General features: G+C 56.0%; 47 protein-coding genes and 4 tRNA genes (1 of these 51 running past the window's edge). 44 read left to right on the top strand and 7 right to left on the bottom strand.

Annotation, left to right across the window (positions count from 1 at the left end; all coding sequences use genetic code 11):
• Nucleotides 1-35: 35 nt before the first annotated feature.
• From map to CE168_RS01625, 20 genes are all read left to right on the top strand, one after another.
• The gene (map, locus tag CE168_RS01715) at nucleotides 36-815 is read left to right on the top strand and encodes a type I methionyl aminopeptidase (RefSeq protein WP_099570869.1); all 780 of its coding nucleotides are present in this window, start codon (nucleotides 36-38) and stop codon (nucleotides 813-815) included.
• A 264-nt stretch (nucleotides 816-1,079) separates the two neighbouring features.
• Nucleotides 1,080-2,372 (top strand): citrate synthase, encoded by a 1,293-nt coding sequence (locus CE168_RS01710; RefSeq protein ID WP_099570868.1) that lies wholly within the window; start codon nucleotides 1,080-1,082, stop codon nucleotides 2,370-2,372.
• A gap of 110 nt (nucleotides 2,373-2,482) precedes the next feature.
• A complete protein-coding gene (dapD, locus tag CE168_RS01705; RefSeq protein ID WP_099570867.1) occupies nucleotides 2,483-3,472 on the top strand; it encodes a 2,3,4,5-tetrahydropyridine-2,6-dicarboxylate N-succinyltransferase in 990 nt (329 codons plus the stop codon).
• A 10-nt stretch (nucleotides 3,473-3,482) separates the two neighbouring features.
• Entirely contained in the window at nucleotides 3,483-3,962 is a 480-nt protein-coding gene (rlmH, locus tag CE168_RS01700; RefSeq protein ID WP_099570866.1) for a 23S rRNA (pseudouridine(1915)-N(3))-methyltransferase RlmH, read from the top strand.
• 111 nt (nucleotides 3,963-4,073) lie between these two features.
• Nucleotides 4,074-4,205 carry a hypothetical protein gene (locus tag CE168_RS09225; protein WP_003835721.1) on the top strand — a complete coding sequence of 44 codons (132 nt, stop codon included), beginning with the start codon at nucleotides 4,074-4,076 and terminating at the stop codon, nucleotides 4,203-4,205.
• A gap of 182 nt (nucleotides 4,206-4,387) precedes the next feature.
• Nucleotides 4,388-5,518 carry a peptide chain release factor 2 gene (gene prfB, locus CE168_RS01695; protein ID WP_099570865.1) on the top strand — a complete coding sequence of 377 codons (1,131 nt, stop codon included), beginning with the start codon at nucleotides 4,388-4,390 and terminating at the stop codon, nucleotides 5,516-5,518.
• A 49-nt stretch (nucleotides 5,519-5,567) separates the two neighbouring features.
• On the top strand, nucleotides 5,568-6,869 hold the full coding sequence (gene ftsE, locus CE168_RS01690) for a cell division ATP-binding protein FtsE (protein WP_099570864.1): 1,302 nt from the start codon (nucleotides 5,568-5,570) through the stop codon (nucleotides 6,867-6,869).
• Nucleotides 6,869-7,792: a permease-like cell division protein FtsX gene (gene ftsX, locus CE168_RS01685; protein ID WP_099570863.1), complete on the top strand. Its 924-nt coding sequence runs from the start codon at nucleotides 6,869-6,871 to the stop codon at nucleotides 7,790-7,792. The genes ftsE and ftsX overlap by 1 nt, the downstream gene beginning before the upstream one ends.
• A 93-nt stretch (nucleotides 7,793-7,885) precedes the next feature.
• Nucleotides 7,886-9,280, top strand: a complete 1,395-nt coding sequence (locus CE168_RS01680; RefSeq protein ID WP_099570862.1) for a CHAP domain-containing protein — start codon at nucleotides 7,886-7,888, stop codon at nucleotides 9,278-9,280.
• Between the two features lie 143 nt (nucleotides 9,281-9,423).
• Nucleotides 9,424-9,903: an SsrA-binding protein SmpB gene (gene smpB, locus CE168_RS01675; protein ID WP_004219704.1), complete on the top strand. Its 480-nt coding sequence runs from the start codon at nucleotides 9,424-9,426 to the stop codon at nucleotides 9,901-9,903.
• A gap of 130 nt (nucleotides 9,904-10,033) precedes the next feature.
• Nucleotides 10,034-10,981: an ABC transporter substrate-binding protein gene (locus tag CE168_RS01670; protein WP_099570861.1), complete on the top strand. Its 948-nt coding sequence runs from the start codon at nucleotides 10,034-10,036 to the stop codon at nucleotides 10,979-10,981.
• Between the two features lie 293 nt (nucleotides 10,982-11,274).
• Nucleotides 11,275-11,784 carry a transporter substrate-binding domain-containing protein gene (locus CE168_RS01665; RefSeq protein ID WP_099570860.1) on the top strand — a complete coding sequence of 170 codons (510 nt, stop codon included), beginning with the start codon at nucleotides 11,275-11,277 and terminating at the stop codon, nucleotides 11,782-11,784.
• 289 nt (nucleotides 11,785-12,073) lie between these two features.
• Nucleotides 12,074-13,003: an ABC transporter substrate-binding protein gene (locus tag CE168_RS01660; RefSeq protein ID WP_099571164.1), complete on the top strand. Its 930-nt coding sequence runs from the start codon at nucleotides 12,074-12,076 to the stop codon at nucleotides 13,001-13,003.
• A gap of 45 nt (nucleotides 13,004-13,048) precedes the next feature.
• Nucleotides 13,049-14,032 carry an amino acid ABC transporter permease gene (locus CE168_RS01655; RefSeq protein WP_099570859.1) on the top strand — a complete coding sequence of 328 codons (984 nt, stop codon included), beginning with the start codon at nucleotides 13,049-13,051 and terminating at the stop codon, nucleotides 14,030-14,032.
• Nucleotides 14,033-14,044: 12 nt separating this feature from the next.
• A complete protein-coding gene (locus CE168_RS01650) occupies nucleotides 14,045-14,839 on the top strand; it encodes an amino acid ABC transporter ATP-binding protein (protein WP_004219687.1) in 795 nt (264 codons plus the stop codon).
• Nucleotides 14,840-15,031: 192 nt separating this feature from the next.
• Complete coding sequence (gene glmS, locus CE168_RS01645) at nucleotides 15,032-16,924, top strand: glutamine--fructose-6-phosphate transaminase (isomerizing) (RefSeq protein ID WP_099570858.1); 1,893 nt, start codon at nucleotides 15,032-15,034, stop codon at nucleotides 16,922-16,924.
• Nucleotides 16,925-16,935: 11 nt separating this feature from the next.
• Nucleotides 16,936-17,688: a pseudouridine synthase gene (locus CE168_RS01640; RefSeq protein ID WP_099570857.1), complete on the top strand. Its 753-nt coding sequence runs from the start codon at nucleotides 16,936-16,938 to the stop codon at nucleotides 17,686-17,688.
• A gap of 214 nt (nucleotides 17,689-17,902) precedes the next feature.
• Complete coding sequence (sstT, locus tag CE168_RS01635) at nucleotides 17,903-19,195, top strand: serine/threonine transporter SstT (protein ID WP_099570856.1); 1,293 nt, start codon at nucleotides 17,903-17,905, stop codon at nucleotides 19,193-19,195.
• A gap of 179 nt (nucleotides 19,196-19,374) precedes the next feature.
• Entirely contained in the window at nucleotides 19,375-21,444 is a 2,070-nt protein-coding gene (locus CE168_RS01630; RefSeq protein WP_099570855.1) for a beta-galactosidase, read from the top strand.
• A gap of 205 nt (nucleotides 21,445-21,649) precedes the next feature.
• On the top strand, nucleotides 21,650-23,077 hold the full coding sequence (locus tag CE168_RS01625) for an ABC transporter substrate-binding protein (protein ID WP_099570854.1): 1,428 nt from the start codon (nucleotides 21,650-21,652) through the stop codon (nucleotides 23,075-23,077).
• A gap of 107 nt (nucleotides 23,078-23,184) precedes the next feature.
• Here CE168_RS01625 and CE168_RS01620 read toward each other — a convergent pair whose 3' ends face one another.
• Together CE168_RS01620 and coaBC are read right to left on the bottom strand one after the other, a co-directional pair.
• The gene (locus CE168_RS01620) at nucleotides 23,185-23,958 is read right to left on the bottom strand and encodes a type III pantothenate kinase (protein ID WP_099570853.1); all 774 of its coding nucleotides are present in this window, start codon (nucleotides 23,956-23,958) and stop codon (nucleotides 23,185-23,187) included.
• Between the two features lie 58 nt (nucleotides 23,959-24,016).
• Nucleotides 24,017-25,300, bottom strand: a complete 1,284-nt coding sequence (gene coaBC / locus CE168_RS01615; protein ID WP_099570852.1) for a bifunctional phosphopantothenoylcysteine decarboxylase/phosphopantothenate--cysteine ligase CoaBC — start codon at nucleotides 25,298-25,300, stop codon at nucleotides 24,017-24,019.
• A 201-nt stretch (nucleotides 25,301-25,501) separates the two neighbouring features.
• Here coaBC and CE168_RS01610 point away from each other — a divergent pair, with 201 nt between their 5' ends.
• The 11 genes from CE168_RS01610 (at nucleotide 25,502) to CE168_RS01555 (ending at nucleotide 39,789) form a co-directional block, all read left to right on the top strand.
• Nucleotides 25,502-27,157, top strand: a complete 1,656-nt coding sequence (locus CE168_RS01610) for an ABC transporter substrate-binding protein (RefSeq protein ID WP_099570851.1) — start codon at nucleotides 25,502-25,504, stop codon at nucleotides 27,155-27,157.
• 189 nt (nucleotides 27,158-27,346) lie between these two features.
• A complete protein-coding gene (locus CE168_RS01605) occupies nucleotides 27,347-28,327 on the top strand; it encodes an ABC transporter permease (RefSeq protein WP_099570850.1) in 981 nt (326 codons plus the stop codon).
• Entirely contained in the window at nucleotides 28,324-29,244 is a 921-nt protein-coding gene (locus CE168_RS01600) for an ABC transporter permease (RefSeq protein ID WP_099570849.1), read from the top strand. The genes CE168_RS01605 and CE168_RS01600 overlap by 4 nt, the downstream gene beginning before the upstream one ends.
• Nucleotides 29,241-30,026, top strand: a complete 786-nt coding sequence (locus CE168_RS01595) for an ABC transporter ATP-binding protein (RefSeq protein ID WP_099570848.1) — start codon at nucleotides 29,241-29,243, stop codon at nucleotides 30,024-30,026. Before CE168_RS01600 ends, CE168_RS01595 begins: the two co-directional genes overlap by 4 nt.
• A gap of 38 nt (nucleotides 30,027-30,064) precedes the next feature.
• Nucleotides 30,065-30,817, top strand: a complete 753-nt coding sequence (locus CE168_RS01590; protein WP_099571163.1) for an ABC transporter ATP-binding protein — start codon at nucleotides 30,065-30,067, stop codon at nucleotides 30,815-30,817.
• Between the two features lie 438 nt (nucleotides 30,818-31,255).
• Complete coding sequence (locus tag CE168_RS01580) at nucleotides 31,256-32,266, top strand: cystathionine beta-synthase (RefSeq protein ID WP_099570847.1); 1,011 nt, start codon at nucleotides 31,256-31,258, stop codon at nucleotides 32,264-32,266.
• Between the two features lie 79 nt (nucleotides 32,267-32,345).
• Nucleotides 32,346-33,527 carry a cystathionine gamma-synthase gene (locus CE168_RS01575; protein ID WP_180753652.1) on the top strand — a complete coding sequence of 394 codons (1,182 nt, stop codon included), beginning with the start codon at nucleotides 32,346-32,348 and terminating at the stop codon, nucleotides 33,525-33,527.
• A 217-nt stretch (nucleotides 33,528-33,744) separates the two neighbouring features.
• Nucleotides 33,745-36,540, top strand: a complete 2,796-nt coding sequence (locus tag CE168_RS01570; protein WP_099570845.1) for an ABC transporter ATP-binding protein/permease — start codon at nucleotides 33,745-33,747, stop codon at nucleotides 36,538-36,540.
• A 26-nt stretch (nucleotides 36,541-36,566) separates the two neighbouring features.
• Nucleotides 36,567-38,492, top strand: a complete 1,926-nt coding sequence (recQ, locus tag CE168_RS01565; RefSeq protein ID WP_099570844.1) for a DNA helicase RecQ — start codon at nucleotides 36,567-36,569, stop codon at nucleotides 38,490-38,492.
• Between the two features lie 166 nt (nucleotides 38,493-38,658).
• Nucleotides 38,659-39,144 (top strand): S-ribosylhomocysteine lyase, encoded by a 486-nt coding sequence (locus CE168_RS01560; RefSeq protein ID WP_022245363.1) that lies wholly within the window; start codon nucleotides 38,659-38,661, stop codon nucleotides 39,142-39,144.
• Between the two features lie 108 nt (nucleotides 39,145-39,252).
• Nucleotides 39,253-39,789, top strand: a complete 537-nt coding sequence (locus tag CE168_RS01555) for a GNAT family N-acetyltransferase (RefSeq protein WP_099570843.1) — start codon at nucleotides 39,253-39,255, stop codon at nucleotides 39,787-39,789.
• Between the two features lie 197 nt (nucleotides 39,790-39,986).
• Here the strand turns inward: CE168_RS01555 and CE168_RS01550 are convergent, their stop codons facing one another.
• Nucleotides 39,987-41,414, bottom strand: coding sequence for an amino acid permease (locus tag CE168_RS01550; RefSeq protein ID WP_099570842.1), 1,428 nt, complete (start codon nucleotides 41,412-41,414; stop codon nucleotides 39,987-39,989).
• Nucleotides 41,415-41,657: 243 nt separating this feature from the next.
• Between CE168_RS01550 and alr the strand changes: the two genes are divergently transcribed.
• The 5 genes from alr to CE168_RS01525 all read left to right on the top strand — a co-directional run bounded on the left by alr (nucleotide 41,658) and on the right by CE168_RS01525 (nucleotide 49,116).
• The gene (gene alr / locus CE168_RS01545) at nucleotides 41,658-43,016 is read left to right on the top strand and encodes an alanine racemase (RefSeq protein ID WP_099571162.1); all 1,359 of its coding nucleotides are present in this window, start codon (nucleotides 41,658-41,660) and stop codon (nucleotides 43,014-43,016) included.
• Between the two features lie 106 nt (nucleotides 43,017-43,122).
• The gene (dnaG, locus tag CE168_RS01540; protein WP_099570841.1) at nucleotides 43,123-45,207 is read left to right on the top strand and encodes a DNA primase; all 2,085 of its coding nucleotides are present in this window, start codon (nucleotides 43,123-43,125) and stop codon (nucleotides 45,205-45,207) included.
• A 385-nt stretch (nucleotides 45,208-45,592) separates the two neighbouring features.
• Nucleotides 45,593-46,789: an anion transporter gene (locus tag CE168_RS01535; RefSeq protein WP_099570840.1), complete on the top strand. Its 1,197-nt coding sequence runs from the start codon at nucleotides 45,593-45,595 to the stop codon at nucleotides 46,787-46,789.
• Nucleotides 46,790-46,936: 147 nt separating this feature from the next.
• Nucleotides 46,937-47,013: transfer RNA gene (locus CE168_RS01530), tRNA-Arg, on the top strand.
• 90 nt (nucleotides 47,014-47,103) lie between these two features.
• Complete coding sequence (locus CE168_RS01525) at nucleotides 47,104-49,116, top strand: elongation factor G (RefSeq protein ID WP_099570839.1); 2,013 nt, start codon at nucleotides 47,104-47,106, stop codon at nucleotides 49,114-49,116.
• A gap of 279 nt (nucleotides 49,117-49,395) precedes the next feature.
• On the opposite strand, the gene CE168_RS01520 is transcribed toward CE168_RS01525, so the two are convergent.
• The 4 genes from CE168_RS01520 to CE168_RS01505 all read right to left on the bottom strand — a co-directional run bounded on the left by CE168_RS01520 (nucleotide 49,396) and on the right by CE168_RS01505 (nucleotide 50,388).
• Nucleotides 49,396-49,471: transfer RNA gene (locus CE168_RS01520), tRNA-Gly, on the bottom strand.
• A gap of 33 nt (nucleotides 49,472-49,504) precedes the next feature.
• A tRNA-Val gene (locus CE168_RS01515) sits at nucleotides 49,505-49,577 on the bottom strand.
• Between the two features lie 45 nt (nucleotides 49,578-49,622).
• Nucleotides 49,623-49,694 (bottom strand) — tRNA-Val (locus CE168_RS01510).
• 85 nt (nucleotides 49,695-49,779) lie between these two features.
• Nucleotides 49,780-50,388, bottom strand: a complete 609-nt coding sequence (locus CE168_RS01505) for a GNAT family N-acetyltransferase (protein ID WP_233432610.1) — start codon at nucleotides 50,386-50,388, stop codon at nucleotides 49,780-49,782.
• Between the two features lie 274 nt (nucleotides 50,389-50,662).
• On the opposite strand from CE168_RS01505, the gene CE168_RS01500 reads away from it, so the two are divergent.
• The 8 genes from CE168_RS01500 to CE168_RS01465 all read left to right on the top strand — a co-directional run.
• Nucleotides 50,663-51,319, top strand: a complete 657-nt coding sequence (locus tag CE168_RS01500; RefSeq protein WP_099570837.1) for an amino acid ABC transporter permease — start codon at nucleotides 50,663-50,665, stop codon at nucleotides 51,317-51,319.
• Entirely contained in the window at nucleotides 51,306-51,980 is a 675-nt protein-coding gene (locus tag CE168_RS01495; protein ID WP_099570836.1) for an amino acid ABC transporter permease, read from the top strand. The genes CE168_RS01500 and CE168_RS01495 overlap by 14 nt, the downstream gene beginning before the upstream one ends.
• The gene (locus CE168_RS01490; RefSeq protein ID WP_099570835.1) at nucleotides 51,973-52,809 is read left to right on the top strand and encodes an amino acid ABC transporter ATP-binding protein; all 837 of its coding nucleotides are present in this window, start codon (nucleotides 51,973-51,975) and stop codon (nucleotides 52,807-52,809) included. Before CE168_RS01495 ends, CE168_RS01490 begins: the two co-directional genes overlap by 8 nt.
• An 81-nt stretch (nucleotides 52,810-52,890) precedes the next feature.
• The gene (locus CE168_RS01485; protein ID WP_099570834.1) at nucleotides 52,891-53,796 is read left to right on the top strand and encodes a cysteine ABC transporter substrate-binding protein; all 906 of its coding nucleotides are present in this window, start codon (nucleotides 52,891-52,893) and stop codon (nucleotides 53,794-53,796) included.
• Between the two features lie 239 nt (nucleotides 53,797-54,035).
• On the top strand, nucleotides 54,036-55,058 hold the full coding sequence (locus CE168_RS01480) for a ketopantoate reductase family protein (protein WP_099570833.1): 1,023 nt from the start codon (nucleotides 54,036-54,038) through the stop codon (nucleotides 55,056-55,058).
• A 39-nt stretch (nucleotides 55,059-55,097) separates the two neighbouring features.
• The gene (locus tag CE168_RS01475; protein WP_099570832.1) at nucleotides 55,098-55,973 is read left to right on the top strand and encodes a MetQ/NlpA family ABC transporter substrate-binding protein; all 876 of its coding nucleotides are present in this window, start codon (nucleotides 55,098-55,100) and stop codon (nucleotides 55,971-55,973) included.
• A 135-nt stretch (nucleotides 55,974-56,108) separates the two neighbouring features.
• Complete coding sequence (locus tag CE168_RS01470) at nucleotides 56,109-57,170, top strand: methionine ABC transporter ATP-binding protein (RefSeq protein WP_099570831.1); 1,062 nt, start codon at nucleotides 56,109-56,111, stop codon at nucleotides 57,168-57,170.
• Nucleotides 57,171-57,175: 5 nt separating this feature from the next.
• Nucleotides 57,176-57,671, top strand: partial view of a methionine ABC transporter permease gene (locus tag CE168_RS01465; RefSeq protein ID WP_033501370.1) — the 5' portion only. Its footprint extends 164 nt past the window's final position; only the first 496 of its 660 coding nucleotides appear in the window; it begins with the start codon at nucleotides 57,176-57,178; the stop codon falls past the right edge of the window.

The raw sequence follows: 57,671 nt of genomic DNA, 5'->3' as shown, positions 1-57,671 counted from the left end.
ATGCACTGTAGGGCGTACGAAGTAGGGTTATAAGCATGATTGAACTGAAAACACCGAAAGAGATCGAAGAGATGAAGCCGGCCGGCCGTTTCGTCGGCGGTATTCTGCGTGATCTCAAGGAATTCACCAAAGTTGGTACCAATCTGCTGGAAATCGACGAATTCGTGCACAAGCGCATCGTCGATCGCAAGGGAGCCGAATCCTGCTACGTCGACTACGCTCCGGATTTTGGCACCGGCCCGTTCGCACACTACATTTGCATTTCCGTGAACGATGCGGTGCTGCATGGCGTTCCGTTCGACTACAACCTGAAAGACGGCGATCTGGTCAGCCTCGATCTGGCGATTAACGTCGACGGTTGGGTTGCCGATTCCGCCATCAGTTTTGTGGTAGGCGAGCATAAGGATCCTGAGGATCTACGTCTGATCAAGTGCACCGAAGAGGCTTTGGAAGCCGGTATCGCCGCCGCACAGCCGGGCAACCGTCTGGGTGATGTTTCCGCGGCCGTCGGCGATGTGGCCCGCGAATACGGTTATCCGATTAACCTTGAATTCGGCGGTCACGGCGTCGGCCGTATCATGCACGGCGATCCGCACGTGCCGAACGATGGCCGCGCCCACCACGGCTACAAGCTGCGTTCGGGCCTGGTCATCGCTATCGAACCGTGGTTCCTCAAGACCACCGACGAGATTTACCAGGATCCGAAGGATGGTTGGACGCTGAAGAGCTCCGATGGTTCCCGTGGCGCGCACAGCGAGCACACCATTGCCATTACCGATAATGGTCCGGTGATTCTCACCGTTCGCGACAAGTGATCAGTGGTTGGCGAAAACGTTGTGATTTCGTAGTGGACTAACGAAATTCATCAGGCGAAGCCGATGTCTGGAATTCTTTTGCAATTCTAGACATCGGCTTTTTATATGCGTAATTTCGCACGGGAAAACTGATTATTCGTTATACGGGAATGAGGGATCGAATGTCAATCGATTGATTTTGAGACGAAACCATGCTTGGAAACGCGGATGCCATATAGTGTTCGATACTTCCGAACGATTGTGACGGTTAAGGAGCGTGCAAGCATGGCCACAGCCAATCTGAGTGTGGAATCCAAAGACTTCACCCTGCCAGTGGTCGAAGCCACGGCAGGCGCGGACGGCATCGTGGTATCAACGCTGCGTAATGATGGCTGGGTCACGCTTGACCCCGGATTTCTGACGACCGCGCAATGCGAATCGAAAATCACCTACATCGACGGCAAGAACTCGATTCTGCGCTACCGTGGATACCCGATCGAGCAACTGTGCGAGCAATCCGACTTCCTTGAGGTCGCATGGCTGTTGCGCCACGGCGAACTGCCGAATCGGGAGCAGTACGACCGTTTCATTTCCGACATCAACCATCGTACGATGGTGGGGGAGGATTTCCGCACCTTCATGGGCTCCTTCCCGCGTACTGCGCATCCGATGAGCGTGATGGCGTCCGCGGTCAACGCGCTCGCCACCTTCTACCCGGATACTACGGATATCAACGATTCCGACCAGCTTGATGAAGCTGCGACCATTATCATGGCGAAGGCGCGAACCATCGTCAGCTACATTTTCCGCCGTCGTCGTGATGAGCCGATGCTTTACCCGGATTATTCGCGCGGTTACGTGGACGATTTTCTGCGCATGTGCTTCGCGGTGCCGTACGAGCCGTTCGACTCCGATCCGCTGTACGTGCACGCGCTCGGCCGACTGCTGATCATCCATGCCGATCATGAGCAGAACTGCTCCACGTCCGTGGTGCGTATCGCCGGTTCCGCCCACGCCAACCTGTATTCCGCGGTCGCCGCAGGCATCAACGCGCTTTCGGGCCCATTGCATGGCGGTGCGAATGAGGCGGTGCTGCGTCAGCTCAAAGCCATTCGCGATTCGGGTAAAACCGTCAAGGAATTCGTGGAAGACGCCAAAACCAGTGGTCAGCGCATTTCCGGCCTTGGCCACCGAGTGTATAAATCGTATGATCCTCGTGCGGCGATCGCCAAGACGTATCTGCAGAAGATCATGGAACGTGCGGATACGTTGAAACTGCCTGCCGATGAGCGTGCATTGTTCGATGTCGCCACGGAATTGGAGAAGATCGCGCTGAATGACGAGTATTTCGTGTCTCGTCACCTGTATCCGAATGTCGACTTCTACACGGGATTGATCTACCGTGCGATCGGGTTCGATCCGTCGATGTTCACCACATTGTTCGCATTGGGACGCATTCCCGGTTGGATTGCGCAATATCGTGAGATGCTTGCCGATCCGAACACCAAGATCGGTCGCCCCCGTCAGGTGTACACCGGTTACACCGAACGCGATTATGTTCCGATCGACCGTCGATAGTTGCTTTTTCGCTGTTTCATGGAATCGTGATGCCTTTCGCCAAGCCCTGCGGCTAAAGTATTGCACGGAAACGTGCAAGTAATGCAATCACTATTGTGAAGGAGCGAAGAATGACCGATCAGCGCACTGCGTGGGGTTGGGGTCTGTCCAGCGTGGATGCGGCCGGCAACACTTTGGACGTATGGTACCCGGAACTGAAGCTTGGCGAGGCTCCGGAAGAGGTGGCACGCCCGAACCATAATTTTGGCAATCTCGCCCATGAGGGCGTCGATGCGCGTGGCGTGCGCCGCATTCCGGTGTTCACTGTGTCGAAGCTTGACGAACCGATCGAAGACGCAGCCGACGCATACCTGCGTCTGCACCTGCTGAGCATGCGTCTGGCCAAGCCGAACACCCTGAATCTGGACGGCATTTTCGCAGCCCTCAACAATGTGGTATGGACCAATTATGGCCCGTTCGCGGTCGAGGATTTCGCGCTGCGCAAGCTTGACGTGATGGCCGCGGCCAACCAGTGCGCTCCGGGACTGCCGAAGGTTGACGTGAACGTGCTGTCGATCGACAAGTTCCCGCGCATGGTCGACTATGTGGTGCCGACCGGCGTGCGTATCGGCGATGCCGACCGCGTGCGTTTGGGCGCCCACCTTTCCGAAGGTACCACCGTCATGCATGCCGGCTTCGTGAACTTTAACGCTGGCACGCTCGGCGTTTCCATGGTGGAAGGCCGAGTCTCCCAAGGCGTTGTGGTCGGCAACGGTTCCGACATCGGCGGCGGCGCATCCATCATGGGCACCCTGTCCGGTGGCGGCAAGCTCAAGAACTCCATCGGCGAGCATTCGCTGCTCGGCGCGAACGCGGGCATCGGCATCTCCCTCGGCGACAACTGCGTGGTTGAAGCCGGCCTGTATGTGACCGCCGGTACCAAGGTAACCATCTACGACAAGGCCAAGGTCGCAGCGGGAGAACCGCTCGAGACCGTCAAGGGTGCCGACCTTTCCGGCAAAGACAACATTCTGTTCATCCGCAACTCGGTGTCCGGCCGTATCGAAGCGCGCTATCGCAAGACCGGTATCGAACTGAACGAAAAACTGCACAAGAACTAAAAAACAAGCCATGAAGATCTCCCTTATCACCGTCGGTAAAGTCAAGGAAAAATATCTGCGCGACGCCATCGCCGAATATTCGAAACGACTCAGCCGATACTGCAAGCTTGACATCGTCGAAGTGGCCGACGAGAAAACGCCTGAGCATGCCAGTGAGGGAGTTGAACGGCAAATCAAAGCTAAGGAAGGCGAACGCATCGCCAAGCATATACGTGACGATGCGTTCGTCATCGCGCTCGCCATCGAAGGCCATCAGCTGACCAGCGAGGAACTTGCACGGAAAATCGATGGTCTCGGACTGCACGGCACAAGTCATATCCAACTCATCATCGGCGGCTCGCTCGGACTCGATCCAACGATTTTGAAACGGGCGGACTACCTGCTGAGCTTCTCCAAAATGACGTTCCCTCATCAGTTAATGCGCGTTATTTTGTTGGAACAGATCTATCGTGCGTACAAAATCAATGCCGGAGAGCCCTACCATAAATGATTCGTTCACGTTTTCGAATGATTAGTGCATGATTTTCGCGCATGAAATACGAGACTGCGTCAAAAATGCCGTAAGTCGATAAGTAGAAGGTGTTGCCTATACTGGTGCCCCATGAGTGACTACAGAAGCGAACGCGAGCAGCGAGAGCGCCGCCGCCGCACTTTGGTGCGAGCGGTGTGCATCGTCATTGCCGCGGCGATGCTGCTGAGTCTGGTGATTCCTGCTATCTACGCAGGTCTTTGACGCCCTTGGTCTGGTACGATCCTCCCCGGGTCTGCATTCCCATACGTAACGAGACTGGTTCGCGGTTCGGCAGGGTGGGAGCGAGCATGTGGGCATGCGGAAAAATTGAGGATTGTGCGAAAGCCGTATGAGGCTCCATGACAGAATATAAAGAACGCATAAAGAAATGTATGGTGTAAACGATGGCAGAATTTGATTTTTCCCAAGCAATCGGCGAAGCACGCGCCAAATACGAATCGATTTCCAAGGCGCTTGACGTCGACCGACTGACCGCACAGGCCAAGGATCTTGAAGTGCAGGCGGCCGAACCGGGACTGTGGGATGACCCTGAAAACGCGCAGAAGGTGACCAGCAAGCTTTCCGCGGTGCAGTCCCAGCTGAAGCGTCTCGCCTCCGCAATCCAGCGTATCGACGACGTCGAGACGCTCGTGGAATTGGGACAGGAAGAAGACGACGCCGACACGTTGGCGGAAGCGCGGTCCGAAGTCGAAAGCATTCAGAATGATCTGGCTGACATGGAAATCCAGACCCTGCTTGACGGCGAATACGACGAACGTTCCGCAGTGGTGACTATTCGCTCCGGTGCCGGCGGCGTGGATGCGGCCGACTTCGCACAGATGCTGTTGCGCATGTACCTGCGTTGGGCGGAACGCAACGGCTACAAGGCCAAGGTCATGGATACATCCTATGCGGAAGAGGCGGGCATCAAGTCCGCCACCTTCCAGGTGGATGCCCCCTATGCGTATGGTCGCATGAGCGTGGAAGGCGGCACCCACCGTCTGGTGCGCATCTCCCCATTCGACAACCAGGGCCGCCGTCAGACCAGCTTCGCAGCTGTGGAAGTGGTGCCGCTTGTCGAAGCGACCGATCATATCGACGTTCCTGATTCCGAAATCCGTGTTGATACCTACTGTTCTTCCGGTCCTGGCGGTCAGGGCGTGAACACCACGTATTCCGCGGTGCGCATCACCCACATTCCGACCGGCATCGTGGTGACCATGCAGGATGAGCGCTCGCAGATTCAGAATCGTGCCGCGGCCATGGCCGTGCTGCAGTCCCGACTGTTGGTGCTGCGCCACGAAGAGGAAGCCAAGAAGAAGAAGGAACTCGCCGGCGACATCAAGGCCAGCTGGGGCGATCAGATGCGCTCCTACGTGCTGCATCCGTATCAGATGGTCAAGGATCTGCGCACTGGCTATGAGACCTCGCAGACCCAGGCCGTGTTCGACGGTGACATCGACGCGTTCATCGAAGCTGGTATCCGCTGGCGTCATGAACAGCGTCGCGAGGCTGCGGAAGAAGCGGAAGCCTAAAAGCCGCGATTACCGTAATCAGAACAGCACATAGTGGAGGGGTACGACGATGGCGCTGATTTCACTTGAGCATGTGAGCAAGGTGTATCCAAAAGGCACCAGGCCTGCGTTGGATGATATCAATCTCGACATCAATCGAGGGGATTTCGTGTTCCTCGTAGGCGCATCGGGTTCTGGCAAAACCACATTGCTGAGCCTGTTGCTGCGTGAAGAGGAGGCCACGGACGGCGAAATCCGCATCGCAGGCAACGATTTGCGACGCCTGTCCGCACGGCAGGTGCCTCATTATCGTCGTTCCATCGGCTTCATCTTCCAAGATTACAAGCTGTTGAACAACAAAACGGTGTGGGAGAATGTGGCATTTGCACTTGAAGTGATCGGCACAAGCCGTTCTACCATCAAATCGTTGGTGCCAAAAGTGCTGCAGACGGTTGGACTCACCGGCAAGGAGGACAGCTACCCGCATGAGCTTTCCGGCGGTGAGGCGCAGCGTGTGGCCATCGCGCGAGCGTATGTGAACCATCCGCAGATTCTGCTGGCCGATGAGCCTACCGGAAACCTTGATCCGACCACATCGTTAGGCATTATGGAAGTGCTTGACGCCATCAACCGCACCGGCACTACCGTCGTCATGGCCACACATAATGAGGAAATCGTCAACTCCATGCGCAAGCGCGTGGTCGAACTGCATACCGGCAAAATCGTGCGTGACGAGCAGCAGGGATCCTACGATTCCGCACTGTACTTCCCGGATGCCGAAGTGGAATCCAAATCGCATCAGGCGCTGAATGGTGGCGATGCCGACGCGAAATACCGTGCGCCAAGCGGTTTGGTCGTGTCCGATGCTTCCGATGGGACGGTGGATGTGGAAGGTGCGACGCGAGCCGAAACCGCGGCGAATGCGGTCGATGCAGTAGCCGCTGCCATCCACAGTGGCAATGGAGATGCGGGCATTGCGCGACTTGCCAATTCCGTGCATTCCGGTCGCACCGGCCGTTACGGAGAGGCGTTCGCCCCGGTGGAGACCACGCTGACCTGGGGCAAGGGGCTGAAGATCGAGGAACTTGCCGAACAGGAACAAGCTGATTCGTCTGCACTTTCCCAGAGCGAATCCAATGCCGATGCCACTATCGTTTCGTCTGAAACAAGTGTCGAAGCAGGAAACGCGGATGAAAACGAGCAGCCGGCGGAGCCAACGGTTCCTGCGCCTCCGGCACCGCCTATGCCTCCCGTGCCGCCAGCGCCTCCGGCCCCTCCTGCCGTTCCCGCGGCAACTGACGATGACGAAGCGAACTGCGCAGAACAATCCGCCGAACAGCATGAAACGTCCGAAAACAAGGAGAACGACTGATGCGTTTGCGTTTCATTCTTTCCGAAACCTGGAGCAGCCTCAAGCGTAACGTGCCCATGCTGCTTTCGGTGATGCTCGTTACCTTCATCTCATTCCTTTTCATCGGAGCGTCGGTGCTTACCCAGGCGCAGATCACCAAAGCCAAAGGCGATTGGTATTCCAAGGTCGAAGTGGTGGTGTGGATGTGCCCCGACGGCACCAGCCAATCCGTGAACTGCACTGCGGGAACCGCCGCGACGCAGGCACAGATCAACGACTTGCAGCAAACCATCCGCAATGAGCTTGCTGATGATGTTTCGCAGATCACCTTCGTCAGCAAGGAAGATTTCTATAACGACACCTTCCTCAAGCAATATCCGAACGGCGAATATCAGGGGCGTACGCTTACTGCCGATGACATGCAGGATTCATTGTGGCTCAAACTCAAGAATCCTGAAAAATACCAGGTGGTTTCCGAAGTGCTTTCCGGCAAGGAAGGCGTCGATACCGTCAGTGACCAACGGCAGATTTTCGAGCCGGTTTTTGCCGTGTTGAACCGCGCTACCATTGCGACCGCCGCATTGGCCGCGGTGATGGTGGTTGTTGCCATTATGCTGACCGGCACCACGATTCGCATGTCTGCGGCGTCTCGCAAAACCGAAACGGAAATCATGCGTTTGGTGGGTGCTTCGAACTGGACGATTCGATTGCCGTTCGTTCTGGAAGGTGCGGTCGCGTCGTTGGTGGGTTCGCTGCTGTCTTGCGCCACGCTTTCGATATTGGTGAAGGTGTTCGTCACTGATTGGCTTGCGACTTCCGTGAAATGGATTCCGTATGTGAATCAGATGACAGTACTTTGGATTTCGCCGATTCTGGTTCTTGGAGCGGTATTGCTGTCTGTGATTGCATCCACGGTATCGTTGCATAGATATCTGAAGGCCTGATAGGTATTGCTTAATGGCAGGTGGCGGTACGTGTCGCGGATTTTAAGCATGAGATGCTATGGTGTGGAACAATGATGGGAGGCAAGTGACCGAATGATAAGCAAAAAAGCTCTCAAGCCGGCCGCTGCGGTATTTGCAACGGGGGCTATGTGCGCCACGATGGCGATCGCCCCGTTCGCGCCTGTTGTTCCGCAGGCGCATGCTAATACGTATAGCAATCTGGTGAACGCGCAGAATCAGAAGTCCAATAGCGCACAGCGTGAAGCGCGGTTGCGTTCGCAGCTTTCTGGTGTGAAGTCCGATCTGGCAGACAAGATCGTCGAGCTGGACGAATTGACGAATACGAAGATTCCGGCGGCCCAAGCTGAGGTCGATGAGGCCAATGCCGCTGCCGCTTCGGCGCAAAGCGAGGCGGAGGCTGCCGCTTCCCGTTTGGAAGCGGCGCAGAAAGACAAGGAAAACCTCGAAGCGCAGATTGAGCAGACGGGCAAGGACTACGACGACGCGCATGCGGCCGTGGCGCAGATGGCTCGTGAAGATATGCATGGTTCCGACACATCCACCGTGATGAGCGTGGTGACCGGTGCCACAAGTACGCAGGAGTTCATCAACTCCATGCAGTCGCGTGATGCGTTGAGCCGTACCGAGGCCAATGCGGCCAGCGATGCGGCGAATACGTTGAACACGTCGATGAACCGTAGCGAACGTCTTGCCGCAATCGAAAAGCAGATCGCCAATCTGAAAACCACAGCTGATGAAAAGGCTGCATCCGCACAGCAGGCTGCCGCCTCCGCACAGACCCAGCGCGACTCGCTTGACCAGTTGCGCGCAGAAGGCGAAACCCGCCGTGCCGAATTGGAAAGCAAGCAGTCGCAGCTGAATAGTGACGTGGCCAAGCAGGCGGCGCAAACGGTTATGTTGCAGTCGCAGGTCGATTCCTTCAATCGCCAGTATGCAGCCGAGCAGGCCGCCGCAGCCAATCAAAACAATGGCGGCAATCAAGGGCAGACCCAGCCAGGCAACAGCAATACCAATAATGGCAGCAACAATGTGACGCCTGCTCCCGCGCCAACTCCTGCGCCTACTCCCACTCCTGCTCCCGCGCCGAGCACCAATAACAATTCCGGTCAGGGAACCTCCAATGGCGATTACGGCAATGCCTACGTGGCCGGCCAGTGCACGTGGTGGGCGTACGACCGTCGTAGACAGATGGGCATCGGAACCCCTTCATATTTGGGTAACGGTGGTCAGTGGTATATTACAGCTCCCTCATATGGTCTGCGAGTGGATCATAATCCGCAGGTGGGTGCGGCTCTCTCCTTCCTTCCCGGACAGGCTGGAGCAGATGGTTTCTACGGTCATGTGGCCGTTGTGGAAGCGGTGAACGGAAGCACTATCACCATTTCCGAGATGAACGCGTCCGGTGGTCCCTTCAACGTGTCGTACCGCACGCTATACAACGCATCTCAGTTCTGGTATGTGCACTGATTCATCAAGGAGCGTTTGAGTTTTTCCTTGAACGTTGTGTCACGGGAGCGCGCCGCCTGAATCGTTGGGCGGCGCGCTCCCGTGATATTGTCGATTGTTGCGTTGCAAAACACTTCTTCGAAGAACCGGAAAGGAGGTCCGACATGGCCAAGGAGCAAGGTGTGAAGCCGATTGCGCAGAACAAGAAGGCACGCCATGATTACGCCATCGAAGACAAGTATGAAGCCGGTCTGGTGTTGACCGGCACTGAAGTGAAGTCGCTTCGTGAGGGACGCGCATCGCTGGCCGAATCGTTCATCACCATCGACCGTCGCGGTGAAATGTGGCTTGAGGGAGCCAACATTCCTGAATATCTCAATGGTACGTGGAACAATCATGCCCCTAAGCGCAAGCGTAAGCTGCTACTTCATGCGGCGCAGATCGACAAGCTGGCACGTCAAAGCCAAGCTAAAGGTTTCACCATCATTCCGCTGAGCCTGTATTTCAAGGATGGCCGCGTCAAGGCGGAAATCGCGTTGGCCCGAGGCAAGAAGGAATTCGACAAGCGTCAGGCGTTGCGCGAGGAACAAGACAAGCGTGAGGCGTTGCGTGCCATGCGCTATGCCAACAAGCAAGTGCGATAAGTCGAAACCGGAAAATTTCCGGTTTCACATACTGACATAAAGCGGTGGTCGTAATATTTTTGTAGCTTGACTTCTCTAGTGTATGGTTCGGATTCGGTCGAATAGACCGAGCGAGACATAGGAGAAGGATATGGAAGCGAAGAAAAGTCTGAAGGCGGCTGCCGCGTGCGTGCTGAGCGTTGCGATGTTGTTTGCTGGAGCGGCATGCGGCACCAGTGATGGAAGCGACGATGCGGCTTCGTCCAATAGCGGTTCGAAATCGAACGAACTGACGGGGTACGATGTTTCGTCGGTGCAGAAAGACGATGACATCGCCAAACTGTTGCCCGACTATGTGACGAAGGACGGCAAGCTCACCATCGGCATGGACACGTCGTACGCTCCTGCGGAATTCCTTGCGGAGGACGGCAAGACCCCGGTCGGCTTCGATGTCGATATCGCCAAGGCTTTGGCACAGGTGTTCGGTCTTGAAGCGGATCCTGAAACCGCGAATTTCGATTCGATCATTCCGTCGGTCGGATCCAAGTACGATATCGGCATTTCGTCGTTCACCGTGACCAAGGAACGTTTGGATGCGGTTGATTTCGTAAGCCATTTCGATGCCGGATCGGCATGGGCCGTGAAGAAGGGCAATCCGAACAAGATCGACACGTCCGATCTGTGCGGCAAGAAGGTGGCCGTGCAGACCGCCACCATGCAGGAGACCGAAGCCAACAAGATGGCCAAGCAATGCGAGGCCGACGGCAAGGATAAGCTTGAAGTGATCTCCAGCAAGCTGCAGACCGATGTGACCACGAACGTTGTCACCGGCAAGGCTGACGTGTTCTATGCCGATTCGCCGGTCGCGGGCTATGCCATCGCGCAAACCGATGGACAGCTGGAAACGCTTGGCAAGGTCGAGGGCGTCGCTCCGGAAGGCATCGTCATCAAGAAAGGCGACAGCCAGATGGATGAGGCCGTGCAGAAGGCCGTGCAGAAGCTCATTGACGACGGTACGTATCTGAAGATCCTCAAGTATTGGGGCGTCGAGGACGGTGCCATCAAAACGCCGGAAATCAATACGCCGGGCGCCGAATGATTCCATGATTGAACCGTCTGCGGATCAGACGGTTTCAAGAATCGCATAGCTTGCGATATGCCGGAAACAAAGCGGGTTTTGATCATATTGTGATATGACAAAACCCGCTTTTTCGTAGGGAAAAACGGCATGTCAAATAGAGTTTGCGTACTATTAACGCGGCCGTAGCAATCGTTTTTATGGTGCGTGCAGAACTTCGGTTCGGCCGTTTTCATACGGTCGGGAATGAAGAGATGATTCGCGATGGCTTTCAATAATCTGAGGAAACTCACTGTTTTGCGCTAAGCGCCGCCATGATCGTTTCGTTGGGTGCGTGCGGCACATCGGAAAAGTCCGATTCCACGGCTTCCGGTGATTCCAAGTCGTCGTCGAACGTCACCGGTTATGACGTTTCCGGTGTGACGAAGGATGCTGATATAGCCGCAATGCTGCCGGAATCAGTCACCAAGGACGGCAAGCCCACCATCGGCATGGACACGTCGTACGCTCCCGCGGAATTCCTTGCGGAGGACGGCAAGACCCCGGTCGGCTTCGATGTCGATATCGCCAAGGCGCTCGCCAATATGTTAGGTCTTGAGGCCGTGCCGCAAACCGAAGGCACGTTGGAAGCCCTTGGCGAGGATGTCGGCGTGACCAAGGAGGCAGTGGCCATCAAGAAGGGCGATTCCGATACAGCCAAGGCGGTGCAGGCCGCACTGCAGAAGCTCATGGATGACGGCACGTATATGAAGATCCTCAAGCATTGGGGCGTGGAGACCGGAGCGGTCGACAAAGCCGAAATCAATTCGACCGACCTCGGCTGAACGATCAAACGTAAGGCAGGTATCGTACGCGGTGATACTGTGATGCCGATATGACGGAAGGCATGCGGACCGAATCCGCGTGTCTTCCGTTTTTCGTATATGGATTTTCCGTGATTCGATGGATCTTCATTGCGTGATTCTTGGCTGGTGCGTAGGTTTTGCGCAACGTAACGTACATGTAGCATTGCGCTCTTATCGTGCCTATTTGAGATACTGAGGTTCTCTGCAATCGAATGGCGTTGAGATCTCGGTATGGCAATGAAGAGATAAGAAGAAGGATATGCGTATCATGTCTTTGAAGATCAAGTCCGTTGTGGCGCTTGCGCTGAGCGCGGCGATGTTGTTTTCCGCTGCCGCTTGCGGCACCTCCGATGCTTCCAAGTCCGGCGATTCGTCGGATTCGTCGAACACTACCACCGGTTACGATGTCAGCACCATTGAAAAAGATGACGAGCTGGCCAAGCTGGTTTCGTCCAGCGATCTGGTGAAGGACGGCGAGCTTTCCGCCGGTATGGAGCTTTCGTACGCTCCGGCTGAATTCTATGCCGAAGACGGTAAGACTCCGGTCGGCTATGATATCGACATGACCAAGGCCATCGCCAAGACGCTTGGTTTGAAGCCGAACATCGTGTCTTCCATGTTCGACACCATCATTCCTTCCATTGGCTCCAAGTATGATCTGGGCATCACCGCCATGACCATCACCGAAGAGCGTATGCAGTCCGTGGATTTCGTGAGCTACTACCGTGCGGGTTCCACGTGGGCCGTGCAGAAGGGCAATCCGAAGAAGCTCGACACTTCCGACATGTGTGGCGCGAAGATTGCAGTGCAGACCGGCACCGTGCAGGAAGAGGAGGCCAACACCATCGCCAAAGGCTGCGAGGCCGACAACAAGGCCGAAGTGATGTCGTACAAGCGTCAGGCCGAAGCGGCCACTGCAGTGGCTACGGGCAAGGCCGATGCGTTCTATGCCGATTCGCCGGTCGCCGGTTATGCCATCTCCCAGACCGACGGACAGCTTGAGGCCTTGGGTGACGTCGAAGGCGTGGCCAAGCAGGGCATCGCTGTCAAGAAGGGCAACACCCAGCTTGCTGAAGCCGTGCAGAAGGCCGTACAGAAGCTGATGGACGATGGCACGTATATGAAGATCCTCAAGCATTGGGGTGTGGAATCCGGTGCTCTCGACAAGGCTGAGATCAACCCGACCGATCTCAACTGATCTCATCTCCACTATTTACATCAACAACGAAGGAACTGAAGCATCATGGCGAAAAAACAGATCGACGGCGACGGCCTCGATATTCCGAATCGCATCAAGGCGCTGCCGGTTAAGCGTACGGGCCCGATTGTGGCGGCGGTCATCGTTGCTCTGCTCGCCGCCATGCTGCTGCAGGGCCTGATCACCAATCCGCGTTTCGAATGGAATGTGGTTGGGAAGTACCTGTTCAACGAGAATGTGCTTGAAGGCATCAAATACACGCTGCTGCTGACGGTCATCTCCATGGTCATCGCGATTGTTCTGGCAGTGATTCTGGCCGTGATGCGCAAGTCCATCAATCCGGTGCTGCGTGGCGTGAGCTGGTTCTACATTTGGTTCTTCCGTGGCACCCCTGTGTATACGCAGCTGGTGTTCTGGGGTCTGTTCGCCGTATTGGTGCCCCGCATCGGTGTGGGCATTCCTTTCACGTCCATTGAATTCTGGAGCATTGACTCGCAGTCCGTCATTACCGCGTTCAACGCGGCATGGCTGGGTCTCGCGCTGAACGAAGCGGCATATCTGGCCGAAATCGTGCGTGCGGGTCTTGAAGCCGTCGATCCAGGTCAGACCGAAGCGGCCAAGGCGCTGGGTATGAAGCGTTCCATGATCATGCGTCGCGTGGTGCTTCCTCAGGCCATGCGCATCATCATTCCGCCGACCGGCAATGAGTTCATCGGCATGTTGAAGACCACCTCGCTGGTCAACGCCGTGCCGTTCACGCTGGAACTGCAGTTCGCCACCACCGCAATCGCAACCCGACTGTACAAGCCGATTCCGCTGCTGATCGTGGCCTGCATCTGGTATTTGGTGATCACCTCCATCCTGATGGTGCTGCAGTCTCGTCTGGAGAAGCATTTCGGCAAGGGCTTCGATGCACGACCGGCCGGCGCGCGCGGCAAGCAGCCGCCGCTGCCGGGTAAAACCGAAGGCGAACCGAAAGACGATATCGCCAAGCAGAACGAGGCAACGTTCGCGGGCATGACCGCGTGAGGGGAGTGAGCAATGACTGAACCAACCACCAACGGTGTTGTTCCCGCAGTGAAGGCCACGCAGGTGCATAAGGCTTTCGGTAGCCTGCACGTGCTCAAGGGCGTCGATATGACGGTTATGCCCGGCTCGGTGACGGTGATTCTGGGACCTTCCGGTTCCGGAAAATCCACGTTCCTGCGCCTGATCAATCAGTTGGAAACGCTGACCGGCGGCGAAATCGACGTCGACGGCGAAATGATCGGCTACAAGTACGTCGATAAGGACGGCAAGCAGGTGCTGCAGACCCTGAACGACAAGGAAGTGGCCGAGCAGCGTTCCAAACTGGGCATGGTATTCCAGAGGTTCAACCTGTTCCCGCACATGACGGCGCTCGAAAATGTGATGGAAGCGCCGGTCCACGTCAAGCACATGGATAAAAAGGAAGCCCGCAAGCTTGCCATCGAAGAACTGAATCGCGTGGGCATGGGCGATCGCCTCGATCACTATCCGGCACAGCTTTCCGGTGGCCAGCAGCAGCGCGTGGCCATCGCCCGTGCGCTTGCCATGAAGCCGGAAATCATGCTGTTCGACGAGCCGACCTCCGCACTCGATCCGGAATTGGTGGGCGAAGTGCTGAACGTCATGCTGTCTTTGGCGAAAGAAGGCATGACCATGGTGGTTGTCACCCACGAAATAGGCTTCGCGCGCGAAGTCGCCGATCAGATCGTATTCATGGACGGCGGTGTTGTTGTGGAACAGGGCGGTCCTGAAATCATTGACAATCCGCAGGAACCACGATTCAAGGACTTCCTGCAGCACGTGCTGTAAATCGCCGTAAGCGTAATCGTAAGAGTCAGACATCTCTTCATTTCAAGAATTGCGATCAAGAGAATGGCTGAAGAAAATCCCCATGTTGAAAACTGTCGGCATGGGGATTTTTGTGTCCATATATCAAAGGTTCGGCGCGATGGAGCGGTTTCGTTTCGAAAATGACACCATTACCCGATAAGCTGAGGTGTTATGTGTGGAATCGTAGGATATGCAGGAAATGTGGAAACCGCGTGCGGCAAGCCGTTGGAAGTGTGCCTCCAAGGCCTACAACGTTTGGAATACCGCGGGTATGATTCGGCCGGTGTGGCGCTGACCGCGCCCGGCATGGACCATGTGGAAGTGCGTAAGAAGGCGGGGCGTCTCGCCAATCTGATCGAAGACGTGGAACGCAATCCAATGCCGATGGCCACCGTGGGCATCGGACACACCCGTTGGGCCACCAACGGCGTGCCGAATGACATCAACGCGCATCCGCATACTTCGCGTGACGGCAAGGTCGCCATCATTCATAATGGCATCATCGAAAACGCCTCCCAACTTCGTCTTGATCTGCAGACGGAAGGCTACCGTTTCTCATCGGAAACCGATACGGAGGTCGCGGCGAAACTGTTGGGCAAAATCAGTGAGAAAATCGTTGAGGAAACCGGCAAGCCTGACCTGTTCAAGGCCGTGCGACGCTTGGCGCGCATGCTGGAAGGCGCGTTCACGATTCTCGCCACCGACTGCCGTCAGCCGGGTATCGTGGTCGGTGCCCGCCATGATTCGCCGCTGGTGGTTGGTCTTGGCGAAGGTGAGAATTTCCTCGGTTCCGATGTGGCCGCGTTCGTGGCCTACACGAAGCGTGCCATGGAAATCGACCAGGATCAGGCCGTGATGGTGTCCGCCGATAAGGTCGTGGTGTCTGATTTCATGGGCAACATCGTGGCCGATCCGAAGACCTACACCGTGGATTGGGACGCTTCCGCGGCCGAAAAGGGCGGTTGGGACTCCTTCATGGACAAGGAGATCCATGAAGGGCCGGCGGCGGTGCAGCGCACGCTGTTGGGACGTCTCGGCAAGGACGGCAATCTCAATCTTGACGAGGTTCGCATCGACGAGCATGATTTCAAGGCGATTGACAAGATTATCGTCATCGCCTGCGGTACCGCCGCCTATGCGGGCATGGTGGCCAAGTACGCCATCGAGCATTGGGTGCGTATTCCGGTGGAAGTGGAGCTTGCCCACGAATTCCGCTATCGTGATCCGATTCTCACCCCGCGCACGTTGGTGGTGGCCATTTCGCAGTCTGGTGAAACCATGGACACGCTGATGGCATTGCGCCACGCGCGCGAGCAGGGTTCGAAGGTGCTGGCCATCTGCAACACGCAGGGCGCGTCCATTCCACGTGAATCCGACGCGGTGCTGTACACGCACGCTGGTCCGGAAGTGGCGGTCGCCTCCACCAAGGCGTTCGTGGCGCAGATTACTGCCGCCTACGTGCTTGGCTTGTATTTGGCGCAGGTCAAGGGTGCAATGTTCCGTGACGAGATCGCGCAGGCGTTGGATTCCCTCAAAGACATGCCTCGCAAGATCCAGTGGGTTCTTGACACGCAGGCCAAGACCGTGCATGATGCTGCCGCACAGATGGTCGATGCGAAGTCCTTCCTGTTCCTGGGTCGTCATGTCGGCTACCCGGTTGCGATGGAAGGCGCGTTGAAATTGAAGGAAATCGCCTACACCTTCACCGAAGGCTTCGCGGCCGGCGAGCTCAAGCACGGTCCGATCGCATTGGTGGATGAAGGCGAACCGGTAGTGTTCATCGTGCCGCCGGCACGTGGCCGCAATGTGCTGCACGCCAAGGTTATTTCCGGTATCGAAGAGGTCAAGGCCCGTGGCGCGTACATTATCGCCGTGGCCGAAGAGAACGATCCCGATGTTGAACGCTATGCGGACGTGGTGTTCTGGCGTCCGGCCTGCCCGACGCTGATGAGCCCGCTGGTGGATGTGGTGCCGCTTCAGCTATTCGCCATGGACATGGCCAAGCTGAAGAATTACGACGTTGACAAGCCTCGTAATCTCGCCAAGTCCGTCACCGTGGAGTAATCGTTCATACGATGCGTCAGCAGCGTCAGCAGAAGAGGCATCGTTACGTTCTTGAAGAGCCTCATATTCCGTTCGAATATGGGGTTCTTTACGAGAACGATGCAATTATCGTGGTTGACAAACCGCATTTTCTCGCCACCACACCGCGTGGCATGTGGTATCGCGAAACCGCGTTGATCCGACTTCGGGAACAGTATGGCGAACCTGATATTGTTCCCGCGCACCGTTTGGACCGACTTACCGCAGGCATCGTCGTATTTGTGCGCAAACCGGAATTGCGTGGCGCTTACCAAATGCTGTTCCAAAATCGCAAAACCATAAAAACCTATGAATGTTTGGCGCCACTTGCCCCCGATCGGCATCCGCAATATGGAACAATCGTAAGAATCGACAGGCATCAACCATTTCCGGCAATCCGAGCATCGCATATTTGCAAGGATCGCGGGCGACTTCAGGCGTACGAAATTCCGGAAACCGTCAATGCGCAAACGTTGATTGAGCGGGGAGGCACGGTACGTTGCATCGACGGCAAAGCATACGTGAATTATGTGCTGCACCCGAAAACCGGCAAAACGCACCAGTTGCGTGTGCATATGAATTCGTTGGGATTGCCGATTTTGGGCGATGATTTCTATCCGAATATTGTGCAGCGTTCTTACGATGATTTCTCGCAGCCGTTGGAATTGGTGGCTCGTGAGTTGCGTTTCGACGATCCGGTGACAGGGGAGCCTCGTACATTCGTTTCGAAAGTGCCGCTTGGCTGATTAACAGTCTGATCAGCAGGTATTGCTCGCTGAATAAAGATATATAAAAACCGTTCATCGATATACTGATATTTGATCGCATCGCTATGGCGTGTTGAAGTTGCGTGTCCCTATAATTGGACATTTCACATTTCGTGTTACCGAGCGTGATTAGGATGTGCTCTTGTTGTGTTGGCTGGTAAAGGCAAGCCGGCTGGAAAGAACGAGAGAGAATATGAACCATATTTCGAAAGCGCTTCGTGGCGTTGCCGACAAGTACAACGGCGTGTCACTGATTATCCGCATTATCGTCGGTCTTATCGCGGGTACCGCACTGGCATTGGTCGTGCCGCATATGGCGTGGATCGGCGAATTCGGCACCCTGTTCGTAAGCGCATTGAAGGCCGTCGCTCCGATTCTGGTGTTTGTACTGGTTGCAAGCGCTCTGGCTCAGGGTAATTCCAAGCTTGATAGCCGTTTCGGTACGGTGCTTTTCCTGTATCTGTTCACCACGTTCCTGTCCGCCGTAGTGGCGGTGCTGACGTCTCGCATGTTCCCGCAGACCATATCGTTGGGCGATGCCGCTGACGCCGATGTGGTGCCGCAGGGCTTGAGCGAGGTTGTGCAGACGTTGCTGACCAATATTGTGGCCAATCCGATTCAGGCCATGATCGACGGCAACTACATCTGCATTCTGATGTGGGCTTGCCTGTTCGGTCTTGCCATGAAGGGTATTGCCAATGAAAGCTCCAAGGCGTTCCTTGCCAATGTGGCCGATGGCGTGTCTCAGGTGATTCGTTGGGTCATCAATCTCGCCCCGTTCGGCATTATGGGCTTGGTGTTCACCAGCGTTTCCGAAAACGGCTTGGCGGCCTTCACCGAGTACGGTAGCCTCCTGCTCCTGCTCGTCGGCACCATGCTGCTGATGGTGCTCGTGTTCGGTCCGCTGGTCATTTTCCTGTACCTGCATCGCAACCCGTATCCGCTGGTGTACCGCTGCTTCAAGGAATCCGGCCTGACCGCATTCTTCACTCGTTCCTCCGCGGCGAACATTCCGGTCAACATGCAGCTGTGCGAGAAGCTTGGTCTTGATAAAGACATGTATTCCGTGTCTATTCCGTTGGGCGCAACCATCAACATGAACGGTGCCGCCATCACCATCACCATCATGGCCATGGCCGCCGCCAATACGATGGGCATTCAGATTTCGTTGCCGGCCGCCATTCTGCTGTCTGTAGTGTCGGCGCTCGGCGCATGCGGCGCTTCCGGTGTGGCCGGTGGCTCGCTGCTGCTTATTCCAATGGCCTGCTCGCTGTTCGGCATCAGCAATGACATCGCCATGCAGGTGGTGGGTGTCGGCTTCATCATCGGTGTTATTCAGGATTCCGTGGAGACCTGCCTGAATTCCGCTTCCGACGTGGAGTTTGCGGCGACCGCCGAATATCATGCTTGGCTCAAGCAGGGCCGTCAGCTTCCTGCGTTCATGTATTCCAAGAAGGAACGCCAGCAGCTCGGCATCGAAGCCTGATTGCACCCGATTTCGGTTTTCGGTTTCTGAATACGAAAAGGCGTCTTCTCGATTGTGTTTTGCGACACGTCGGGAAGACGCCCTTTTTGTAGTTATTCGTTTTTTGGTTGCGAGCTTGCAGGAATTGCTATTGAGGGATAAATTTGTTAGGGAAGCTAACAAAAAACAAAGGAGTGGATATGACTCAACGTAGAGCCTATCGTTGGCCGCAGCCGTTGGCCGGGCAGCAAGCCCGTATCTGGTACGGCGGGGACTATAACCCCGACCAGTGGCCCGAGGAAGTGTGGGACGATGACGTCCGTCTGATGAAGAAGGCGGGCGTGAACCTCGTGTCCGTGGGCATCTTCTCGTGGGCGAAGATCGAGACGAGCGAGGGCGTGTACGATTTCGACTGGCTCGACCGCATCATCAACAAGCTGGGCGAGGCCGGTATCGCAGTGGACTTGGCGTCCGCCACCGCGTCGCCGCCGATGTGGCTCACCCAGGCGCATCCCGAGGTGCTGTGGAAGGACTACCGCGGCGACGTGTGCCAGCCGGGCGCCCGCCAGCATTGGAGGCCGACCAGTCCGGTGTTCCGCGAGTACGCGCTGAAGCTGTGCCGTGCGATGGCCGAGCATTACAAGGGCAACCCGTACGTGGTCGCATGGCATGTGAGCAACGAGTACGGCTGCCACAACCGCTTCGACTATTCCGAGGACGCCGAACGCGCGTTTCGGAAATGGTGCGAGGAACGCTACGGCACCATCGACGCGGTGAACGACGCGTGGGGCACGGCGTTCTGGGCGCAGCGCATGAACGACTTCACGGAAATCGTGCCGCCGCGTTTCATCGGCGACGGCAACTTCATGAACCCGGGCAAGCTGCTTGACTTCAAGCGCTTCAGCTCCGACGCGCTGAAGGCGTTCTACGTCGCCGAGCGTGACGCGCTTGCCGAGATCACTCCGGACCTGCCGTTGACCACGAACTTCATGGTGTCCGCCGCCGGTTCGGTGTTGGACTACGACGATTGGGGCCGTGAGGTCGATTTCGTGTCGAACGACCATTACTTCATTCCGGGCGAGGCCCATCTGGACGAGCTCGCGTTCTCCGCAAGCCTGGTCGACGGCATCGCGCGCAAGGATCCGTGGTTCCTGATGGAGCATTCCACCAGCGCGGTCAATTGGCGTCCGGTCAACTACCGCAAGGAGCCGGGCCAGCTGGTGCGCGATTCCCTGGCGCATGTGGCCATGGGCGCGGACGCGGTGTGCTACTTCCAGTGGCGCCAGTCCAAGGCGGGCGCGGAGAAGTTTCATTCCGCGATGGTGCCCCACACCGGTGAGGATTCGGCCGTGTTCCGCGACGTGTGCGAGTTGGGCACGGATCTGAACAAGCTGGCCGACAGCGGACTGCTTGGCACGAAGCTGGCGAAGTCCAAAGTCGCCGTGGTGTTCGATTACGAGTCCGAGTGGGCCACCGAACACACCGCGACCCCGACCCAGAAGGTCCACCACGTCGACGAGCCGCTGCAGTGGTTCCGTGCTCTGGCCGACCATGGCGTGACCGCCGACGTGGTGCCGGTGCGCGGTGCCTGGGACGATTATGAGATGGTCGTGTTGCCGAGCGTGTACCTGCTTTCCGGGGAAACGACCCGCAGGGTGCGTGACTACGTCGTCAATGGCGGCCGTCTGGTCGTGACCTACTACACGGGCATTTCGGACGAGAAGGACCACGTGTGGCTCGGCGGCTATCCCGGATCGATTCGTGACGTGGTCGGCGTGCGCGTGGAGGAATTCATGCCCATGGGCGACGATTTCCCGGGCGTGCCGGATCATCTCGAGCTCAGCAACGGTACGGTGGCGCATGACATCGTCGACGTGATCGGCTCGGTTGACGGGTCGGCCACCGTACTGGAAACGTTCAAGGATGATCCGTGGACCGGCATGGACGGCGCTCCGGCGATCGTCGCGAACACGTTCGGCGAGGGCCGCAGCGTGTATGTGGGCGCACGCCTCGGCCGCGATGGCATCGCCAAGAGCCTGCCGGAGATTCTCGAATCGCTCGGCATGGCCGAAACCGGCGAAAACGACAGTCGCGTGCTGCGGGTCGAACGTGAGGGATCGGACGGTTCGAGGTTCGTGTTCTCGTTCAACCGCACTCACGAAACGGTCCAAATCCCATTCGAAGGCAAGATCGTGGTTTCTTCGTTCGCTGAAGTGAGCGGCGAGAACGTCTCTATCAAACCCAATGGCGTGATCGTCACCAAGCAGTAAGCGGTCGGCAAACGAATAACCGCAACGCAACATGGGTGTCGGCGGATTGAATAATCGTCAATCCGCCGACACCCATATTTGTTGAAAAGTAAGTGGATTGCGTGGCTGAATCGAAGAGATTGGAGGATTGTACGCTGGCTTTCGGGTGACTGACGTACACTCGAATGCGTATGTGTGTACGCACGTTTTCGTGTGGGAACATCAAATGGGAGGAATCGGCTTGAAACTGGTGAAACGAATCATCGCCATCTGCTGTGCGGCCATTATGGCAGTCAGTGCGGCCGCTTGCGGAGCCAACGTCGATTCCCGAACCGAAATCACCGTATGGTCGTGGGAGCCGAGCATGAGGCAAGTCATCGACGGCTTCGAAAAGGAAAATCCCGATATCCACGTTATTTGGAAGAACACAAGCGGTTACGACAATCTCAACAGTGCCATTCAAGACGGCTACGGCATTCCCGACGTGGTGCAATTGGAGTACTATGCGTTGCGCCAGTACGCGGTAAGCAGCCAGCTGGTGGCGATCACTGGGCGTACGGAAGGCTACGGCGATTTCTACACGCCCGGTACATGGGCTTCGGTACAGCTGAACGGCCGCGTGTACGGCTTGCCCATGGATTCCGGTCCAATGGCGTTCTTCTACAATGACAGCGTGTTTGAACAGGTGGGTGTCGACGCGTTCAAAATTCGCACATGGGACGACTATTACGAAGCCGCCAAAAAGCTCAAGGAGATCGGCGTGTATATCACCGCCGATTCCGGCGACGCCAGCTTTTACGACACTATGATCTGGCTTGCCGGAGGGCGCCCGTTCTCCACGTCGAACGACGGCAAAAACGTGACGATCAACCTCACCGACGACGAAGGCACCCGAACCTTTACTGAATTCTGGCAGAAAATGATCGATGAAGGTTTGGTCGCCACCAATCTGACCACATGGTCCGATGAATGGAAGGAAGCCGTAGGAGAGGGGAAGATCGCCTCCGTGTTCTCCGGCGCCTGGTTGCCGTCGTTGCTCATGTCGAACCTTCCTGGAACCGCAGGATTGTGGCGTGTGGCGCAGATGCCGACACCAGATGGCAGCGCCACCACGTCGGAAAACGGCGGATCCGCGCTGGCCGTGCTGCAACGCTCTCGCAAGCCCGAAGCGTCATATCGTTTCATTGAATACGCATGCCATAAAGCGGAAGGTATCAAAGCCCGCGTGGATGGCGGCGCATTCCCCGCCGACAACAACACGTTGTCTGATCCGGAATTCCTGCACAAAACCACCGTGACCGACGAGCGTGGCATTGAAATACCGTATTTCGGCGGTCAGGAATACAATCGTGTGCTTTCCGAAGCTGCGGAAAACGTGTCGACCGGCTACCAGTATCTGCCATTCGAAGTGTATGCGCGAAGTGACTTCCGCGCTACCGTAGGCAAGGCCTACAAATGGTCGAGCCGGTTGCGCAAAGAGCAGGACAGGCTGAATATCATCGCGGCCGGTGGCAAAGTGTCCGACAAATCCGCCATCGGCGACGCGTTGAAGGAAACTGATTCCGCTGATCGTCTCAAATTGAAAAGCGGCATCGCGCTGTGGCAGAAGGATTTGAAGGAATACGGAGCCAATCAGGGCTTCACTATTCAGTAAATAGTTAATTATTTGCTATAGTTGTAAAAATAATGATGGCTGTCTTGTTTTTTTGAATTCAAGACAGCCATTATTATTATGTATTGAGATTGTATGTTGACGAAAAGTTATTGTCGTACGTTGCGTTCGTAAATATGCAGCATGCCTTTGAAAATCAGATCAGGGTCATAAATGTCGATCATGTCGGTATCGTCGGCGAACACGCGGCTTAATCCGCCCGTCGCAACCACGCGGAAATCCTCGTCGATTTCGCGATGGAATTGCGTGATCGTACGTTCGATGCCTCCGAGGAAGTTGTAGTACAAGCCGGCTTGCATGGCTGGTTTGGTGCTTTTTGCCAGAATCGACGAGGGGCGCGTGATCTCCACTTCCGGCAACTGGGCCGTGGCGTCCCACAAGGCGGCCGCGCCTGTGCGAATGCCGGTGGTGATGAGCCCGCAAATCACTGAAGCGTCGGCTGTTACGTAATTGAATGTGGTGGCCGTGCCGAAATCCGCCACCAGAATCGGCCCGCCATACTCGTAGTAGGCTCCCGCACAGTCGGCAATGCAGTCCGCGCCCATATTCTGCGGATTGTCCATGCGAATATTGATGCCGGTTTTGACTCCCGGTCCAACAATCATCGGATCGATATTGAGGAATTTCACAATGCTGGCACGGAACGAATGCATGACCTTCGGCACCACCGACGTGATGATCACGTCGTCCACGTCGCCCGGCGTGTAGCCGCTCAACCGCAGGAATTGCGTGATCATCAGGCCATATTCGTCTGACGTGTGGTTCGCTTTCGTGGTGATGCGGTATGTGCCGGCGATATGCCCGTCATCGAGAAAGCCGATCACCACATTGGTGTTGCCGATGTCGACTGCGACCAGAAGCATGTCGAATTCTCCTTACGATTGCTGTATTGACGCTATTTCCTGTGACGTTGGTTGATAGTTACGATGCTTGCGATTCAGCGGATTCGGTATTGCGTAACGCTGCCAATTCGGTGAGGATGCGTTCCGCCAATTCCTGCTTGCTCATCTTGTTCCAATGCTCGATGATCGGTTCGTCGGTGGTTTCGCCGGGTTTCAGCACGGTCACCACATTCGTATCCACCGCGAATCCGGCGCCGGGAGTGTTGAGATTGTTGGCCACCAGCATGGAACAATGCTTGGATGTGAGTTTTTTCGCTGCGTTCGATTCAAGATCCTGCGTTTCCATGGCGAAACCGCACAAGGTCTGGTCGGCGGTCTTATGCTCGCCTGCCCACGCGAGAATATCGGGATTCGATGTGAGCTGCAGATCGATATTGATGCGCCCGTTCTTCTTGATTTTCTCCTGAGCCTGCTCGACGGGTCGGAAATCGCCGACTGCGGCCGCCATGATCGTCAGATCGGCCTGCGTGAAATGCTCTTGCACCGCGTTGAACATTTGCTGCGCGGTGGTGACGTGAACCGTATCAATGCCGCGGGGAGCGCTCAATGTGACAGGGCCGGATACCAGCGTCACATCCGCGCCCATATCGCGTGCCTGCTCGGCGATCGCATAGCCCATTTTTCCAGTGGAATGATTGGTGAGGTAGCGCACGGGATCAAGCGGCTCCTGTGTGGGACCGGCGGTGACGAGCACATGCAATCCGTGCAATGGCAACGTTTCTGCGGGCTGGTTCGCACGCAGCAGATCAGCTACGGCAGCTTCGATCGCAGCAGGCTCCTCCATGCGTCCTTTGCCGACATCCTGGCAGGCAAGCATACCGGATCCCGGCTCCACAATGGTCCATCCAAGTTCACGGCAGGTATTGAGATTGCGTTGCGTCACGGCATTCTCATACATGTGCACGTTCATGGCAGGGCATAGGATTTTCGGCCCTTCGCTATAGGCAAGCACGGTACTTGTCAGCTGGTCGTCGGCAATGCCGCATGCGATTTTCGCAATGATATCGGCGCTCGCGGGAGCGATGACGAGCATGTTCGCCCATTTCGCATCATCCACGTGATTGATATGCAGCGGATCGGATGACGTATGAGCAACATCGCCGTCATTGCGCTGTGCTGCGAACATGGACGTGCGCGTCTGCGTATGCGTGAGCGAGCTGAACGTCAACGGGGTGACGAACTCCTGCGCGGCCGCGGTCATGGTCACGCGAACCTCATGTCCCTGCTTGCTCCAGTCGGAGGCGAGATGGCAGGCCTTGAATGCGGCGATGCTGCCGGTCACGCCGAGAAGAATATGCGCCATAGCCGATATTGTCCTTCCATTGACGTTGGCAAGACTTACGAAAACTGCGTCAAGTATATATCGAACCGGCTGAAGCATGCGGCATTGCGGCATTGCCGTCAGATGAATCGTGCGGGCATGGCGGATTGTAGAATCAGACTTTGGTGATCGACCCGTACAGGCGGTCAACCAGAACAAACACATAATCAAACAGGAGCAATCATGTCGCAATCTTCAGGTGCGTACGGCGAAGCCGACGCAACCGAACAGAAGAACGAACAACACAACAATCAGCCCGCAAGCTCGGCAAGCACCGACGCAACTTTGAACGCGCGTGCCAAATCACCGAAATCCAAGGGGCCCAACAAGTGGATCATCGCCATCATTGCAGTGATCGCAGTGGTCGCCATCATTGTGGGCGTCGTCGTATTCCGCAACAACAGCGTATCCAGCGATACCGCGGAAAATGGCACCTCCAACACCGTGACCATTGGACTGAAACTCGCCCCCGTAAGCCTCGACATTCGCCACCAGTCCGGATCGGCGATCGAACAGGTGCTGATCGGCAATGTGTACGAAGGACTGCTGTCACGCGATTCCGACAACAAAGTGCATCCGGGACTGGCGAAAAGCTGGGATATTTCCAACGACGGCACAACGTATACGTTCCATCTCAACGAGAACATGAACTTCTCCAACGGAGACACGTTGGACGCCGAAGATGTGGCCTGGTCCATTAACCAGCTCAAAGAACAGCAGTATTACAACGCCAATCAGGTCGAAAGCCTCGAAAAAGCCGAAGCGGTCGATAGCGACACCGTGAAGCTCACGCTCAGCACCCCCGATTCCAACCTGCTGTGGTACCTGACCGGACGCCCCGGCCTGGTGTTCGATAAGGACGCCGAATACAACGCGAAAACCGAAGCCGTCGGATCGGGCCCGTACACGGTGGAATCCTTCGATTCCGCCAGCAAAATGGTGCTCAAAGCCAACCCGAAGTATTGGGGAAGCGCACACCAGGCCGCAACCGAAAACGTGATCATCAAATTCCTCACCGACGATAACGCAGCCGTCAACGCGCTGAAAAGCGGCGAAGTCGACGTGCTTTCCCCGGTGAACGCCACGCTCGCCAAATCGCTTGACGCCAACACGTATCAGGTGTCCGCGGCGGACGGCAGCGACAAATACGTGCTCGCCTTCAACTGCGCGAACAGCAAGCTTGCCGACAAGCGCGTGCGTCAGGCAATCCGTTACGGCATCAACCATGAGGAAATCATCGCTTCGCGCGGTAACGTCGACTATGCGCTCGGCGGGCCGATCCCATCCGTGGACCCGGGCTATGAGGACTTGACCGACCTGTACCCGTACGATGTGAACAAAGCCAAGGAACTCATGGCTGAAGCCGGCTATTCCACCGATAATCCGCTGAAACTCACCCTCACCTACGCCAACACGTACGGCACGGAACTCGGCGATCAGCTGCGTAGCCAGCTCGCCAAAATCGGCATTGATCTCAGCATCAACTACGTGGAATTCTCCACATGGCTGCAAGACGTGCATGCCAACGGCGACTATGAACTCTCGTTGGTGGACCACGCCGAAAGCCACGACTTCTACAAGTGGACCACGCCCGACTACTACTTCCATTACGACGGCAAGCAAGCCCAAGAACTGTATGCCAAGGCGCTCGCCGCCACCGATGAGGAATCCAGTGCAAACTACCTGAAGCAGGCTGCGAAAGCAGTAAGCGAGGATGCCCCCGCCGACTGGCTGTTCGGATATCGCGTGACGGTGGCATACCACAAGAACGTGCAGGGATTCCCCAGCAAGCTGAGCCAGACGGTGCTGCCATTGTGGCAGATCACCAAGGCGCGGTGAATCGACGAAAAACGATGGAAAATCGGCGGAAAACAAGTGATGAAAACTGATGTGTGGCGGTGTTTGCAGCGGCATCGTTGCGGCACCGCCACACATTGGCACGATATTGTTGGATAGGGTATTGACGGTGAATAGGTGCGTATCGCTGCAAACGCACGGATCGAGCGATAGACCAATGGTGGTTCAACTATGAGATTTGTAGTCAAACGGCTGGGACTGTTCGTCGCGGCCCTGTTCGGTCTATCGCTTTTGGTGTTCGTGCTACTGCGCATGCTGCCGGGCGATGTGGCTGCGGTGATCGCAGGTACGAACGCGACCCCCGAACGTATCGCGTCGCTACGTGCCGAACTTGGTTTGGACAAGTCGTACGTGGCACAATACGGCGATTGGATGCTGGGGTTGCTGCACGGCGATCTTGGTGTTTCCGCCATTGGCGGCAAGTCGGTGTCGGCGCAGGTAGCGTCTCGCGCTTCGGTAACGTTTCCGCTGATTATCGTGAGTTTGCTGATCGCATTGGCGATTGGCCTGCCGCTTGGTTGCGCTGCTGTGCTGACCCGTAATGCCCGCTTGCGTGGGCTTTGTCACGGTATTGCGATTCTTGCCGGTGCCATTCCCGCATTATGGGGCGGATTGCTGTTGATTCTGCTGTTCTCACGCGGTTCAGGACTGTTGGGATTGCTGCCGGCGCAAGGTTTTCCCGATACTGGCTGGGGTGCGCCCTTGCGGGCGTTGGCTTCTTTGATACTTCCGGCGCTCGCCACCGGCGTTACCGCAGGCGCGTCCATTATGCGTTACACGCGTGCCGCCGTGGGGGACAAGGCCTCGTCTCAGGCGGTTGACATGGCCATGGCATGCGGCATGACCCGCAAACGGGCGGTATTGCGCGTCGCTTTGCGTCTTGCCACACCGCAATTGGTGTCGGTGATCGGTTTGACGTTCGCCCAGATGGTCACCGGTGTAATGGTGGTTGAGAATCTGTTCACGCTTCCGGGGCTTGGCACCATGCTGGTCACCGATGTTGGCAATCGAGATCTGATTGCAGTGCAGAGCGAATTGTTCCTGTTGGCTACGTTCTTCCTCTTGCTTGGATTAGTGGTTGATGTGGTGCATCGTGCGCTTGATCCGCGTCTGAAAGATGCCGGATTGGTGTCGGGGGAGGTGCTTGCATGATGAAACAATCTGCTGAGAAAACTACTTCGAAAAACGCTGTGAAAACCGTGATTCCCTCCATATGGCGTACCGCTGGTGGCAAGTATTCGCTGATCATGCTTGCGATATGGCTGGTTGTGTCGGCTATTTCGCTGGTGTGGACGCCATATTCGCTGCTTGATACTGACGGATTCAACACGTGGACTTCGCCGTCCGGCGCTCACATGTTGGGTACTGATGGTGTTGGCGCTGATGTGTTGAGCTGGCTGATGGCCGGTTCCCGTACGAATCTTGCGATCGCGCTGCTTACCGTGGTGGTTGCCGCGGCCATCGGCCTGCTGTTGGTGGCGGCCATGGTGTCTCGCCATGGCGCATTGGCTTCCACGTCGGTGGTTGTGGTGGATGCGTTGATTTCCATTCCAACAGTGCTGATCGCCTTGATGCTCTCCGTGCCGTTCGGCGCGTCGGCAGCGGTGATCATCGCAGCATGCGGACTTGCATACGGGCTGAATTTGGCGCGTATTCTACGCCCCGCGGCCATGCTCGCCGCGCGTTCTGACTATGTGGAATCGGCTTTGTGGTCGGGCGCGAGTTCGTTACGCGTGTTTTTCACGCATATTGTGCCGAATACGGTTCCGGTGTTATGCGTTCAGCTGTCGATGAGTGCGGGCACGTCGCTCTTGGCGGAGGCTGGATTGACGTATCTGGGTGTTGGCGTCGGTGCGGGAGTGCCCAGTTGGGGGCATTCGCTTGCCACGTCCGTCAAATTCATCAGCATTTATCCGATGGCTGTGGTGTGGCCGGGATTGGTGGTCACCTTGATGGTGATAGCGCTGAATCTGTTTGGCGATGCGTTGCGTGACGCCATCGATCCGCTGACGAATCCGGCATTGCGACAAAGTGAAGCCACCCATGTTGAACCGGAGGAACGCACATGAGCGTCAGCATCCGTAATCTCAATATCGTCATCAATGGAATGCCGATTGTGCATGATGTCGATATGGACATCGCCGACGGTGAACGTGTGGGTTTGATCGGTTCGTCCGGTTCCGGCAAATCCATGATCGCCAAATCCATCATGGGCTTGCTGCCGCTTTCCGCACAGGTTTCCGGCAGTATTGACATGGGTGGTACTGAAATCGTCGGAGCGTCGGATCAAGCGATCGCCGATCTGCGTGGCCGTTATGTGGGCATGGTGTTCCAGAATCCTTCCGCCGCATTGAATCCGGTGATGACCGTGGCGCAGCAGGTCGCGCTGCCACTGCGTTTGCATTACGATCTGACCCGTGACGAACGGTTGGACCGTGTCAAAGCAATGTTCGCCAAAGTCGGGCTGCCGGAAGATGTGGTGAACAAATATCCGCATGAACTTTCCGGCGGACAACAGCAGCGCGTCGGCATCGCGGCCGCATTGGTCACGTCGCCGCGCCTGATTATCGCCGACGAGCCAACCACCGCGCTGGATTCGATCACGCAACGGCAGATCGTCGATCTGCTGGTATCGTTGGTGGACGATTCCGGCGCATCCATGCTCTTCATCACCCACGATTTCGCGGTACTCAATCATGCAACCACACGCTGTTATGTACTTGCTGATGGACGTGTTGCCGAATCAGGACAAACCGCCGATATCCTGCAGTCGCCGCACACTAAAGTCGCTTCGCAATTGGTGACTTCGGCACGTGCGCTGTCGTTGCGGATCGATGCCGAAACCAAATAAGGAGAACGGTTGTGACGGGCGAAAACGAAAAAACCACAATGCTGCAAGGTCGCGGCATCAGCAAATACTACGGTGCGAAACAACAGCGTCGTCAGGTGCTGCACGATGTTGATATCGACGTACGTTCGGGGGAGTGTCTTGCGGTGATCGGCGGATCCGGATCCGGCAAAACCACCCTTACGCGAGTATTGCTGGGGCTCGAACACGCTGAAACGGGCGAGATTACGTATTTCGGCAAGCCTGTGCAAGGCGAAGTCGCCGGCGAACTGCGGCGTAGCTGCGGATTGGTGTTCCAAAGCCCATTCGGCTCGTTGGATCCGCGTTGGAGGGTCGGCAGATCCGTTGCCGAACCATTGCGGTTGCATCACCCTGATTGGTCGCAGGGACGGATTGCGGAACGCGTGTCGGAAGCCTTCCGCATGGTGAGTCTCGACCCTGCCGCATATGAAAATCGGTTCCCCGTGGACCTCTCTGGCGGTCAGGCGCAACGCGTGGCCATCGCACGTGCCATTGCGGATCATCCGAAAGTATTGCTTGCCGACGAGCCGATGAGCGCCGTCGACGTGGCCGCACGAACGCAGATTCTCGCATCGTTCGCTGCGATTCGTAGCGGCGAACCTGATATGGCGCTGATCATGGTGTCACACGATTTGGGAGTGGTGCAGCATATCGCAGATCGCATTATGGTGTTGCACGACGGTTGCGTTGAGGAATGCGGACTTACGGAAACCGTGTTGCACCATCCGACCAGCGATTACACCAAACGATTGCTGGACGCGGCTTCGCTCTGATTTGTGACACTGCGCAAAAAGCCTGCGATCATGTTGAAATCCGCATGATTGCAGGCTTTTTGCCGCTATATGAACAGGTAAGACACGCCGATGTCGTTACGTGTGCTATTGTGTGAGCCATGTTCAATTTCTCTTGTTGTTGCTGTCGCTGACCAACCGCCCGAGGGGCGCGTGGTTCATCGAAGCATAACTTGAGACAGGGCATTCTTTTTCGGCATACGCAACTTGCGTTGCATGCCAGAGTATCGCAGAAATCATCCCATAACCAGTGCCTTACGCGGTTGGTATTACGCGGCATATGTGGATGAACCGCAGCGAAAACACCATCACAGGTCCCGTTTCAAATCATTGCAAGTGATAAACGCGAGCTTCTCGAAATCAAAACAACGAAATCATTCATCGGAAGCCAACGGAAATCACTCTTCGCAAGGAAACGTCATGACCATCCACAATTCCCTTTCAGAACTCATCGGCAACACTCCACTCGTCAAACTCAACCGTGTGACTGACGGCATCAAAGCCACCGTCGCCGTCAAAGTCGAATATTTCAATCCGGGAGGCTCCTCCAAGGATCGCATCGCGGAACGTATCATTGACGCGGCCGAACGTAGCGGCGAACTCAAGCCGGGCGGTGTGATTGTGGAGCCGACCTCCGGCAACACCGGCGTCGGACTTGCCCTCGTGGCGCAGCAGCGCGGCTACCGCACCATTTTCACCCTGCCGGACAAGGTTTCCGAAGCCAAGCGCGCGGTACTCCGCGCATACGGTGCGGAAGTGGTCGTAACCCCTACCGATGCGGGGCCGGATGATCCGCGCTCCTACTATCAGGTGGCGGAACGTCTCGCCAAAGCAATTCCCGGCGGATATCGCCCGAACCAGTATGACAATCCGAACGGGCCGGAAAGCCACTACCACACCACCGGTCCGGAAATCTGGGAAGCCAGCGACCATCAGGTCACGCATTTCGTGGCGGGCATCGGCACTGGCGGCACCATTTCCGGCACCGGACGCTACCTGAAGGAAGCTTCCGACGGCACAGTACAAGTGATCGGCGCCGATCCGGAAGGATCCATCTATTCCAATCCGAACGACGTGCATCAGTACAGCATCGAAGGTGTCGGCGAGGATTTCTATCCGAAAGCGTTCGACCGTGAACTTCCCGACGAAATCGTGCAGGTCAACGATGCCGAAGCATTCGAAATGACCCGCCGTTTGGCTGCGGAGGAAGGTCTGCTTGTCGGAGGCTCGTCCGGCATGGCCGTTATGGCGGCCCTCAAATACGCTCGCGAGCATGATTTGGATGAAAACCAGCTGGTCGTGGTGTTGCTGCCGGATTCCGGCCGCAGCTATATGGAGAAGATCTTTAACGACGATTGGATGCGTGCCAACGGATTCGCCGACGTTGTGGAACGCACGTCCAAGCCAAGTCTTGCGGAGCGGTATCTGTAAACCGCCGATCAGTCACTTCACAATCATGTCCATCATTCGTTCAACCCAAACCATTCGCTATTTTCAAGGAGTTCCCATCATGACCATCTCGACCAACACCGAAGCGCTGAACGCCACCGCACTCGCCACCCGCGCCATTCACGCAGGTCAGGAGCCCGACCCGACCACCGGAGCCGTGGTCACCCCTATTTATATGACATCCACGTTCAAGCAGGATGGTGTCGGTGGCCTGCGCAACGGTTATGATTACAGCCGTTCCATCAATCCGACCCGCAATTCCTTCGACGAGCAGCTCGCCGCGGTCGAAGGCGCGGACTACGCGCTGAGCTTCGCTTCCGGACTGGCCGCCATCGACGTGCTGCTGCGTGCCACGTTGAAGCCGGGCGACAATATTCTGCTTGGCAATGACGTGTATGGGGGCACCTACCGATTGCTTTCCAAGGTGTTCGTGCCGTGGGGCATCGGCCTCGACGTGGTGGACATCACCGACACCGAGGCCGTTTCCGCGGCGCTCAGCCAGAAGCAGTACCAGTACATTTGGGTGGAAACCCCGTCGAACCCGCTGCTCAACATCACCGATATCGCAGCCACGTCAGCGGTCGCTCACGCGCATGACACCAAAGTGGTGGTAGACAACACCTTCGCATCCCCGGTATTGCAGCATCCGTTGACGGATGGCGCCGACGTGGTCGTATATTCCACCACCAAATACATCGGCGGACATTCCGACGTGGTCGGCGGAGCTGTGGTGCTCAACGACAAGGAAATCCGCGATGAAGTGGCGTTCCTGCAGAACGCGGCCGGAGCTGTGCCATCTCCGTTCGACTCCTGGCTTGACATTCGTGGCCTCAAAACGTTGGATCTGCGCGTCAAGCAGCACAGCCGTAACGCCATGAAGGTGGCGCAATGGCTGGAAACCCGCCCTGAAGTGGAACGCGTATGGTACCCGGGACTGGAATCCCATCCAGGCCACGAGATCGCGGCACGACAGATGCATGGCGGCTTCGGAGGCATGATTTCCGTACAGATCGCAGCCGGATTCGAAGCGGCCAAGAAGTTCGCCGGTGCTACGGAAGTGTTCACTTTGGCTGAGTCGTTGGGAGGCGTGGAATCCCTGATTGAGCATCCGGGCGCCATGACCCACGCTTCCGTCGCCGGTACCACGCTGGAAGTGCCCGCCAATCTCGTGCGACTTTCCGTCGGTCTTGAAGATGCTGACGATTTGATCGCGGACTTGGAGCAGGCATTTCGTCGTGTTTGAGATAAGATCGCAGCCTCGTTACGGTTTTGTGTAATCCGTCAAAAAGGCGGAACGTGCATAAATCCTCGCCATCGGATTTGCCAAAAGCGTATATTATGCTTTTCGAATCTGCTTATGGCGAGGGTTTTACCATATAATACTTTCGACAACGTTCGTGTTCATTTACAAGCGCATTCTCTGTGGAATCGAACGCCCATGATTATCGAGACGAGGCGGCATGCTGCAAATTCAAGGCATCTCCAAACAGTATAAAACCGGCGACTTCGTGCAGCGGGCGCTGGATAACGTCAGCCTGAACCTGCGTGACAGCGAATTCGTGGCCATTCTCGGACCTTCCGGCTCCGGCAAAACCACACTGCTCAACATCATCGGCGGACTTGACCACTATGATTCCGGCGATCTGGTGATCAACGGCATTTCCACCAAACAATACAAAAGCCGCGATTGGGACTCCTATCGCAACCACACCATCGGTTTCGTGTTCCAGAGCTACAATCTCATTCCCCATCAGACCATTCTGTCGAATGTGGAACTTGCCCTAACCATTTCGGGCGTATCGCATTCGGAGCGTCGAGAGCGTGCGCGCAAGGCGCTTGAACAAGTGGGTTTGGGCGAGCATGTCAACAAAAAGCCGAACCAGCTTTCCGGCGGTCAGATGCAGCGCGTGGCCATTGCGCGCGCATTGGTGAACGATCCGGACATCGTGCTCGCCGACGAGCCGACCGGTGCGCTTGATTCCGACACTTCCGTGCAGATCATGGATCTGCTCAAAGAGGTTGCCAAAGACCGCCTCGTGGTGATGGTGACGCATAACCCCGAACTGGCCTACCAGTATGCCACGCGCATTGTGGAGCTCAAGGACGGTGTGATCCGTTCCGACTCCGACCCGTTCGAACCAGCCCAGAACGAAACGGCCACCGCTCCCGTGCACAAGACCATGGGCCGCGCATCCATGTCGTTCGGCACGTCGTTGGCATTGAGCTTCAACAATTTACGCACCAAGAAGGGCCGTACTTTCCTTACGGCATTCGCAGGATCCATCGGCATTATCGGCATCGCATTGATTATGTCCGTTTCGGCAGGCGTGAACACTTATATCGACAATATTCAGCGCGAGACGATGACTGCTTACCCGATCAGTATCGACGAACAGACCTTCGACCTGACCAGCATGATGACTTCCGGTCAGCAGAGTGCGGACAATCAAGGCCAGAAGCATAAGAGCGACGCGATTTATCCGGATGATGCCGCCATCAAGGGCACCGCTTCGATGACCAGCAGCATTACCGAAAACAATCTGAGCGCGTTCAAGAAATACCTTGATAATAAGGACAGTGACATCAATCGGTATATCGGTTCCGCGGGAATCCAGTATTCGTATGATACGAGGTTCTCCGTGTTCTCGCACGATCCAGACGGCACGCTTGTCAACGCCGATGGTGTGACGGTGGGCAAAACCGGCACCAAATCGATGGCCGACCAGATGGCGGATGGTTCGCTGATGTCTGCCGACTCGTCCACCTTTACGTCGACGCGCGTGAGCATGCTCACGGGTAAAACCGACCAGAATGCTGCACCGAGCTCGTTCCATGAGATCATGCCAAGCGCTGATGGCAAAAAGAACGTCGGCAAGGTCATTTCCGACAATTATGAGGTAGTCGAAGGATCCTGGCCAAAGAACAAGAACGAGGTTGTGCTCGTACTTGACAAGAACAATTCATTGTCGTTAACCACTGTGTATGAGCTAGGCCTCAAATCCGCCAGTGAATACCACGATATGATGAACCAGCTCAATTCCGGCGACGATGTGAAAACCGATACCAAGAAGATTGACTATTCCGACGTTATCGACCGCACGCTGAAGCTGCTGCCGGCCTGCGACCAGTATGTCAAAGGCGATAACGGCCATTGGACGTACGCGGGCGACGATGTGGACCAGATTAACGCGCTGATCGACTCCGACAAGGCCATCGATCTGAAGATCGTGGGCGTGGTCAAGCCGGTAGAGGATGCTGACGCAACCCCGCTTTCCTCCGGTGTGGGCTATACGCGTGCTCTGACCAATGAGCTGATCGACCGTGCCGAATCCAGTGAAATCGTCACCGAACAGCAGTCCGATAAAGACCACAATGTACTCAACGGCATGACGTTCTCGCCGTCCGACGATGCCACCAAGGCCCAGGATGCCCGCGATTACGTCGCATCCCTCGGCGTAAGCAGCAAGGCGCAGATGGCGCAGAACATGATGGCGGCCGCAGGCGCATCCGGAGGTGACTCCCAGCAGGCCGCGGCCATGGCTCAGATGGGCGAACAGCAGCTCGCCGACCAATTCGACGCCTATATCGCCACCGCCGACGAGGCCACGCTGGTCGCCATCTACAACCAGTACGTGTCCACCGGCTCCTACAACGATAATCTCGCTGATTTCGGCGTGGTCAGCCGTGACGCACCAAGCTCCATCAACATTTACGTCGACAGCTTCGAAGACAAGAATTCCATCAACGACGCCATCGACGAATACAATAAGACCGCCAAGGAAAAAGACAAGATCACCTACACCGACTACGTTGGTCTGATGATGAACTCGGTAACCACCATCATCAACGTCATCACCTATGTGCTGATCGCTTTCGTGGCTGTGTCATTGGTGGTCTCGTCGATCATGATCGGCATTATCACCTATATTTCCGTACTGGAACGTACCAAGGAAATCGGTATTCTGCGCGCCATGGGCGCATCCAAACGCAATGTGTCGAACGTATTCAACGCGGAAACCGGCATTATCGGCCTTCTGGCCGGTCTGATCGGCGTTGGTGCCACCGTGCTGCTCAACTTCCCGATCAACAGCGTGCTGCACCACTTCATGGGTACCACCGAGGTCAGTGCCGTGCTGCCGGTCGGTAATGCCATCGCTCTGGTGATTCTCAGCGTAGTGCTCACCCTGATCGGCGGCCTCATCCCAAGTCGTGGCGCCTCCAAGCAGGATCCCGCCACCGCCCTCCGCACCGAGTAGAGGCGGTGGATACTAGACTGCTGCGTATGACAGAGTTTACGTCGGCGCGTGACGCCCTACGCACCTACTTCGGATATGACGCCTTCCGTCCTGGTCAAGAAGGCATAGTCAATGCGATTATCCAAGGCCGTGATGCGCTCGGTGTCATGCCCACCGGTGCTGGCAAGTCGATCTGTTACCAGATTCCCGCCACGCTTCTTCCGGGCATGACCATCGTCATTTCCCCGTTGATCTCGTTGATGCGCGATCAGGTCGACGCGCTCAACGACGTGGGCATTTCAGCCGCGTTCATCAATACCACGCAAAGTCCCGACGAACAGGATCTGGTGTTCGCACAGGCGTTGTCGGGACGGATCAGACTGCTGTATGTGGCTCCGGAACGTTTGGAAACCGAACGTTTTCGCACGTTCGCCAGTCGTGTGCCAATTTCGCTGGTCGCCGTTGACGAAGCGCATTGTGTGTCGCAATGGGGTCAGGATTTCCGCTCGTCATATCTTGGCATCGGCGATTTTCTGAAGGCGTTGCCGACCCGTCCGACGGTTGCCGCGTTCACTGCGACCGCGACGGAACGGGTACGCCGCGATATTATCGGAATTCTCGGATTGCGTGATCCGTCCGTCGCCGTCACCGGCTTCGACAGGGCCAACCTGTATTTCGACGTGATCAGGATGGAAAGGAAACATAAGGCTTCGTGGGTGGCTTCATATATTGCGGATCATCCTGACGAATCCGGCATCGTGTATTGCGCGACACGTAAGGAAGTGGAGTCGCTTGCCGAATCATTAAATATCGCCGTGCGCGAGCTGCGTGCGGCGAAAGGTGAGGATGCGACGCGAATCGGCACGGTCGCAGTCGCCTATCATGGCGGTATGTCGGCCGAAACGAGGGAGCGGGCGCAACGTGATTTCGTAACCGACCGTGTGCCTGTGGTGGTTGCCACGAATGCGTTCGGCATGGGAATCGACAAGTCGAACGTGCGTTATGTGATTCACCATAATATGCCGGAATCGATCGAAGCGTACTATCAGGAGGCCGGTCGTGCGGGGCGTGACGGCGAGCCTAGCCGGTGCACGTTGCTGTGGAACGAGTCTGATATTGCTACGAGGCGAAGGCTGCTTGATTCGGATTATGAGAACGAGCGTTTGACCGTCGAAGAGCAGGAGGTCGTGCGCGCGTCGAAACGGCGTCTGCTCAACGCCATGATCGGTTATTGCCGTACCACGGATTGTCTGCACGAGTATATGACCAGGTATTTCGGTGAGGCCGGGGGAGCGGCCGTCCGTGATGACGGCGCATGCGTGGGAGGATGCGCGAACTGCGAGCACACGTTTGAAACCGTTGATGTTACTGAGATCGCGCGGGCCATCAGCCGCTGCGTGCATGACGTGAACCAGAAGGTCGGTTCGGGGAAGATCGTCAAAGTGCTGCGTGGGTCGAAAGCGCAGGATTTGAATTATCTCCATCCTGCCGATCTGCCGACGTACGGCATGTTGAGCGCGACTTCGGAGGCGCGGATTCGTGACGTGCTCAGCCAGATGGCGACGGATGGTTTTCTTTCCATTTCGGAAGGCTCCATGCCGATTGTTCGCTTCGGTGAACGTGCGGCGGAAACGGTCGCGCCGAATTTTCATTATGAAATCAAGAAGATCGAACGGAAGCACGCTGCGAAACGTGCGGAATCGCCGTCCGTAGGTTCTCAGGCCATGGGGGCATATGTGCCGGGCGACGGAGACGAGGAATTGTTCGCCAAGCTGCGTGCGTTGCGGCTTGACATCGCCCGCGAACTCGGTAAACCCCCGTATATCGTCTTTTCCGATAAAACGTTGCGCGACATGGTGCGTATCAGGCCGGTCTCTGGCGAGCAGTTTTCGCAAGTCAACGGCGTGGGCGCGCTTAAATTGAAAGCGTATGGCGAACGGTTCATGGAAGTGATCCGCGATTTCGTTGCATGAATCATGTGACGTATCAGCTTGAAGAATAATCGTATCGATTATTGCAAAACCATACGTTGTATATGATGTGTAACGCATTATCGGCAACATGTATGGCGGTGCGGTTGACGTATGCCGGCAAAACGGCGACAGTAGAGACGAACGGTTGTTGAAGAAAGGATTGATGATGGCAGAAGACAAGCCGGTTGTGGAAAGCTTCCAGCTCGACCACACCAAGGTGAAGGCTCCGTATGTGCGCTATATCGACACGCAGACCGGTCCGAATGGCGATGTGATTTCCAATTATGATTTGCGTTTGGTGCAGCCGAATGAGAATGCGATTCCGACCGGTGGCCTGCACACCATCGAACATACGATTGCGGTGCTGTTGCGGGAACGTATCGACGGTTATATCGATTGCTCCCCGTTCGGTTGCCGTACCGGTTTCCATTTGCTGACGTGGGGTGAGCATTCCACGGAAGAAGTGGCGCGCGCGTTGAAGGAGGCGTTGGAATTCATCGCATATGAGGCCACATGGGATGACGTTCCTGCCACCACCATCGAAAGCTGCGGCAATTACCGCGACCATAGCCTGTTCACGGCGAAGGAATGGTGCAAGGATATTCTTGCCAAGGGCATCAGCTCTGACGCGTTTGAGCGCCGTCTGGTCTGATTCGCGTGCGGTTGCAAGTCTGCTTTTCGGGCATATTGCGAACACTGTGCCGTGGGCATGGTATTTTTAACGCTCGGAAGAAGACAAGGCGATGCAAAGGTGAACGAGATGGGTGAGGAGAGCGTCATTACTTCTGAACGGCGGTTCCGCCGCGCCACTATGGCTGATTGGCCGACCATGCAGAAGATTTATGAGCATGCCCGCAAGTTGATGGCCTCCAATGGCAATCCCACGCAGTGGGGTGATAAGTTCCCGCGTGAGGAAGTGGTTCGTGACGATATCGAATCGCAACGCACTGTGCTGCTTGTTGATACGGTTGATGGCGAGGAACGTGTGCTCGCCCAGTTCGCATTGTGTCCGGGCATCGACCCGACGTATGTGAATATCGATGGTGCCTGGCTGGATGATGATCCGTATGTGACCATCCACCGGATTGCCTCGTCGGGTCTCGCCAAGGGTGCGGCGAAGGACTGCATCAACTGGTGCATCGAACATTACGGCAATGTGCGTGCGGATACGCATCCCAACAACAAGGCCATGCAGCATGTGCTCGAATCGAATGGTTTTGCGCGCTGCGGCTTGATTCAGTTGCTTGACAGGCCGTTCGATACCACTCGTATCGCCTATCAGCGTCATGAATGGTGAGATTTGCGGATTTGTATGGATTGATATCAATCAATATAAATTTCATTGCAAATAATCACAGATAATCTGCGATATTGAGAAACAAAAATCCCGTTGAATATCATATTTCAGATGTTCAACGGGATTTTTATATCCGATTGTGTTGCTTTCGATATATTTTATGAAAGATATGTCGAAAGCAACAGTATTACCGGTTTTTAGAACAGTCCTGGCTTGTTCAATGCGGAATGCTTGCGGCTGTACGCGAAATACACGATCAAACCAAGGGCGAACCAGATTGCGAAACGCACCCAGGTCTCCCAATTCAAACCGCAAATCAGAATGAAGCAGAAAATGATCGCGCAGATCGGCGTGAACGGCACGCCCGGAGCGCGGAAGCCGCGGTGTGCGTCCGGCTGGGTCTTACGCATCCACAGAATGCCTGCGGACACGATGATGAACGCCGACAGCGTACCGATGTTCACCAATTCGAACAATACGTTGATGTTGATGAAACCGCCGGCGATGGCCGTCAGGATGCCGAAGAACCAGGTGCCCTTGTAGGGGGTGCGGTACTTCGGGTGCACTTCGCCGAAGAACTTCGGGAACAGGCCGTCGCGGCTCATGGCGTAGCAGATGCGGGACTGGCCGTACAGCTGCACCAGCATCACCGTGGTCATGCCGATCAGAGCGCCAAGATTGACGATGAACGCCAGCCAGTTGAGGCCGGTTTCGAGAATCACGCCGGCCACCGGAGCGTCAATGAATTTCGCGAACTCCTTGTATGGCACCACACCGGTCATAATCAGCGTCATGATGATGTACAGCACAGTCGACACGGCCAACGAAATAAGAATGCCGCGTGGCAGTGTCTTGTTCGGATTGATGGTCTCCTCGGCGGAGGAGGAGACGGCGTCGAAGCCGATGAAGCTGAAGAACACGATCGACGCCGCCGGAACAATGCCGTACGGCTGCGTCGAGCCCGGCTGGAACGTGTAAATGCCGTACGGGGAGAACGGCTTCCAATTGGCAGGATTGATGTACCAGACGGTGCACACGATGAACAGCACGATGATGGCCAATTTGATCATCACCATAATATCGTTGGTTTTCTTCGTCTGGTTGATGCCAATGGCCAGCACCCAAGTGATGATGAGCACGATTACGAAACCAGGCAGGTTGAAGTATGTGGTTACGCCTGGTGTGGTGCCGTATGCCGCGGTCAGCTCAACTGGCAGATGCAAGCCGAAACCTTCCAACAGTTTGTTGAAATAACCGGACCATCCGGCGGACACGGTGGCCGCCTGCAATGCGTATTCCAAAATCAAATCCCAGCCGATCACAAATGCGATCAGCTCGCCGAACGCCAAATACGCGTACGAATATGCGGAACCGGACACTGGTGCCATTGCTGCGAACTCTGCATAGCACAATCCTGCGAAACCGCAGCAGATCGCGGCCAGGAGGAAGGAGACGCACAATGCCGGACCTGCGGTGAGGGCGCCCTTGCCGGTGAGCACGAAAATGCCGGTGCCGATGATGGCGCCGATTCCCAGCATGGTAAGGTCAAACGTTTTCAATGTGCGTTTCAGTGGAGTTGACTCGGATACGAGCTGGTCCACTGACTTTTTGCGAAAAAGATCCATGGTCTTAATTCCCTAAAAGTGGTTTTATATGGGCTGGACCGGACGGATTTCCGGGACTCTGGCACGCCTCAAACGCCAGAAATCAAAGAAGGGCTGAACGCCTCATGTATGGGAGGTATACGCGCCTTATGTAAAGAGAGTGTAAAAACCTGGCGCGGACAAAAACGTGAAAACCCCGTGAATCGTCTCACCATGTGTGCGCGTCTTTTCGAAGCCGTCATATGGGAGCGCAACAATAGAGCCATGACTTTCAATGCTGCCCGTGAATGGAAATTCTCATCCGAACAAGGCAAGGCCAATTATGAGGCCGCCCAAAAGCAATACCCGGCGCAGGCCATCGTCGATATGGCCGCATTGCGAGACAATATGCGTCATTTGGTGAGCGTGGTTGGCGGCCCGAATTCCGGCACTGCCGTGATGGGTGTGGTCAAGGCTGACGCGTACGGGCATGGTCTTATTCCGGCTGCGCTTGCGGCGCTCGCAGGAGGCGCGACATGGCTGGGCACGGCGCAGTCGCATGAGGCGCTGCTGCTGCGCAAGGCCGGTATTGGACCAGACCGCTGCCACATTCTGACATGGGTATATAACGGCACGGCTGTGCCTTTTGACGAGCTGATCGACAATGACATCGATATTTCCGTAGGCTCATTGCCGGGTATTGACGGTGTTGCGGCCGCGGCGCGTCGTCTTGGAAAAACCGCGCGTGTGCATGTGAAGGTCGATTCTGGTTTTGGTCGCAATGGATTCACTCCGGCCACGTTCGATGCGGCGCTTGCCAAGCTGGTGCCTCTCGCCAAGGAGGGTGTGCTGCATATTGTCGGCCAGTGGAGTCACCTGGCGGTGGCCGACGCTCCCGACGTGCCTGAATTCGTGGCGGCCACTGATAGGCAGGTCGAGAATTTCAAGGATTTCACCCGTCGTATGGAAGTTGCTGACATTGCACCGGAGATTCGCCATCTTGCCAATACGGCGGCCACGCTTTCGCGTCCGGAGATTCATTTTGAGCTCACCCGCCCGGGTATTGGCTTGTATGGTTATGAGGCTGATCCGGCCATGGGCACGCCTGGCACGTATGATTTGACGCCGGCCATGACATTGCAGGCGCAGCTTGGCACGGTCAAGGATGTGGAGGCAGGCCATGGCATTTCCTATGGCCGCACGTACTTGACTCCTACGGACACGTCCACCGCGATCGTGCCTGTAGGCTATGCGGACGGCATTCACCGTTCCGCTTCCGGTTTCGATATGGAAGGCGCGAAGCATGTGGCCAAGCCTGGCGGTCCGGTGCGTGTGATGACTACGGAAGGTCCGCGCCTGTACCGTGTGTCTGGCCGCGTGTGCATGGACCAGTTCATGCTTGACCTGCACGGTTCCGCGGAAAAGCTTGGCGTGCATGAGGGCGACACCGTGCAGCTGTTCGGTCCGGGCCGTGGCGAGGATTATGCCGAACCGACCGCCGACGATTGGGGTCGTGCCGCAGGTACCATCAGCTACGAGATCTTCACCTGTCTGTGCAACCGCATTCCGCGCCTGTACGAGCACGCCACCGACGTGCTGCCGGCCGAGGATCTCGCCAAGCTCAATCCCGCAACCATTCTGTAAGGAAACGGGCGTGGGGAAACAAGGCACGCCGTGAAAGTCAATATGGTGGGCGCGGCACGTTCGATGGTTGGTCAACGTGCCGCGCTTGCTGTTAAGGTGGTGAGCTATGCCAGGAATGATTTTGAAGGAAGATATCGAAAAAGTTCGCGCCACCGCCGATTTGTATGACATTGTGTCCGCAACGGTTTCGCTCAAGCCTTCCGGAACTGGCGCTTATGTAGGGCTGTGCCCTTTCCACGATGAAAAAACGCCAAGTTTTTCCGTGCGCCCGGCGCTGGGTGTATGGCATTGTTTCGGTTGCGGTCTCGGCGGTGACGTGTTCGGCTATGTTGAGCATCAGGAGAACGTCGACTTCCGCGACGCCGTCGAGCTTTTGGCCGACAAATACCATATTGAATTGCGTTATGACCAGTCGAACGCAAAGAAGGAGCATACCGGTTCGAAACGTGCCCGTCTGCTGGAAGCCAATGAGGCTGCACAGGAGTTTTTCGTATCGCAGCTGATGACCAAAGACGCGCTTGCCGCACGCAAATTGCTTGACGGTCGTAACTTCAGCCAGGCCGATTGCCAGCGTTTCGGTTGCGGATACGCTCCGCAAGGCTGGGACAATCTGGTGCGCTATCTGGCTGGTAAGGGCTTCACGCAGCAGGAGATGCTGGACGCGGGATTGGCTCGCCAAGGTCAGCATGGGGTGTACGACTATTTTCGAGGCCGCGTAACATGGCCGATTCGCGATTCGACCGGTCGTGCGCTTGGTTTTGGCGCACGCAAATTGTATGAGGATGATTCAATCGGCGCGAAATACATAAATACGCCGGATACGGCGTTGTATCGCAAAAACCAGGTGCTCTATGGCATTGACATGGCGAAGGCTGCGATCGTCAAGAAACGTCAGGTGGTGATCGTCGAAGGCTATACCGACGTGATGGCCATGCATCTGGCCGGAGTCGACACTGCGATCGCCACATGCGGTACCGCGTTCGGTACTGAGCATGCCAAGATCGTGCGTCGTTTGATTGCGGACGATTCGTTGGGGGCGGTGCAGCTGATTGGCCCATTGAAGGTCGATGGGCAGCAGTTGAGTTCCCGCATCGTGTTCACTTTTGATGGTGATGCCGCTGGTCAGAAGGCCGCGATTCACGCGTTCGGATTGGATGCCGCGTTTTCGACGCAGGCGTTCGTCGCCGTGGCCGATGACAATCTCGATCCGTGCGATCTGCGCATCAGACGTGGCAATGAGGCGGTTCGCGCGCTTATTGCGAACGCCGAGCCTCTGTATGATTTCGTGATCAAAACCGCCATCGGGCGTTTCGACACCACCTATACCACGGGGCAAATGGGGGCAGTCAAGGCCGTGGCGCCACTGATCGCACAGATTCGCGACCGTTCGCTGCTTGACCTGTATTCACGTAAGGCGGTACGTCAAATCGGCGTCGATCTCGACATTATGCAGCGCGAAGTACGTGACGCCCGTCGCAAACTCAATGTGCGGGACGAGGACGCGTATGCGCCGAAACGTCGCTTTGCCGCCAATGCCGCAGCGGCGGCGGAACCTCGCATGGATCAGGGCATGAATCCATATGCGAATCCTTCCGCGCGCAAGGCACTGGAACATCGTGACGCGGCGGAACAATCCTATTACCGTATTGACGATGCCGTGTTCATCTGTGAACAGCAGTTCATGGCGACCTTGATCCAGATGCCGCTTGCCGTGGATCCGACATTGTTCGCCAGCCTCACGCTGTCGAGCTTCATGACTCCCGTGTTCCGTACGCTGTTCCAAGCAGTCGCCGCCGCTGGTGGTCTGCCGTCCGCGGACACCCCGCAAGGACTGTGGATGCATAATCTCACTAAAGCAGGCGGGCCGATGTTGGAATCCGTGATCAACGAGCTTGCCGTCATGCAACTGCCGTTGCCGCCGAGTGACGCCGATACGGAACGCGCGTCGCAACAATCGCAAGAAATCAACGTGCAATTGCGCAAACCGACGGATGATGAGCGCAGATACGCGTCCGAACTCATCATTCGACTGCTTGACACGGGCATCATGCGCAAAATCGGTGCGGACAAGCGTCGCATGGCGCAACTGCCAGACGGTGCCGAGAAAATCGAGTTGCTCGGTCAGATCACCAAACTTGAGACCTTGCGTAAGGATCTGCAGGCGAGGGTGTTTGGCAATAACGTTGCCTGAACATTTGTCGTGTACCTAAGTGTCTGCCGCGTGCCAGAACGTCCGATAACTCCCGAACGTCTTTGTCTTGCACCTGGATCTGCCGCATATCCAAGTGCTGTATGAACGGTCAGCGAACATGCGGTGAACGAGGTGAGAATACTTAACAAATTCTTAGTTGACATACGGTATCCCTCGGCGTGTTTTGCAATTGCAAAACAGTTTTGCCGGTTTGCAATTGCAAAGAACAGTAAGGCGTAGTGGCTGAAAAACGTTGGAATGGTCGGAAAAATCGTATGCCAAAGGTATGTGCTATGCGATTTTTCGGGTAAAGTGAGTACGGCGTTTCTTGAGAAAATCGCCCGGGTCTGCAAACGGTTTGCAAACTGGATTCACGGAGGAATGAATGCGACGATTGGTCGTTAAAATCCTGAAAAACGAGACCATTCTCGTAGTTGCTTCCATACTTGCTCTTATTTCATGCTTTATCGTGCCTCCCGACAAGGAGTACGGCGGATATATTCATGCAAGCACCATTTCGCAGTTGATCTGCCTGATGCTGGTGGTGTGCGGTTTCCAGCGCATCGGTGTGTTCCGTATTATCGGCTCACGATTGCTGCATCATGTGAGCACCGCACGCGGATTGGTGATCACGCTGATTTCGCTCACGTATTTTTCCGGCATGCTGATCACCAATGATGTGGCGTTGGTTACGTTCATTCCGTTCGCGATCGCGGTGCTTACCATGGCTCATATGGAGGAGCATGCGGTGCTGGTCGGCACCTTGATGACCGTCGGTGCGAACGTGGGCAGTATGTTGACGCCAATCGGCAACGCGCACAACCTGTATCTGAAAGCGTTGACCGGCATGCCGTCCGCTGAAATGATTGGCATTATGGCGCCGTATTCCGTTACCGCGGCGGTATTGCTGGTGCTTATCGCCTGCGTGGTATTCGGCAAGAAACCTGTTTCCGAATTTTCCTCTATCGACGGCAGCGGCATCGAACAGAATGTGCTCGCTCCGAATTCCGACCAGCCACGGCCGGATGAGATTCGTGTGACCGGCTATGGCGCCGGTTATGGAGGTTGGCGCGCGATCGTATATTGCGCATTGTTCATCGTGTGTTTGCTGGCTGTGAGCGATTTCATTCCGCTATGGGCCATGTGCGTGATCGTGGTGGTGGCATTCCTGTTCTGCGATCGCCGCGTGTTCCGCAATATCGACTGGGGATTGCCGCTGACCTTCTGCATGTTCTTCATTTTCATCGGCAATATGAAACGCGTGCCGGAATTCTACGAGCTGGCCGCCTCCTTGGTGGGGGCGCATCCGCTGGAAGTGTCCGTGGTGTCCAGCCAGTTCATCTCCAACGTGCCGACCACGCTGCTGCTGTCAGGCTTCTGCGATCAATGGCGTGCGCTGATCATCGGCACCAACCTTGGTGGCATGGGTACGCTGATCGCATCCATGGCGTCGCTGATCGGCTACAAGAACGTGACACGCAAGTATCCTGACAAGAAGGGACGCTATCTGGCTGTGTACTCGGCGGTGAACGTGCTGTTCCTCATTGTGCTGGTCGGTTTGAGCTGGATCATCGAACCGTGATCTTTCACTCCCCGGTTTTGCGGGCTGTCCGCTCGTTTCAAGGTCGGGAAATGGTAGGTTGTCATAGTTTTGCCATCGGTATGATGGTCTTGTTCCGCGCGTTCAAGTTGGCAAGAACGCGCGAACTGACTATACTGAATCAAGTTTGGCCCTGTAGCTCAGCTGGATAGAGCATGTGACTTCTAATCTCAAGGTCGGGAGTTCGAGTCTCCCCGGGGTCACCACCAAGCCCTTACGTCAATAGACGTAAGGGCTTTCGCATATTGATAGGCGGCTGCTGCTTCGGCGGTAGCTCGGGGCAATGGGAGGAGCCCATGAAACGAATCGTCACCGGCATTCTGGCGCATGTTGACGCCGGCAAAACCACGCTGTCGGAAGCGTTGCTGTATGCCACGGGCAACGTACGCAAACTCGGCCGTGTCGACCATGGCGACGCGTTTCTCGACACCAACACGATGGAACGGCAGCGAGGCATCACCATCTTCACCGAACCGGCGATCATCACCACGCCGGATCTCACCCTCACTTTGCTTGACACTCCGGGACACGTCGATTTTTCGGCGGAAATGGAACGAACCCTCGCCGTGCTCGACTATGCGATTCTGGTCATTTCCGGTGCTGATGGCATTCAAGGGCATACCGAAACGTTATGGCGATTGCTGAAACGTTACAACGTGCCCACTTTCATCTTCGTCAATAAAATGGACGCTCCCGCAGCTGACAAAACGAAACTTCTGCAGCAACTGAAAAGACGCTTTTCCGACGGCTGTATCGACTTCACCGGAGAGCAAGATGGTGACGAGACGCTTGCCAATAGTATGGAAGACGTCGCCATGCAAAGCGAAACCGCCATGGAATCGTATTTGGAAAGCGGAACGATTCCGGATGAGACCATTCAGGAGATGATCGCTGATCGTGCCTTGTTCCCATGTTTCTTCGGATCCGCGTTGAAAATGGACGGTATTGACGAGTTCGTCGCGGGATTCGAGCGATATGTGCGCGAGCCGGAGTATGACAGCGCATTCGGCGCGCGCATATATAAGGTATCGCACGATACGCAAGGCAATCGCCTGACATGGCTCAAGGTAACGGGCGGTGAATTCAAGGCGAAGACGATGCTTTCCGGCACTGAGCGGGTCGGCGCCGACCTTGGCGAGTCGAAAATCGGCGACGATGGCATGTGGCATGAGAAGGCCGATCAGGTGCGCGTGTATTCCGGTGCGAAATTCGCTACGGTCGATTCGGTTGTTGCCGGCACCGTGTGTGCCGTCACGGGCTTGACTCGAACATTTCCCGGTGCGGGGCTTGGAAAAGAGCATGACGGTGCGAATCCGGTGCTTCAGCCGGTGCTCACGTACACGTTGCTGCCGGGGGAGTGCGATATTCACGCCTGCTTGGTTGCGTTGCGCGAGCTTGAGGATGAGGATCCGTTGCTGCATGTGGTGTGGCAGCCGCATCTTGAGGAAGTTCATCTGCAGTTGATGGGTGCGGTGCAGTTGGAGGTCATTCAGCAGATGATGCACGACCGGTTCGGCTTGGACGTGTCATTCGGCCCGGGCGGCATCTTATATAAGGAGACGATCGCACATCCGATTGAGGGTGTCGGCCATTTCGAACCGTTGCGCCATTATGCGGAAACGCATGTGCTTCTCGAGCCATTGCTCGCCGGCAGCGGCATGCGGTTCGCGAGTGTGTGCAGCGAGGACGTGCTCGACCGTAACTGGCAGCGGCTGATTCTGCAGCATTGCCGGGAACGTGAGCATTTGGGTGTGCTTACCGGTTCTCCGGTCACCGATATGAAGATCACATTGCTGGTTGGCCGTGCGCATTTGAAACATACAGAGGGGGGCGATTTTCGTCAGGCCACGTATCGTGCGATTCGGCAAGGCTTGATGGAAGCGAAGGAGCGCGGCGACTGCCGTTTGCTGGAGCCGTGGTATGGCTTCCGTTTGGAGGTTCCGCAAGATATGGTCGGCCATGCGATGGCCGATATTCAGCGTATGAGCGGTTCGTTTGACACGCCTTCCGGCGATGGCGAGTATATGGTGCTTGAAGGTGAGGCTCCGGTCGCTCAAATGCGTGACTATGCGATGGACGTGAATGCCTACACGCATGGGCGTGGACATTTGAGTTGCGTGTTCGCAGGGTACAGGCCATGCCACAACGCCGACGAGGTGATTGAACAGTCCGCATACGATCCGGAATCCGACTTGGAGAACACGCCGGATTCGGTGTTCTGCGCACATGGAGCCGGCTACCCGGTCAAATGGTACAAGGTTCCCGAATTCATGCACCTCGACTATGCCTGGCATGGTGAGTGTATGTAAAAAGGGTTCTAAACTCCCGCACCTAGGGGTGTTTGGGCACCTATCTCGTCTATATATGGCAGACGACTCGCGTATTTTTACCCCCGAAGTGGCTGTTTTCGGCAGTTTTGCGAAAGTGACGTGCCATATATAGGCGAGAAGCCTCCGGACGGAAAGCGAAATCTGCCATGCATAAGCGAGATAGACCGCCTCAGGCGGTGCGTTGCTTGTAAGACGGGTGCCCCGAATGCCTGTTGAGGATGTGTGGAAAAAGAAAACCCCACGCGAGGTGGGGTTTGATGGAGCGGACAACGGGACTCGAACCCGCGGTCTCAACCTTGGCAAGGTTGCGCTTTACCAACTAAGCTATGTCCGCAAAGAACTTCCGCCGTGAGAAGCGGAAATTCAGTGGGTGATATAGGAATCGAACCTATGACCCCTTCCGTGTGAAGGAAGTGCGCTAGCCGCTGCGCCAATCACCCGTGGGATAATTCCGCCGGTTTCCCGGCTTCGTTACCCGCTTCGCGTGGGCGATACAAGATTCGAACTTGTGACCCCTTCCGTGTCAGGGAAGTGCGCTACCTCTGCGCCAACCGCCCGAAGCGAGTGCTAACTTACGTGGATTTTCGGCGGAATGCAAATCGTCGGCGTGTCGCAGTGGTGTTGCGAGAAAACGACACGCCATCAATTAGCGATTGAAACCACTGGAATTTCCATGGTTTTTGCGTCTGGATCGGACTCGACGAACGTTTCTTCAGAAGGAGATTGCGCCAACGTCAAGCGCATCTGACGCCACGCCACATTGCCGTGCGTCGAAGCGGACGTGCCTTCGTCTACGAATCCCAGACGGGCGTAAAAGCCGACAAGACGTTCCTTGCATGTCAGCACAATGCCTTTGCGCCCGGCAATCGTCGAATCAAGAATCACGCGACGGAGCAGATAACTGGCGCAACCGCGATGCTGGTAGACGGGAGCCACGTCCACGCCGAAGATCATCTGCCAATCGCCATGTTCGTCGTGCAGGGAAACATCCTCATACATGACGTCAGCCAAATCCTTCTCATTGGTCGTCATACCGTTGACGAAGCCAATCAGTGTGCCGTCTTTCACAGAAGCGGGGAAGCAGGCATCGTCATCGGCATCAGTGTTGATCAAAAGCCAGAAATGTTCCGGATATGTGGCGACGCGTGCAGTCAGGCTCTCGTTCGTTGCGGCCTCCGCAGGTGGGAAACAGGCAGCCTCCACAGCCTCAATCGCGTCCAAATCCTCCATCGTTGCATGTCGAATGAGCATGTGCATACTCTCTCGCAAGGTATACCCAATCTTCACATTTCAATATGGGCGAACAGTGGAAACGCCAGCGTGCAATACTGTGAAAGGATCACCGGACGTATTGTCGGAAGCTGATAAACGCTTATATGAAAAACCGATAACGACGTGGCCTGTTCCGCGATTGTTGCGCGGTACGATGGGGCGCATCCACGGCGAAAGCCTGGAAAAGCCTGAAAAAGGTTCCGAGGGATCCGTAGAGCATTCGAAAACCTAAAGAGAAAGATGGGAGGCGCGTGTGTTCGATTGGACATTTGTGACGCACTACGCGCCGTTCTTCGTCAGCGGCGCGGAGATGACGCTGTTCATCTCCGTGTTCGGCATCGTGCTTTCGATCGTGGTCGGACTTATCTGCGCAAGCATTGAAATCGCGCGCATTCCAGTGCTGAAGCAGATCGTGCGCGTCTACATCGAACTCAGCCGTAACACGCCGTTGTTGGTGCAACTGTATTTCCTGTATTTCGGTCTGCCGAAACTTGGCGTCGTCTGGTCCGCGGAACAATGCGCGATCGTGGGACTCGGATTCCTTGGCGGTTCGTATATGGCCGAAGCGATGCGCGGCGGCCTCGAAACCATTCCGACCGTGCAGCGCGAATCCGCGTATGTGCTGGGCCTAAGCCAATGGCAGACGTTGAGCCGCGTGGTGATACCGCAGGCCATCAGCACGTCCATTCCGGGCGTTGTGGCCAACGTGATCTTCCTGATCAAGGAATCGTCCGTTGTGTCGGCCATCGCGCTCGCCGATGTGATGTACATGGCCAAGGATCTGATCGGCATGTATTACAGCACGTATGAATCGTTGTTGATGCTGGTTGTCGCATATCTGGTGATTCTGCTGCCGATTTCATTGTTCGGCACTTGGCTGGAACGGAGGTTCGACTATGAGCGGCGCTGAGATTCTGCTCGAGCCGGGCGTGTTTTCGCGCCTGTTGCAGGGCCTGTGGGTTACGGTGTGGATCGCCGGTGTGTCGGTGGGTCTTTCCGTGCCGGTTGGATTGGTTGTCGGCTGGCTGATGACGATGAAAAATCCTGTCATTCGTGTGTTGACCAGGATTTATTTGGATTTCATTCGTATCATGCCGCAATTGGCGTTGCTGTTCATCGCATTTTATGGCTTTGCCCGTGCGTGGAATTGGAATTTGGATGCAACCGGCGCATGCGTGTTCGTGTTCGTGCTGTGGGGCGGCGCGGAATTGGGCGATTTGGTGCGTGGCGCGCTTGAGTCGATTCCGAAAGCCCAGTATGAGTCCGCATATGTGCTTGGGTTGAGTGGCTGGCAGACGTTCGTCAAAGTGATTCTGCCGCAAGCGTTGCGTAGGCTTCTGCCAGCTTCGGTGAATCTGGCGACACGAATCGTGAAAACGACATCGTTGGCCGTGCTTCTCGGCGTGGTCGAGGTCATCAAAGTGGGCCAGCAGATCATCGACGCGAACCGTTTCCAATATCCGACCGGAACCCTGTGGATTTACGGGGTGATTTTCTTCATGTACTTCATTGTGTGCTGGCCGCTGTCCATCGTGGCCCGCCGACTGGAAAAGAGGTGGTCGCATGACTGACGCGACAGGCAAGCAGGCTCAGGTGGGTCAGACGAGTCTTGAGATTGTGCATCTGGTCAAGCAGTACGCCAATGCCGACAAGCCGGTATTGAACGATATTTCGTTCGACGTGCCGCATGGCAAGGTGTTTGTGATCGTCGGGCCTTCCGGCTCCGGCAAGTCGACGTTGTTGCGCACCATCGCCGGCCTTGAGCCGATTCAGGGCGGTACCATTTCTCTGAACGGCGAAGTGATCGAAACGGGTAAGCCGGGCACCGAATCCGCCGGCCGCAGCAAGCGCAGCAGCGAACTGCGTACCCGTGTTGGCATGGTGTTCCAAAGCTACGACCTGTTTCCCAACAAAACCGTGCTTGGCAACATCACACTGGCGCCGACCTTGGTGCAGAAGCGAGATAAGGTCGAAGTCGAGCAGGAGGCGATCAAGCTTCTGGAACGCGTCGGTCTTGCCGACCGCAAGGATTCCTGGCCTCATGAGCTTTCCGGCGGCCAACGCCAGCGCGTGGCCATCTGCCGTGCACTGATTTTGCATCCGGAAGTGCTGCTGTTCGACGAAGTCACCGCCGCGCTCGATCCGGAAATGGTGCGCGAAGTGCTCGACGTGATGCTCGAACTCGCTGATTCCGGCCAAACCATGCTCATCGTGACGCATGAAATGCAGTTCGCGCGAGCCATCGCCGATCAGGTGATCCTGCTTGAAGACGGCGGCATTGTGGAACAATCTGACAATGCCGAACAATTCTTCACGAATCCGACCACTGAACGAGCCAAGCAGTTCCTGCGCACGTTTGAATTCGACAGGCATCGCAAGTCCGCCGATCAATCCGAATAATCCAGGCAATGGCGAAGATCGGCGAAAATCGGTGCAATTCAAGATTTTGATAGCAGTCATCTTTGCAAGAGAGGAGAAACCATGACCGTATCAATCATCAACAAAACATTCAAGAGCATCGTGGCCGCATCGGCCGCGTTGATCATGGCAGCCTCGGTGGCTGCTTGCGGCCCGTCCGCGGCCACTCCGAGCGACGAAGGCTCCGCAAACAACGATTCCAGCTCCAGCAGTAGCGCCACCGCCCGCACTTTGGATGAGATCAAGAAGTCCGGCGAACTCAAGGTTGCCGTCTTCTCCGACAAGGCTCCGTTCGGCTACATTGACAAGGAAGGCAAAAACGCCGGCTACGACGTTTACTTTGCCGAGCGTCTCGGTAAAGATTTGGGCGTGAAGGTCAAGTACACTTCCGTCGACCCGGCTGCCCGCGTGGACGTGCTCACCGCCAACAAGGTGGACATCACGCTGGCCAACTTCACCGTCACCGACGAGCGCAAGGAGAAGGTTGATTTTGCCAAGCCGTACATGAAGGTGGCACTCGGCGTGGTTTCCCCGGAAAATGCCGAAATTACTGACGTGAGCCAGCTTAAGGGCAAGACGCTGATCATCGCCAAGGGCACCACCGCCGAAAGCTACTTCGAGAAGAACGAGCCCGATGTCAAGCTGCAGAAGTACGACCAGTACGCCGACGCCTACAATGCGCTGCTCGACGGTCGTGGCGACGCTTTCTCCACCGACAACACCGAGGTACTGGCTTGGGCCAAGTCCAACAAGGGCTTCAAGGTCGGCATCACCAAACTCGGTGATGAGGACACCATCGCTCCGGCTGTACAGAAGGGCAACAAGGAGCTGCTCAACTGGCTGAACGACGAAATCGTGAAGCTGGGCAAGGAGAACTTCTTCCACAAGGATTACGAAGAGACCCTGAAGCCGGTGTACGGTTCCGATGTCGATCCGGATGACATCGTGGTCGAGGGCGGCAAGCTCTGACAATCACCTGACCTGACGGCGACCTGCCGTCCGTCAATTCTGTTTCCAAGCCTTCCGTGCATGTGCCGCGGGAGGCTTTTTCATATCCTGATAACCGTTCATAAAAAAGAATTATTACGATTTGCGCCTTCCATAAAAATCGCATATAGCCACGCTGGCATGGGAAAGGATTTTTACCGATATCTTGTGATTATCGCTTAAAAAGCCATACGAAAACACACAAGAGAGAGGGGCGTCGTATGAAATACGCAGTGATCGGTGCAGGCGGAATGGGCATCCAGTACGGCGTGCTGCTGCAGGAATTCGCGCACAAGGATGTCGACTTCATCGATACGTGGAAGCCGAACGTCGAGAAGATTCGCGAGCAAGGCGGCGCCTACGTGTCTCAAGATGGTGAAGACCGCCATCTCGTGCCGATTAACGTGTACTACCCGGAGGAGTATGTCGGCCAGCCGGACGTGTGGATCGTGTTCCTCAAGCAGATGCAGCTTGACGGCGTGCTCAAGCGCTGCGCCCACCTGTTCAACAAGAAGCAGATTGTGTTCTCCGCCATGAACGGCTATGGACACTTCGAAAAGCTCAACGAATACTTCTCCAAAGACCGCATTTACGGCGGCACCGCACTGATCGGTGCCTACGTGTACGGCCCCGGCGATTTCAACTTCACCGGCGGAGCACATGCCAAGGCCATGAACCTGTGCGCCTACGCGGATGACGTGACCGACGAGGTGCACAAACACGAGCAGGCGCTGTACGAGGATTTCGCAACGGCCACACTCAACCCGACCATCGTCGACAACTTCATCGGCATGTGCATGGCGAAAATCGTATTCAACTCGGTGCTGAACACGTTGTGTACCATGTACCAGATCCGCTTCGGCGAATTCCATGCGCATCCCGACGCGCGTTGGCTCACCGAACAGCTGGTCGATGAAGCTTACAGTGCGGCCGAAGCAGCCGGATACCAACTGTTGGGCACGCGCGAAACGGAAGTCGAAACCATTCTGCACACCGCGGGCGTGGCACATCCGCTGCATTATCCGTCCATGTATCAAGACCTGACCAAGGGACGTCCAACGGAAGTCGACTACATCAACGGCTATATCGCCAAAGTCGGACGCGATAATGGATACGTGTGCAAACTGCACGAGTTCCTGACCCGCGAAGTGCACTTGGCGGAACGCGCGTTCGCCATTCATAATCCAGACATCGTCGCACAGGCCAAAGCCGACGTCGAAGCCAGTAAGCCGGTAACGGAATAACCGTAATTTTTCAAAACAAGTGAGAGAGGGAAAACAACCATGACCATCGCTATTTTCAAGAAGCCGAACGGCGTCAAACGAATCGCCGCAGCAGTACTCGCCGCTGCAACACTTATTTCCGTTGCGGCATGCGGTTCCGGCAACAGCGCATCCGCGTCCAACAGTCTGAACACCACGAAGGGCAAAACCACCACAATCACCGTCGGCGTGTGCGCAGGACCATACGGCGACATGGTCGACAAGGTTATCGCGCCACTGCTGAAAGATGACGGTTTCAAACTGAAAACCAAGCTGTTCAACGATTATGTGCAGCCCAATAAGGCACTTGCATCCGGTTCCATTCAGGCGAATCTTTTCCAGCATGGCAATTATCTGAAGAAGTTCACCGCCGACAACAATCTCGACCTGACCTCCCTTGGACAGACGCCGACTTTGGGATTGGGTATCTATTCCAACAAGTACAAGTCCATCGATGACATCGAAGACGGAGCTACGGTCGCAATCGCCAACGATGGCTCTAACCTGGCGCGTTCTCTCGGCGTGCTCCAGCAGCAGGGTCTGGTGACGCTCAAGGGCGAGGTCGATGCTACCAAGGCCACGGTCAACGACATCGCATCCAATCCGAAGAACCTTAAAATCAAAACGATCGATGCGGCACAGCTGGCCCGTTCCTTGAATACCGTTGATGTGGCTCTAGTGCCGGGCAACTACTCTTGGGCTGCTGATCTGAAGCCTGCCGACGCGCTCGCCATGGAAAAGCAGGATGATGGCGTGATCGAAGTGTTCGTGGTCCGCACCCAGGACGTCGATTCCGACTTCGGCAAGGCTGTCAAGAAACTGCTTGCCAGCCAGAAATTCAAGGACGCCATCGCCAAGAGCGAATTCAAGGATTTCGGCAAGCCGACCACGTGGTGACGCTATAGCGTGCGGTAATACAAAGGCCCGTATGAATCGAAGAACTCATACGGGCCTTATGTACAAACAAGATTCATCGAACAAAACGTATTGAACGAACTTGAACAAGTACTCGAATGAAGCGAGGAACGAACCATGAGCGTTATTGAACTCAACGACGTGTCTGTGACTTTTCATGAAGGCGGGCGAACCGTCGAAGCGGTCAAGCATGTGAACATCAGCGTGGAAAAAGGCGAGATTTTTGGCATCGTGGGTTTTTCCGGAGCTGGCAAATCCACTTTGGTGCGCACCATCAATCTGCTGGAACGACCAACAGGCGGCCATGTGGTGATCGAAGGCAACGATATCACCGCACTCAAAGGCATCCAATTGAGTGATCTGCGTAAGAAAATCGGCTTTATTTTCCAAGGATTCAACCTGATCACCAACGTTACGGTCGGCAAGAACATTGAATTCGCGCTGAAAGCCGGCGGATATCCGAAAGCGCAGTGGCCGGAACGTGTCCGCGAACTGCTGGCACTGGTCGGTTTGGAAAACAAGATCGACAGCTACCCATCAAGCCTGTCGGGCGGGCAAAAGCAGCGCGTGTCCATTGCGCGTGCGCTCGCCAACAAGCCGGAAATCCTGCTGTGCGACGAAGCCACCAGCGCACTCGACCTGGAAACCACAGAAGGCATTCTGGCACTCTTGCAGCGCATCAACCGCGAACTGGGCATTACCATCGTGTTCATCACGCATCAGCTTGACGTGGCGAAGCAAATTTTCGATCGAGTGGCCGTTATGGAAAACGGTGTGGTAGTGGAGCAGGGCAACACGTTCGACGTGTTCAGTGCTCCGAAACATCCGACCACCAAAGCGTTGGTGGAACGCTACCTTGGCATTGCCGTGCCGCCGCAATTGGTGCCATCGCTGCCGGCCGGCACCATCGTGGAACTGCGATACAAGGGCGATGCGGCACTCGAGCCGCTCATCAGCCAGGTTGCGCAGGATTACGGTGTGAGCATCGACGTGCTGCATGCGAATGTGGAATATTTCGGTTCGCAGGCCATCGGCATTCTGATTGTGCTTGTTTCCGGCGCGGGAGAGCCGCTGCTGCAGGCGTTGAACACGTTGAGAACGCATGTGTTCAGCTATCGGGAACTTGATCGTGGACAGCTGGTTGTGGCCGCCGAAGCTGCGGATAATCAGGAGGCGTGAGAACAATGGAAGAAACTCTGGAAATCCTTCAAGACAATCTTGGGCAAGCGCTGATCGACACGGCATATATGGTTGTGGTGTCGGCGATTATCGGCGTGGTACTGGGCACGCTGGTGGCATTGCTGCTGTATTTGACTGAAAACCGCTTGTTTACGCCGAACCATGCGCTGAACGTTATTGTAGGGTTCATCGTAAACGCGATTCGCTCGCTGCCGTTCTTGATTCTCATGGTGGTGCTTATCCCGGTTGTGCAATTGATTTTGGGTGACCCTTACACGCCGACCGGTGGCGCAATCTCCCTGTCGATCGCCGCAGTGCCGTTCTTCGCGCGAATCGCGGAAAGCGCGTTCTCCGAAGTTGATCCGGGCCTGCTTGAGGCTGCCATCTCCACTGGCGCTACCACACGCCAAATCATTGTGGATGCGGTGTTTCCGCAAGCTTTGCCGTCGTTTATTCGCGGCGTGGTGCTCACCATCATTTCGCTGATCGGCTATTCTGCAA

This window comes from Bifidobacterium sp. N5G01, assembly GCF_002742425.1.
GTDB classification, from domain to species: domain Bacteria; phylum Actinomycetota; class Actinomycetes; order Actinomycetales; family Bifidobacteriaceae; genus Bifidobacterium; species Bifidobacterium hominis.
This window is presented reverse-complemented; position numbering and strand designations above follow the sequence as displayed.

Coding starts and splice junctions, on each gene's coding strand:
- map (WP_099570869.1), top strand. CDS start 36: ATGATTGAACTGAAAACACCGAAAGAGATCGAAGAGATGAAGCCGGCC.
- CE168_RS01710 (WP_099570868.1), top strand. CDS start 1,080: ATGGCCACAGCCAATCTGAGTGTGGAATCCAAAGACTTCACCCTGCCA.
- dapD (WP_099570867.1), top strand. CDS start 2,483: ATGACCGATCAGCGCACTGCGTGGGGTTGGGGTCTGTCCAGCGTGGAT.
- rlmH (WP_099570866.1), top strand. CDS start 3,483: ATGAAGATCTCCCTTATCACCGTCGGTAAAGTCAAGGAAAAATATCTG.
- CE168_RS09225 (WP_003835721.1), top strand. CDS start 4,074: ATGAGTGACTACAGAAGCGAACGCGAGCAGCGAGAGCGCCGCCGCCGC.
- prfB (WP_099570865.1), top strand. CDS start 4,388: ATGGCAGAATTTGATTTTTCCCAAGCAATCGGCGAAGCACGCGCCAAA.
- ftsE (WP_099570864.1), top strand. CDS start 5,568: ATGGCGCTGATTTCACTTGAGCATGTGAGCAAGGTGTATCCAAAAGGC.
- ftsX (WP_099570863.1), top strand. CDS start 6,869: ATGCGTTTGCGTTTCATTCTTTCCGAAACCTGGAGCAGCCTCAAGCGT.
- CE168_RS01680 (WP_099570862.1), top strand. CDS start 7,886: ATGATAAGCAAAAAAGCTCTCAAGCCGGCCGCTGCGGTATTTGCAACG.
- smpB (WP_004219704.1), top strand. CDS start 9,424: ATGGCCAAGGAGCAAGGTGTGAAGCCGATTGCGCAGAACAAGAAGGCA.
- CE168_RS01670 (WP_099570861.1), top strand. CDS start 10,034: ATGGAAGCGAAGAAAAGTCTGAAGGCGGCTGCCGCGTGCGTGCTGAGC.
- CE168_RS01665 (WP_099570860.1), top strand. CDS start 11,275: ATGATCGTTTCGTTGGGTGCGTGCGGCACATCGGAAAAGTCCGATTCC.
- CE168_RS01660 (WP_099571164.1), top strand. CDS start 12,074: ATGTCTTTGAAGATCAAGTCCGTTGTGGCGCTTGCGCTGAGCGCGGCG.
- CE168_RS01655 (WP_099570859.1), top strand. CDS start 13,049: ATGGCGAAAAAACAGATCGACGGCGACGGCCTCGATATTCCGAATCGC.
- CE168_RS01650 (WP_004219687.1), top strand. CDS start 14,045: ATGACTGAACCAACCACCAACGGTGTTGTTCCCGCAGTGAAGGCCACG.
- glmS (WP_099570858.1), top strand. CDS start 15,032: ATGTGTGGAATCGTAGGATATGCAGGAAATGTGGAAACCGCGTGCGGC.
- CE168_RS01640 (WP_099570857.1), top strand. CDS start 16,936: ATGCGTCAGCAGCGTCAGCAGAAGAGGCATCGTTACGTTCTTGAAGAG.
- sstT (WP_099570856.1), top strand. CDS start 17,903: ATGAACCATATTTCGAAAGCGCTTCGTGGCGTTGCCGACAAGTACAAC.
- CE168_RS01630 (WP_099570855.1), top strand. CDS start 19,375: ATGACTCAACGTAGAGCCTATCGTTGGCCGCAGCCGTTGGCCGGGCAG.
- CE168_RS01625 (WP_099570854.1), top strand. CDS start 21,650: ATGGGAGGAATCGGCTTGAAACTGGTGAAACGAATCATCGCCATCTGC.
- CE168_RS01620 (WP_099570853.1), bottom strand. CDS start 23,958: ATGCTTCTGGTCGCAGTCGACATCGGCAACACCAATGTGGTGATCGGC.
- coaBC (WP_099570852.1), bottom strand. CDS start 25,300: ATGGCGCATATTCTTCTCGGCGTGACCGGCAGCATCGCCGCATTCAAG.
- CE168_RS01610 (WP_099570851.1), top strand. CDS start 25,502: ATGTCGCAATCTTCAGGTGCGTACGGCGAAGCCGACGCAACCGAACAG.
- CE168_RS01605 (WP_099570850.1), top strand. CDS start 27,347: ATGAGATTTGTAGTCAAACGGCTGGGACTGTTCGTCGCGGCCCTGTTC.
- CE168_RS01600 (WP_099570849.1), top strand. CDS start 28,324: ATGATGAAACAATCTGCTGAGAAAACTACTTCGAAAAACGCTGTGAAA.
- CE168_RS01595 (WP_099570848.1), top strand. CDS start 29,241: ATGAGCGTCAGCATCCGTAATCTCAATATCGTCATCAATGGAATGCCG.
- CE168_RS01590 (WP_099571163.1), top strand. CDS start 30,065: ATGCTGCAAGGTCGCGGCATCAGCAAATACTACGGTGCGAAACAACAG.
- CE168_RS01580 (WP_099570847.1), top strand. CDS start 31,256: ATGACCATCCACAATTCCCTTTCAGAACTCATCGGCAACACTCCACTC.
- CE168_RS01575 (WP_180753652.1), top strand. CDS start 32,346: ATGACCATCTCGACCAACACCGAAGCGCTGAACGCCACCGCACTCGCC.
- CE168_RS01570 (WP_099570845.1), top strand. CDS start 33,745: ATGCTGCAAATTCAAGGCATCTCCAAACAGTATAAAACCGGCGACTTC.
- recQ (WP_099570844.1), top strand. CDS start 36,567: ATGACAGAGTTTACGTCGGCGCGTGACGCCCTACGCACCTACTTCGGA.
- CE168_RS01560 (WP_022245363.1), top strand. CDS start 38,659: ATGGCAGAAGACAAGCCGGTTGTGGAAAGCTTCCAGCTCGACCACACC.
- CE168_RS01555 (WP_099570843.1), top strand. CDS start 39,253: ATGGGTGAGGAGAGCGTCATTACTTCTGAACGGCGGTTCCGCCGCGCC.
- CE168_RS01550 (WP_099570842.1), bottom strand. CDS start 41,414: ATGGATCTTTTTCGCAAAAAGTCAGTGGACCAGCTCGTATCCGAGTCA.
- alr (WP_099571162.1), top strand. CDS start 41,658: ATGACTTTCAATGCTGCCCGTGAATGGAAATTCTCATCCGAACAAGGC.
- dnaG (WP_099570841.1), top strand. CDS start 43,123: ATGCCAGGAATGATTTTGAAGGAAGATATCGAAAAAGTTCGCGCCACC.
- CE168_RS01535 (WP_099570840.1), top strand. CDS start 45,593: ATGCGACGATTGGTCGTTAAAATCCTGAAAAACGAGACCATTCTCGTA.
- CE168_RS01525 (WP_099570839.1), top strand. CDS start 47,104: ATGAAACGAATCGTCACCGGCATTCTGGCGCATGTTGACGCCGGCAAA.
- CE168_RS01505 (WP_233432610.1), bottom strand. CDS start 50,388: ATGCTCATTCGACATGCAACGATGGAGGATTTGGACGCGATTGAGGCT.
- CE168_RS01495 (WP_099570836.1), top strand. CDS start 51,306: ATGAGCGGCGCTGAGATTCTGCTCGAGCCGGGCGTGTTTTCGCGCCTG.
- CE168_RS01490 (WP_099570835.1), top strand. CDS start 51,973: ATGACTGACGCGACAGGCAAGCAGGCTCAGGTGGGTCAGACGAGTCTT.
- CE168_RS01485 (WP_099570834.1), top strand. CDS start 52,891: ATGACCGTATCAATCATCAACAAAACATTCAAGAGCATCGTGGCCGCA.
- CE168_RS01480 (WP_099570833.1), top strand. CDS start 54,036: ATGAAATACGCAGTGATCGGTGCAGGCGGAATGGGCATCCAGTACGGC.
- CE168_RS01475 (WP_099570832.1), top strand. CDS start 55,098: ATGACCATCGCTATTTTCAAGAAGCCGAACGGCGTCAAACGAATCGCC.
- CE168_RS01470 (WP_099570831.1), top strand. CDS start 56,109: ATGAGCGTTATTGAACTCAACGACGTGTCTGTGACTTTTCATGAAGGC.